At 71.0% G+C, this 56,339-nt stretch carries 49 protein-coding genes (2 of these 49 cut by a window edge); 18 read left to right on the forward strand and 31 right to left on the reverse strand.

The genetic code is table 11. The annotated features are described in order from the left end of the window. Positions 1 to 37 carry the final stretch of an NAD-dependent epimerase/dehydratase family protein gene (locus tag ACFZDJ_RS35170; protein WP_391065052.1) on the forward strand. 872 nt of this gene lie to the left of the window's left edge, so the window shows 37 of its 909 coding nt (coding positions 873-909); its start codon lies beyond the left edge, outside the window; it ends in the stop codon at positions 35 to 37. Here ACFZDJ_RS35170 and ACFZDJ_RS35175 read toward each other — a convergent pair. The 6 genes from ACFZDJ_RS35175 to ACFZDJ_RS35200 all read right to left on the reverse strand — a co-directional run bounded on the left by ACFZDJ_RS35175 (position 19) and on the right by ACFZDJ_RS35200 (position 4,597). Then, positions 19 to 906, reverse strand: coding sequence for a GNAT family N-acetyltransferase (locus tag ACFZDJ_RS35175; protein WP_391065055.1), 888 nt, complete (start codon positions 904 to 906; stop codon positions 19 to 21). The two genes, ACFZDJ_RS35170 and ACFZDJ_RS35175, sit on opposite strands and share 19 nt — an antisense overlap. Before the next feature lie 58 nt (positions 907 to 964). Beyond that, positions 965 to 1,573 (reverse strand): GNAT family N-acetyltransferase, encoded by a 609-nt coding sequence (locus tag ACFZDJ_RS35180; RefSeq protein WP_168509276.1) that lies wholly within the window; start codon positions 1,571 to 1,573, stop codon positions 965 to 967. Positions 1,574 to 1,604: 31 nt separating this feature from the next. Continuing rightward, on the reverse strand, positions 1,605 to 2,063 hold the full coding sequence (locus tag ACFZDJ_RS35185; protein ID WP_391065412.1) for an OB-fold domain-containing protein: 459 nt from the start codon (positions 2,061 to 2,063) through the stop codon (positions 1,605 to 1,607). A 124-nt stretch (positions 2,064 to 2,187) separates the two neighbouring features. Beyond that, positions 2,188 to 2,640, reverse strand: coding sequence for a DoxX family protein (locus ACFZDJ_RS35190; protein WP_391065058.1), 453 nt, complete (start codon positions 2,638 to 2,640; stop codon positions 2,188 to 2,190). A gap of 156 nt (positions 2,641 to 2,796) precedes the next feature. After that, positions 2,797 to 4,338: an ATP-binding protein gene (locus ACFZDJ_RS35195; RefSeq protein WP_391065061.1), complete on the reverse strand. Its 1,542-nt coding sequence runs from the start codon at positions 4,336 to 4,338 to the stop codon at positions 2,797 to 2,799. A gap of 61 nt (positions 4,339 to 4,399) precedes the next feature. Then, entirely contained in the window at positions 4,400 to 4,597 is a 198-nt protein-coding gene (locus ACFZDJ_RS35200) for a hypothetical protein (protein WP_391065064.1), read from the reverse strand. Positions 4,598 to 4,809: 212 nt separating this feature from the next. On the opposite strand from ACFZDJ_RS35200, the gene pglX reads away from it, so the two are divergent. Further along, positions 4,810 to 8,418: a BREX-2 system adenine-specific DNA-methyltransferase PglX gene (gene pglX / locus ACFZDJ_RS35205; protein ID WP_391065067.1), complete on the forward strand. Its 3,609-nt coding sequence runs from the start codon at positions 4,810 to 4,812 to the stop codon at positions 8,416 to 8,418. A 177-nt stretch (positions 8,419 to 8,595) separates the two neighbouring features. Further along, positions 8,596 to 9,897, forward strand: coding sequence for an NAD(P)-binding domain-containing protein (locus tag ACFZDJ_RS35210; protein ID WP_391065070.1), 1,302 nt, complete (start codon positions 8,596 to 8,598; stop codon positions 9,895 to 9,897). A gap of 44 nt (positions 9,898 to 9,941) precedes the next feature. Here ACFZDJ_RS35210 and ACFZDJ_RS35215 read toward each other — a convergent pair whose 3' ends face one another. Further along, positions 9,942 to 11,285: a hypothetical protein gene (locus ACFZDJ_RS35215; protein ID WP_391065073.1), complete on the reverse strand. Its 1,344-nt coding sequence runs from the start codon at positions 11,283 to 11,285 to the stop codon at positions 9,942 to 9,944. 266 nt (positions 11,286 to 11,551) lie between these two features. On the opposite strand from ACFZDJ_RS35215, the gene ACFZDJ_RS35220 reads away from it, so the two are divergent. Next, on the forward strand, positions 11,552 to 13,777 hold the full coding sequence (locus tag ACFZDJ_RS35220) for an acetate--CoA ligase family protein (RefSeq protein ID WP_391065077.1): 2,226 nt from the start codon (positions 11,552 to 11,554) through the stop codon (positions 13,775 to 13,777). 73 nt (positions 13,778 to 13,850) lie between these two features. Then, complete coding sequence (locus ACFZDJ_RS35225) at positions 13,851 to 14,696, forward strand: enoyl-CoA hydratase-related protein (RefSeq protein WP_391065079.1); 846 nt, start codon at positions 13,851 to 13,853, stop codon at positions 14,694 to 14,696. Position 14,697: 1 nt separating this feature from the next. Here the strand turns inward: ACFZDJ_RS35225 and ACFZDJ_RS35230 are convergent, their stop codons facing one another. Further along, the gene (locus ACFZDJ_RS35230; protein ID WP_384917379.1) at positions 14,698 to 14,829 is read right to left on the reverse strand and encodes a hypothetical protein; all 132 of its coding nucleotides are present in this window, start codon (positions 14,827 to 14,829) and stop codon (positions 14,698 to 14,700) included. 103 nt (positions 14,830 to 14,932) lie between these two features. Here ACFZDJ_RS35230 and ACFZDJ_RS35235 point away from each other — a divergent pair, with 103 nt between their 5' ends. After that, positions 14,933 to 15,550 carry a flavin reductase gene (locus ACFZDJ_RS35235; protein ID WP_390930507.1) on the forward strand — a complete coding sequence of 206 codons (618 nt, stop codon included), beginning with the start codon at positions 14,933 to 14,935 and terminating at the stop codon, positions 15,548 to 15,550. 59 nt (positions 15,551 to 15,609) lie between these two features. Here ACFZDJ_RS35235 and ACFZDJ_RS35240 read toward each other — a convergent pair whose 3' ends face one another. Beyond that, positions 15,610 to 17,007 (reverse strand): MFS transporter, encoded by a 1,398-nt coding sequence (locus ACFZDJ_RS35240; protein WP_391065082.1) that lies wholly within the window; start codon positions 17,005 to 17,007, stop codon positions 15,610 to 15,612. Positions 17,008 to 17,078: 71 nt separating this feature from the next. Here ACFZDJ_RS35240 and ACFZDJ_RS35245 point away from each other — a divergent pair, with 71 nt between their 5' ends. Then, entirely contained in the window at positions 17,079 to 18,107 is a 1,029-nt protein-coding gene (locus ACFZDJ_RS35245) for a helix-turn-helix domain-containing protein (protein ID WP_391065085.1), read from the forward strand. Positions 18,108 to 18,165: 58 nt separating this feature from the next. Here the strand turns inward: ACFZDJ_RS35245 and ACFZDJ_RS35250 are convergent, their stop codons facing one another. The 3 genes from ACFZDJ_RS35250 to ACFZDJ_RS35260 are packed head-to-tail and all read right to left on the reverse strand — an operon-like array spanning position 18,166 to position 21,326. After that, positions 18,166 to 19,215 (reverse strand): Zn-dependent alcohol dehydrogenase, encoded by a 1,050-nt coding sequence (locus tag ACFZDJ_RS35250; RefSeq protein ID WP_168492786.1) that lies wholly within the window; start codon positions 19,213 to 19,215, stop codon positions 18,166 to 18,168. Between the two features lie 10 nt (positions 19,216 to 19,225). After that, on the reverse strand, positions 19,226 to 20,371 hold the full coding sequence (locus ACFZDJ_RS35255) for an acyl-CoA dehydrogenase family protein (protein ID WP_391065088.1): 1,146 nt from the start codon (positions 20,369 to 20,371) through the stop codon (positions 19,226 to 19,228). Positions 20,372 to 20,411: 40 nt separating this feature from the next. Further along, positions 20,412 to 21,326: an SDR family oxidoreductase gene (locus tag ACFZDJ_RS35260; protein ID WP_391065090.1), complete on the reverse strand. Its 915-nt coding sequence runs from the start codon at positions 21,324 to 21,326 to the stop codon at positions 20,412 to 20,414. Between the two features lie 99 nt (positions 21,327 to 21,425). On the opposite strand from ACFZDJ_RS35260, the gene ACFZDJ_RS35265 reads away from it, so the two are divergent. Then, a complete protein-coding gene (locus ACFZDJ_RS35265; RefSeq protein ID WP_168509289.1) occupies positions 21,426 to 22,352 on the forward strand; it encodes a cyclase family protein in 927 nt (308 codons plus the stop codon). Between the two features lie 465 nt (positions 22,353 to 22,817). Here the strand turns inward: ACFZDJ_RS35265 and ACFZDJ_RS35270 are convergent, their stop codons facing one another. The 4 genes from ACFZDJ_RS35270 to ACFZDJ_RS35285 all read right to left on the reverse strand — a co-directional run bounded on the left by ACFZDJ_RS35270 (position 22,818) and on the right by ACFZDJ_RS35285 (position 27,072). After that, entirely contained in the window at positions 22,818 to 23,300 is a 483-nt protein-coding gene (locus tag ACFZDJ_RS35270; RefSeq protein WP_168509290.1) for an ATP-binding protein, read from the reverse strand. Positions 23,301 to 23,776: 476 nt separating this feature from the next. Beyond that, entirely contained in the window at positions 23,777 to 24,706 is a 930-nt protein-coding gene (locus ACFZDJ_RS35275) for an acyl-CoA dehydrogenase family protein (RefSeq protein WP_391065093.1), read from the reverse strand. Positions 24,707 to 24,716: 10 nt separating this feature from the next. After that, positions 24,717 to 25,871, reverse strand: coding sequence for an acyl-CoA dehydrogenase family protein (locus ACFZDJ_RS35280; RefSeq protein WP_391065095.1), 1,155 nt, complete (start codon positions 25,869 to 25,871; stop codon positions 24,717 to 24,719). 7 nt (positions 25,872 to 25,878) lie between these two features. Continuing rightward, a complete protein-coding gene (locus ACFZDJ_RS35285) occupies positions 25,879 to 27,072 on the reverse strand; it encodes an amidohydrolase family protein (RefSeq protein ID WP_384917349.1) in 1,194 nt (397 codons plus the stop codon). A gap of 160 nt (positions 27,073 to 27,232) precedes the next feature. On the opposite strand from ACFZDJ_RS35285, the gene ACFZDJ_RS35290 reads away from it, so the two are divergent. Next, positions 27,233 to 28,738: an AMP-binding protein gene (locus tag ACFZDJ_RS35290; RefSeq protein WP_391065097.1), complete on the forward strand. Its 1,506-nt coding sequence runs from the start codon at positions 27,233 to 27,235 to the stop codon at positions 28,736 to 28,738. A 45-nt stretch (positions 28,739 to 28,783) separates the two neighbouring features. Here ACFZDJ_RS35290 and ACFZDJ_RS35295 read toward each other — a convergent pair whose 3' ends face one another. Beyond that, positions 28,784 to 29,296, reverse strand: a complete 513-nt coding sequence (locus ACFZDJ_RS35295; protein ID WP_168492801.1) for an EF-hand domain-containing protein — start codon at positions 29,294 to 29,296, stop codon at positions 28,784 to 28,786. A gap of 155 nt (positions 29,297 to 29,451) precedes the next feature. Continuing rightward, positions 29,452 to 29,835, reverse strand: a complete 384-nt coding sequence (locus ACFZDJ_RS35300) for an STAS domain-containing protein (protein WP_168492803.1) — start codon at positions 29,833 to 29,835, stop codon at positions 29,452 to 29,454. Positions 29,836 to 30,230: 395 nt separating this feature from the next. On the opposite strand from ACFZDJ_RS35300, the gene ACFZDJ_RS35305 reads away from it, so the two are divergent. Together ACFZDJ_RS35305 and ACFZDJ_RS35310 are read left to right on the forward strand one after the other, a co-directional pair. Then, positions 30,231 to 30,812, forward strand: coding sequence for a sigma-70 family RNA polymerase sigma factor (locus ACFZDJ_RS35305; protein WP_390930529.1), 582 nt, complete (start codon positions 30,231 to 30,233; stop codon positions 30,810 to 30,812). After that, on the forward strand, positions 30,809 to 32,239 hold the full coding sequence (locus tag ACFZDJ_RS35310; RefSeq protein ID WP_391065100.1) for a maleylpyruvate isomerase N-terminal domain-containing protein: 1,431 nt from the start codon (positions 30,809 to 30,811) through the stop codon (positions 32,237 to 32,239). The genes ACFZDJ_RS35305 and ACFZDJ_RS35310 overlap by 4 nt, the downstream gene beginning before the upstream one ends. Before the next feature lie 63 nt (positions 32,240 to 32,302). On the opposite strand, the gene purU is transcribed toward ACFZDJ_RS35310, so the two are convergent. Both purU and ACFZDJ_RS35320 read right to left on the reverse strand, forming a co-directional pair. After that, a complete protein-coding gene (purU, locus tag ACFZDJ_RS35315; RefSeq protein WP_054235638.1) occupies positions 32,303 to 33,184 on the reverse strand; it encodes a formyltetrahydrofolate deformylase in 882 nt (293 codons plus the stop codon). 89 nt (positions 33,185 to 33,273) lie between these two features. Continuing rightward, entirely contained in the window at positions 33,274 to 33,720 is a 447-nt protein-coding gene (locus tag ACFZDJ_RS35320) for a hypothetical protein (protein ID WP_101404420.1), read from the reverse strand. Between the two features lie 171 nt (positions 33,721 to 33,891). On the opposite strand from ACFZDJ_RS35320, the gene ACFZDJ_RS35325 reads away from it, so the two are divergent. Further along, entirely contained in the window at positions 33,892 to 35,220 is a 1,329-nt protein-coding gene (locus tag ACFZDJ_RS35325) for an ABC transporter substrate-binding protein (RefSeq protein WP_391065103.1), read from the forward strand. A 56-nt stretch (positions 35,221 to 35,276) separates the two neighbouring features. Here the strand turns inward: ACFZDJ_RS35325 and ACFZDJ_RS35330 are convergent, their stop codons facing one another. Next, on the reverse strand, positions 35,277 to 37,040 hold the full coding sequence (locus ACFZDJ_RS35330) for a hypothetical protein (RefSeq protein WP_391065106.1): 1,764 nt from the start codon (positions 37,038 to 37,040) through the stop codon (positions 35,277 to 35,279). Between the two features lie 225 nt (positions 37,041 to 37,265). Further along, positions 37,266 to 38,651 (reverse strand): transcriptional regulator, encoded by a 1,386-nt coding sequence (locus ACFZDJ_RS35335; protein ID WP_390930537.1) that lies wholly within the window; start codon positions 38,649 to 38,651, stop codon positions 37,266 to 37,268. A 298-nt stretch (positions 38,652 to 38,949) separates the two neighbouring features. Between ACFZDJ_RS35335 and ACFZDJ_RS35340 the strand changes: the two genes are divergently transcribed. From ACFZDJ_RS35340 to ACFZDJ_RS35350, 3 genes are all read left to right on the forward strand, one after another. After that, positions 38,950 to 39,612 (forward strand): bifunctional DNA primase/polymerase, encoded by a 663-nt coding sequence (locus ACFZDJ_RS35340; protein ID WP_390930539.1) that lies wholly within the window; start codon positions 38,950 to 38,952, stop codon positions 39,610 to 39,612. 107 nt (positions 39,613 to 39,719) lie between these two features. Next, positions 39,720 to 40,514: an ATP-binding cassette domain-containing protein gene (locus tag ACFZDJ_RS35345; protein ID WP_390930541.1), complete on the forward strand. Its 795-nt coding sequence runs from the start codon at positions 39,720 to 39,722 to the stop codon at positions 40,512 to 40,514. Beyond that, positions 40,511 to 42,121: a transporter gene (locus tag ACFZDJ_RS35350; RefSeq protein ID WP_168509300.1), complete on the forward strand. Its 1,611-nt coding sequence runs from the start codon at positions 40,511 to 40,513 to the stop codon at positions 42,119 to 42,121. The genes ACFZDJ_RS35345 and ACFZDJ_RS35350 overlap by 4 nt, the downstream gene beginning before the upstream one ends. 80 nt (positions 42,122 to 42,201) lie before the next feature. On the opposite strand, the gene ACFZDJ_RS35355 is transcribed toward ACFZDJ_RS35350, so the two are convergent. Both ACFZDJ_RS35355 and ACFZDJ_RS35360 read right to left on the reverse strand, forming a co-directional pair. Then, on the reverse strand, positions 42,202 to 43,077 hold the full coding sequence (locus tag ACFZDJ_RS35355) for an alpha/beta fold hydrolase (protein WP_101404414.1): 876 nt from the start codon (positions 43,075 to 43,077) through the stop codon (positions 42,202 to 42,204). Positions 43,078 to 44,099: 1,022 nt separating this feature from the next. After that, positions 44,100 to 44,792 (reverse strand): iron dependent repressor, metal binding and dimerization domain protein, encoded by a 693-nt coding sequence (locus ACFZDJ_RS35360; protein ID WP_390930545.1) that lies wholly within the window; start codon positions 44,790 to 44,792, stop codon positions 44,100 to 44,102. A gap of 275 nt (positions 44,793 to 45,067) precedes the next feature. Between ACFZDJ_RS35360 and ACFZDJ_RS35365 the strand changes: the two genes are divergently transcribed. Further along, a complete protein-coding gene (locus ACFZDJ_RS35365) occupies positions 45,068 to 45,823 on the forward strand; it encodes a sugar isomerase domain-containing protein (protein ID WP_391065110.1) in 756 nt (251 codons plus the stop codon). Between the two features lie 58 nt (positions 45,824 to 45,881). Here the strand turns inward: ACFZDJ_RS35365 and ACFZDJ_RS35370 are convergent, their stop codons facing one another. Next, entirely contained in the window at positions 45,882 to 47,267 is a 1,386-nt protein-coding gene (locus ACFZDJ_RS35370; protein ID WP_390930549.1) for a PAS domain-containing protein, read from the reverse strand. 686 nt (positions 47,268 to 47,953) lie between these two features. On the opposite strand from ACFZDJ_RS35370, the gene ACFZDJ_RS35375 reads away from it, so the two are divergent. Beyond that, positions 47,954 to 49,009, forward strand: coding sequence for a 2-oxoglutarate and iron-dependent oxygenase domain-containing protein (locus ACFZDJ_RS35375; RefSeq protein WP_391065113.1), 1,056 nt, complete (start codon positions 47,954 to 47,956; stop codon positions 49,007 to 49,009). Positions 49,010 to 49,039: 30 nt separating this feature from the next. Here the strand turns inward: ACFZDJ_RS35375 and ACFZDJ_RS35380 are convergent, their stop codons facing one another. Then, positions 49,040 to 50,140 (reverse strand): citrate synthase, encoded by a 1,101-nt coding sequence (locus ACFZDJ_RS35380; protein ID WP_390930553.1) that lies wholly within the window; start codon positions 50,138 to 50,140, stop codon positions 49,040 to 49,042. A 434-nt stretch (positions 50,141 to 50,574) separates the two neighbouring features. Here ACFZDJ_RS35380 and pdxH point away from each other — a divergent pair, with 434 nt between their 5' ends. Further along, positions 50,575 to 51,213 (forward strand): pyridoxamine 5'-phosphate oxidase, encoded by a 639-nt coding sequence (gene pdxH, locus ACFZDJ_RS35385; protein WP_384917446.1) that lies wholly within the window; start codon positions 50,575 to 50,577, stop codon positions 51,211 to 51,213. A 12-nt stretch (positions 51,214 to 51,225) separates the two neighbouring features. Here pdxH and ACFZDJ_RS35390 read toward each other — a convergent pair whose 3' ends face one another. The 5 genes from ACFZDJ_RS35390 to ACFZDJ_RS35410 all read right to left on the reverse strand — a co-directional run. Then, the gene (locus ACFZDJ_RS35390; protein ID WP_391065116.1) at positions 51,226 to 51,954 is read right to left on the reverse strand and encodes a TetR family transcriptional regulator; all 729 of its coding nucleotides are present in this window, start codon (positions 51,952 to 51,954) and stop codon (positions 51,226 to 51,228) included. Further along, complete coding sequence (locus ACFZDJ_RS35395; protein WP_384917309.1) at positions 51,942 to 52,685, reverse strand: enoyl-CoA hydratase family protein; 744 nt, start codon at positions 52,683 to 52,685, stop codon at positions 51,942 to 51,944. Before ACFZDJ_RS35395 ends, ACFZDJ_RS35390 begins: the two co-directional genes overlap by 13 nt. Beyond that, on the reverse strand, positions 52,682 to 54,289 hold the full coding sequence (locus tag ACFZDJ_RS35400) for an AMP-binding protein (RefSeq protein ID WP_391065119.1): 1,608 nt from the start codon (positions 54,287 to 54,289) through the stop codon (positions 52,682 to 52,684). Before ACFZDJ_RS35400 ends, ACFZDJ_RS35395 begins: the two co-directional genes overlap by 4 nt. Before the next feature lie 33 nt (positions 54,290 to 54,322). Beyond that, the gene (locus ACFZDJ_RS35405; RefSeq protein ID WP_390930561.1) at positions 54,323 to 55,456 is read right to left on the reverse strand and encodes an acyl-CoA dehydrogenase family protein; all 1,134 of its coding nucleotides are present in this window, start codon (positions 55,454 to 55,456) and stop codon (positions 54,323 to 54,325) included. Between the two features lie 108 nt (positions 55,457 to 55,564). Beyond that, a protein-coding gene (locus tag ACFZDJ_RS35410; RefSeq protein WP_391065122.1) for a biotin carboxylase N-terminal domain-containing protein crosses the window boundary here: on the reverse strand, positions 55,565 to 56,339 show its end. Its footprint extends 1,073 nt past the window's final position; only the last 775 of its 1,848 coding nucleotides appear in the window; its start codon lies beyond the right edge, outside the window; it ends in the stop codon at positions 55,565 to 55,567.

The following is a 56,339-nucleotide window of genomic DNA, read 5'->3' on the forward strand; positions in this document are numbered from 1 at the left end:
GGACCTCGAAGAGGGCCACTACTTCAGGAAGTCGTAGATGGCGAAGTCGGCGACGGGGCGGTAACCGATGCGCTGGTAGAGGCCGTTGCTGGTCGGATTGGCGAGGTCGGTGAAGAGGAGCACCTCGTCCGCTCCGGCGGCCAGCGCGGCCCTGCTGACCTCGGCGGTGGCGGCCCCCGCGTAGCCGCGTCCGCGCAGGGGCGCCGGGGTGTAGACGGGGGCGACCCGGATCTGCCCGGCGATCAGGGGGGTCACTCCGGCCATGGCCACCGGCGTACCGTCCGGCGTCTCCCAGAGCGTGACACCGCGGTACGCGATTCGGCTCTCGGCCCAGCGGTCCGGGTCCTGCCTCTCGTTCTGCCCGAAGATCCCGGCGAACTCGGAGTACCAGCGCGCGACGAGCGCGTGGTCGCCCTCACCGGCCACCCGGGCGCGGCCGGGCGGGACGGGTGTCGGCGGCGTGAGCGTGCCGAGCCGGTACAGCCGTTCGCTTCTCCTGAGTTGGGCCCGCGCGCCGACGTGACGCTCCCAGGCGGCGGCGAACTCGGCGGCCGTGTCCACCGGACCACCGACGCCCGGGAACGAGTACCCCTCGTCCGCGAGCCGCGCGGCCAGCACGTCGACGTCTTCCGCCGGGAGGTCGGTGACGTTGAGCTGGTACGGCGGTGTGTGGAACAGCACGGCCGACACCCCACCGACCCCGTCAACATGACCATCCGCGTCCGCGAGCCGCCCGAAGAACGGCACCTCCTGCCCGTACACGTCCGGCCCTCGTCTGCGCAGCGCGTCGGTCACGGACAGCGCCACGGTGTGCGCCGCGGGCCGCGAGCGCAGGAAGTCCCCCGCGCTCGTGAGGAATTCGTCCAGATCGTGGGTGAACACCCAGCCATGCGCGTCACGAGTCATGGCAGCCATGATCCCGCTCATCCCCTGTTCGGCACTCCGATTTTCCGGGCGCCCGGCGCTAAGCCCCCGGCAGCGTCGGCTCCGGGTCCGTCGCGATCCGTGCGTGCAGGTGGACGTCCCGGAACGCGTCGTGCCGCCCCGACTCGAACATCGCCTCCCGCAGCGTCCCCTCGTACGGGAACCCGCACCGCTCGGCGATCCGGCAGGACGCGTCGTGGCCGAGGGCGTGGCCCAGTTCGATGCGGTGCAGACGGACGGCGCCGAAGGCGTAGCGGGCGGCCAGGGCGAGGGCGCGAGTGGCGACCTGGTGGCCGCGGGCCTCCGGAAGGACCCAGTAGCCGACGATGCCGACGCGTATGACGTGGTTGATGTCGTTGACGCCTATGTGACCGAGGGTCGTACCGGTGGCCGCGTCCGTGACGCAGAAGGCGACAGCGGTGCCGTCGGCGACGGCCTCGGCGCGCGAGCGGAGCGAGTCGCGGGCGCTGTCCAGGTCCCGGACGAGCTTGACCGGGGTGTTCCAGCGCTGGAACTCCGGGTCGGTCAGCCCGCGCAGCCAGGTCGCGACATCGGCCTCGGATTCCGGGTCCCAGGGGCGCAGCCGCAGGCCGTGGCCGTCGAGCACGGGGAAGGGGTGGGCGGGGGACTTCTCGTGAACGTCGGGCATCCGGCCATTATTCACAGGGGCCGGAGGGGGGTCAGGAACTGGATTTCGACGCGGAGGAAGGAGGAGGGACGGCGGAGGAAGGGGGCGGGACGGCGGAGGAAGGGGACGGGACTGCGCCGGGCCGTGGCCGGAACACGGGCACCCCCGCCCTGAACGTGACCTCCAGCCCCATCCCGATCCGCAGCGCGTCGCCCTCGCTCTCCACCACCTCGGTCATCATCCGCGGCCCCTCCGCGAGGTCGACGACCGCGGCGACGTACGGCACCCGCTCGCCGAAGGGCGGGAGGTCGTTGCGGTGTACGACGGACCAGGTGTAGAGGGTGGCGTGGCCGCTCGCGGGCTGCCAGCGCACGTCCTCGCTCCAGCAGTGCGGGCAGAACTCCCGGGGGTAGTGGTGGGCCCGGTCGCAGCCGGCGCAGTGGCGGATCAGCAGCCGCCCCTCCGCCGCCGCGTCCCAGTACGGCCGGGTGAAGGCATCGACCTCGGGCAGATCGAATCGCGCCCCACCTGGCGCCCGCGTCCTGTCCGCCGCACGCGCTTCGCCCGACGGACGCTCCCCGCTCGACGCGCGCTCCCCGCTCACGAGCACACCCCGACCCCGATCGACCCGCGCCTCACGAGAAGAGCCCGATCGCACTGTCCAGCGACCACGTCTGCCACCCCATCCCGAAGAAGGCGACGACCGAGATCAGCGCCATCATCGCGTTCTGCCCCTGCTCGGCCCAGTCGTGGATCATGAGGGTGAAGTACAGGACGTTGAGGAGCAGCCCGCCGATCAGCGCGATCGGCGTCAGGAACCCGGCCACCAGTCCCAGTCCGAGGGCCAACTCCGCGTACACGACGACGTACGCCATCGTCCGCGGCCTGGGCGCGACCACGACGTCGAAGCCGGAACGCACCGCGTTCCACCGGTGCTTGCCCGCGACGTCCGCCGCCCACGCGATCCCGGTCCCCCGCTCGAACCAGCCCTTCTTGTCCTTGTGCCGCCAACTCTCCAGCCACCACAGCCCGAGCCCGAGCCGCAGCACGGCCAGCCACTCCGCCCCGCCGAGCCAGATCGTGTCCATGGCAGTCCACGCCCCCTTCGGTTTCTGACGGTACGTCAGTTCAGCGCACGGAGTGGCCCTTGGCAAGGCACGTGCGGCCAAGAACTCCCCCTCGGACGGTCCGGGCCTCTCGCGATACGGGCGGCCGACGAACCTCCGCGCGGCCACCGGTACGCCCTACAGCAGGCCACCGGCCGGCATCGTCCGGCCGTACAACTCGTCGAGGCCGATCAGCAGTACACCGCCTCGTTCGGCTTCGGCGCGCAGCCCATCGGTGAAGCCCGCAGCGCTGAAGCACGCCAGTCGGCACTCCTCGGTGGCCATTCCCCGGCCGGCGAGCAGTTCCCTGGCCCGCCCGAGCCGCTCCAGATGACCGACCCCCATGACGGTTCCCCATTTGGCCTCTCCGAGCAGAGCGACCGATGGCCGCCTCCCCCCAGAACCCGACTCGACGACGGCCACGTCGACCTGGATCTGTCGACGCTCCTTCGAGTCGGTCACTACACCGCTGCCCACCTCACCCAGGGAGGTGTTGAGCAACGACCGCCCAGGTCCGAGCACATACTCGCGGCACACCGCCTCGAAGTGCGGCCCGGCCACTTGCGCCGCAAACCGTTCCGCCGCCTGCCCCCACACCTCGGCGGCCTGCCCGCTCTCCAGCCGCGCCCAGGCGGGACGCATGACAGCCTCATAGAAGTTGATCAGCGGTTCAGTGATGCGGTACTGCGACTTCCCGGCACGAAAGACATCCACTTCCCGCATCAGCAGATGGCTGTCCTCCAGGACGTTGAGCGGATGCGAGATGTCGACGGATTTCCGTCCGATGTAACTCGCGATGCCACCCCGCGTCGCGTTCCCCTGCGCCACGGCTGCCAGGACCGAGTGGTAGAGCGCGGTGTCACGGATGTCCGCTTCCTCCGCAAGCAGATACCTGGCCTCGCGAAACAGCGGGCTGAACGGCGAGAGGACCGTACGGCAGATCCAGTCGTCGAAGTCATGGAGACTCGCGGGGACGTCGTCCGCCAGGAACTGGCGGCGGTACGCGGGCGTGCCTCCGACAACGGCATGGAGCCGGGCGGCCAGCGCGGGATCACCGGCGACACTCCAGAAATCGGCAGCCGCCCGGTACCCGAAGGGCCGTACGACGAGTTCGAGCTGCGCCCGGCCCCGCAGAGGCGCGGTACTGGCCAGTAGTCCACCCATGACGGACATCGCCGAACCGCACAGGAGCATTCTCATGCGGCTCTCTTCCACCTGGAAGCGATCGATCTCGCGCTGGATGAGCGAGGGGAGTTCCGGAGCGACCTTCACCAGGTACGGGAACTCGTCGATGACCACGAGAAAGGGGGAATCCGCCGCTTCCCCCGTCGAGCCGCTTCGGACATCTCTCCTCCCGAGTGCGGCAAGCCCGAACAGGTAGGAGATCGCGTCGTCCCAGGAGCCGAAGGAGAAGGCCACGGGGGACCCCACGTACTCGGCCAGCGCGGCGCTGAACTGACGAAGCGACTCCGCTTCGGTGCCCGCCGTCGCACCGAAGTAGAAGCCGCCACACTGCTCCACGAGCGCCCTCAGGAGATAGGTCTTCCCCATACGCCGCCTGCCACTGACGATGCCGAGCATGGCGTGCGGCAGAGTCCGGCCCGCAAAGGCGGCGAGCCCGTCCCATTCGGCTCCGCGATCGAAGACACGCGGCGGCTTGCTCGGCCTTGCACGTGACATCACACTGACTCCTTAGGGATGTACTCCTTAGAAGTGTACCCCTAAGGAGTCAGCCTCTGCGCTAGTCGACGAGGAACTTCCTCGCCGCCATACCGAGGGTCGCCACTCCCACGAAGGCGGCCCCTCCCGCCGCCAGAACGGCCGACACCCCCTGCCCCGCCATCCAGAACACCGCGGCGGCGACACCCGCACCGAACAGAGCGCTCAGCGCGATGATCGCCAGCCAGATCCCCTTGAGGGACCCGTCGTCGACACTCATACGGCATGCCTTCCATTCGAGGACCCGGCATGCGATGTCGCCGCAGAGCAGGCCCAGTTGGCGTGGCACCGACCGGTCGCCACAGAGAGAAGAGCGTAGAGGACTGCCCTAACACTCTCAATCTTTTACGACACTCTCGCAGTGATAACCTCGCGGCAGAGGGCGGGTAACGTCGCGCCCTCGCGAGACACGCCGACCTGAGGAAGGGGCACATGCTCTCCAGAGGCGTCCTGCTCACAGAGCTGCGCCGGCTCACGTCCGACATCGAGCTCGACCTGCGGTCCCGCATCCCCTCCGATGCGGCCGTCGAGCCCTCTGATCCGGTCGTCGAGCGTTTTCGCGATGAGTACAGGGCCGCCGTGGGATACGGACTGACGGCGGCCACCTGGCAGTCCTGGCTGGACGAGCAGGTGTCCCAGGTGGCCAGGGCCTGGGTCCTCGCCACTGTCGTGATCCGGTTCTGCGAGGACAACGGGCTGCTCGACATGCCCTTTGCCGCAGGTCCGGCGGATGCGTCGGACGCCTCGGACGGAGCCTTCTACCAGCGGCAATCGTCCGCGGCGGCCGCCGAACTGATCACCTCGTCCATGGACCGGCTCCGCTCCCACCCCGCCATGGCCTCGGTGTTCAGCCGGAGCAGCAATCCCCTGTGGCGCATGCGTCCGAGCCATGAGGCGTGCCGGAGGCTCCTCGCCTTCTGGCGCCGTCGGACTCCGGACGGCGCGCTCGTGCACGACTTCACGGACGAGTCACGCTCCACGAGGTTCCTGACGGATCTCTACGCGGACATCAGCGAGCACGCCCTGAAGTCGTACGCCTCGGTTCCCACCCCGCCCTTCGTGGTCGAGCTGATCCACGATCTCGCTCTCGACCCAGCACTGGACGCCTGCGCGTCCGGCGCGACCGGCCTGTCCGGGTTCCGGGTCGTCGACCCGGCCTGCGGATCGGGCGCCTTTCTGCTCGACGCGTACGAGCGCCTGTTCCGGCGTTGGTCCGAGGTCGCGCCGGGGATGAGCCCATGGCAGCGAGCGGCCCGGGCGCTGAACTCGGTCCACGGTTGCGACCTCGACCCGTGCGCCGTGAGCATCACGCGGTTCCGCCTGCTGCTGGCCGCCATGAACAGCACGGGAGAACGGAGACTCGAAGACGTTCCGGACGTCCCACTGGTGGTCGCCACGGGCGATTCTCTCCTGCACAACCGCCGAGGAACCTCGGCCGGGCCGGGGCTGACGGGCTTCGGCGCCCCGACCGACGTCGACGAGTACGCCAGGCGCCACGGCCTGCTCCGCGCCGGTTCCTACCAGGTCGTGACGACCAATCCCCCGTACATCACCGTCAAGGACAAGCGCCTGTTCACGGCCTACCGCGACGCCTACGAGAGCTGCAACGGGCTCTACGCGCTCTCGGTCCCTTTCACCGAGCTCGCCTTCGACCTCGCGCTGCCGGGCGAAGCCGCGGGCCGCGTGGGTCTGCTGACGTCCAACTCCTTCATGAAGCGGGAATTCGGCAGAAGCCTCGTCGAGCGAGTTCTTCCGCGGGTGCGGATCTCCCACGTCATCGACACGTCGGGCGCCTACATCCCCGGACACGGCACCCCGACGGTCATCCTCGTGGGACAGAACCGCGTGCCCGATCGCGAAGCGCCGGTTCACATGGTCGTAGGCCGGCGGGGCGAGCCCGGAGTGCCGGAGGTGCCCGGCGAGGGGCTTGTCTGGCAGTCGCTGCGTCGGCTGGCGTTCGAAGCCGAGGCCGTAAGCCATTGGGCCGAGTCCTACCTCCAGGAACGCGCACAGCTGGACATCTTCCCCTGGAGCCTCGCTCCTTCGGCGGCCCGAAGCGTGCTGCGGCTCATGGAGAGCGGTGAGCCGCTGCGCGAACGCGTCACCCGTATCGGGTACGCCGCCAACACGGGATCCGACGAGCTCTTCTGCTCCACCGCCGGCTCCTTCAGACGTCACCGTGCCGAGGAGTCCGCCACCGTCCGGGTACTGACCGGCTCCGAGGTGCGTGACTGGTCGACGCACGCACCGCTGAGGGCCTTCTTCCCCCGTACCCGAGGCGGCAGGGAACTCGTCGATCTGGAGCGGCTTCCCGGGCATCACCGCCGCCTGTGGCCGTATCGGGGTGTGCTGAGCGGGCGACGCGGATCCAGGAAGACGTCACCGTGGTACGACTGGCATCAGTTCGCGCCCGACTGGGACGCCCACCCGTGGTCCATCGTCTTCCCCTGGGTGGCCACGCACCCGCACTTCAGTCTGCTGAGGGGCTCCGCCGTCGCGCTCAACTCGGCACCGGTGATCAAACTGCCGCCGAGTGCCACGGAACACTCCCACCTCGAACTCCTGGGAGTACTCAACAGTTCGGCCGTCTGTTTCTGGCTCAAGCAGATGAGCCAGAGCAAGGGACAGCCGCACATCGGAGCGCTCCGGGGCGGTGAAGCCTGGGAGCGGATCTACGAGTTCACCTCCACCCGGCTCCTCGACCTCCCGCTTCCCCCCGCCTTCTCCGTGGCACCGGCCGAAGAACTGGACCTGCTCGCAGCGGAGCTGGGGCGCTGCCAGTCCGACCTCGGGAACCCGGCCACCCGCCTCACCGCACAGTCGCTCGCCGCTGCCCGAGGGCACTGGTCCTCGGTCAGATCGCGCATGGTGGCGATTCAGGAGGAACTCGACTGGCAGACGTACGCCTCCTACGGCCTGCTCCCCGACGACGGGAATCTGACCGCCGCCCTGGCCGACCTCCCGGGGGTCGAGGTCGGCGAACGCGCCTTCGAGATCGCCCTCGCCAGAAGAATCGCAGCCGGGGAGACGGAGGCGCGGTGGTTCGCCGACGATCCGGAAGGGAGCTGGTTCCGGCGGCACGACGTGATCCCGGTGACCGAAATCCCCGAGCACTGGCCGCCCGCGTACCAGAACCTCGTACGACGTCGTGTGGCCGCCATCGAACAGAACGGCATGCTGGCGCTGCTGGAGCAGCCCGAGTACAAGCGCCGTTGGCTCACCCCTGGTTGGGACACCATGGTCCGCGACATCCTCCGAGAACGCATGCTCGACCTCTGTGAAGCACCGCGGCTGTGGCTGGACGCCGCCACGGAGGACGGACGTCCCGTCGCACGCTCCGTACGGAAGCTGAGTGAACTCCTTGGAGCCGAGGAGGAATTCACCACACTGGCAGCGCTCTACGCTCCCCGGGAATCCATCCTCGATGTCCTCCTGGAGCTGCTCGCCGGCGAGCACGTACCGCAGGCGGCACCCCTCCGGTACAAGCCCTCGGGCCTCAACAAACGACGCCTCTGGGAAGAGCTGTGGGAGGTACAGCGCCTGAAGGACAGCTCCAGCGCCGCGGACGACCGACCAGAACGCGGCGGCCTCAGCGAAGCTGCCCCGGTTCTGCCACGGTTCACGTCAGCCGACTTCCTCAAATCGTCGTATTGGAGACAACGCGGCAAATTCGACATGCCGAACGAACGCTTCACCTCGTTCGCGTCGTCCGTCGCCCCACTGTCCCCCTCGACCCTCATCGGCTGGGCGGGCTGGGACGCCGGTCAACGAGCGCACGTCCTGCTCCACCTGCTCGAAGCCGACGCCCATGCTCACACGCAGCGCCCGGAGTCGGCCCTTCCGCTACTCAGAGCCCTCGCGGATGTACTCCCTTGGGCAAGGACCGAGCACGGGCTCGGCCCCACCTCGCCCCCTGGCGACGGCGAAGCCTTGTCGCACGCCTACGAACACCACGTCACCCGCCTCGGCCTGTCGGCCGAAGAGGTGAACTCCTGGCGTCCGCCCACTCCGAAGCGAGGCAGGCCGCGCAAAGCCGGTTAGAGCGGGCGACTGAAGGCCGAGCCTCCTCACCCCCGCCCCATACGCCACCGACTCCACGCATTCCAAGTGACCTACGCCACCAGCCCCACCCACTCCTCCTACAGCCGTGATCAGTTCGCAACCGATTCCGGGCTTGACCGAGACCTATCAAGTGACGACGTGATTACGCTCGCGCTCATGGCCGACTCGACTGCTTCCTCCACATCCCGCCCGGTGCCGTCGCACGAAGACCGCCCCGTGTACGTGATAGGCGGCGGCCCCGGGGGGCTCGCGACGGCGTACGCGCTGCGCGCCCAGGGCGTACGGGCCGTCGTACTGGAGAAGTCCGACCAGGTCGGAGCGTCCTGGCGGCGCCACTACGACCGGCTGCACCTGCACACGACCCGGCGACTGTCCGGCCTGCCCGGCCTCGCGATGCCGCGCTCCTTCGGGCGGTGGGTCTCCCGCGACAACGTGGTGCGCTACCTGGAGAAGTACGCCGAGCACCACCAGCTGGAGATCGTCACGGGCGTCGAGGTCTCGCGCGTCGAGCCCGCCCCGGGCGGTGACGGCTGGCTGCTGTACGCCACCGGCGGCCGTGAGCTGACCGGCAGCGCCGTGGTCGTCGCCACCGGCCACAACCACACCCCGCGCCTGCCCGACTGGCCCGGCCGCGACACATACACCGGCGAACTCCTGCACGCCGGCGACTACCGCAACCCCGCCCCCTACGCCGGCCGTGACGTCCTCGTCGTCGGCGTCGGCAACACGGGCGCCGAGATCGCCGTGGACCTGGTCGAGGGCGGCGCCTCCCGGGTACGGCTCGCCGTGCGCACCGCGCCGCACCTCGTGCGCCGCTCCACGGCCGGCTGGGCCGCCCAGTTCACCGGGATCGTCGTACGACGGCTGCCGGTGCGCCTCGTCGACGCGCTCGCCGGACCGATGGCCAAGGTCAGCGTGCCGGACCTGTCGGCGCAGGGACTGCCCCGCCCCGACACCGGCCTCTACTCCCGCGTCAACGAAGGCTCCATCCCCGTCCAGGACGTCGGCCTCATCAACGCCGTCCGCAAGGGACGGGTCGAGGTCGTGGCCGCGGTGGAGGGTTTCGAGGAGGACAAGGTCGTCCTCGCCGACGGAAAGCGGATCGGCCCGGACGCCGTGATCGCCGCGACGGGGTACGTACGCGCCCTGGAGGGCATCGTCGGCCACCTCGACGTCCTCGACGGGCGGGGCCGCCCCGTCGTGCACGGCGCCCGCACCCCGAAGAAGGCACCCGGCCTCTACTTCACCGGCTTCACCAACCCCATCAGCGGCATGTTCCGCGAACTCGCCCTCGACGCGGAGAAGATCGCGAAGGCGGTCGCGAGGACCGCGGAGAAGGCGGAGAAGGCGGCGGCCAAGGCGAGGGAGAAGGCGGCCGAGGCGCAGGAGAAGGCGGCGACGAAAACCGGGGCGAAAACGGGGGCGCGCGACACGGGAGACACCCGCGCCGCGCACTGAGTCACCGCATTACCGAGCGGTTGTTCACTGCCGCTGAGCCACCGTCAGTTGACAGCGAGCGCCGCCGTGTTGTTCGTGGTGTCCGGGTCAAAGGCGAAGTCGCCGAACTCGGGATGGATGCTGACCTCACCGGTCGTGCCGGGCACCGCCGCGTCGATCCGCAGCTGGAAGGCGTAGGTGCGCTCGGTGCTCTCGGACACCCAGTACGGGAGAGCGCAGTCGTAACGCGGGGCGCCCGTCCGCTGCCCGTAGTACCCGCCCGTGAGGGTGTGCGGAACGCAGTCCGCGGGGACGCCGGTGACCGTCGTACCGGTCGGGACGATCAGCCTGACCTTGGCGGCCGGGTCGCCGGAGCCGAGGTTCGCGAACCAGGCCGGGCCGTTGTTCTTGAAGGTGAGCGGGGCGGTCACCGTCTGGCCCGCCGTACCGGTGACCGCGGCGCCGGTCACCGAGAAGTCGGCGGTGTTGTCCGTGCCGATCTGCAGCGCCGCGTAGTTGTCGCGGCTCGCCAGGTCGGTCGCGCCGTCGGCCGGGTCGACACTGAGGTCCAGCCGGTCGTTCAGCGCGTGCCGCGCGATCGCCAGCTCCAGCGGCGCGGGCAGCTCGAAGGAGTCACCGGGTGCCAGCACCTGGTCGAACGTGCAGGTCACGTCCGTCATCGGCGCGTACTCGCCACCGCCCGACCGCGTGTAGGTGCAGGCGTCGTACTTGTTCAGGAAGTCCAGCCCGTACGAGGCCGTCATCTTCACCTTGACGCCGTGCGCGCTCTCGTTGCCCTTGTTGGTCAGCGCGAAGGGGATCGTCTCGGTGCCACCCGGCAGCGCGTGCTCGACGTCGGCCACGGGGGCGAGGGAGAGGTCGGGGCCCGAGGCGACCGTGAAGTCGGTCTCGAAACTGTCCTCGGGCGCGGTGAGCGTGCCGTCGGGGCCGCCGGTGGCCGTCGCCGCGTAGGTGATCCTGCCCTGCGCCCCGGCCTGCGCGCTGTCGGCCGCGCGGATCCCGAGGTGGATCTGCCGGCTGTAGTCGGACCCGATCACGGGCACGTCCGGCACGCTGCACACCGCGGTCGTGCCGCTCGGCGCACAGTTGTCCGGCCAGGTCACCTCGCCGACTCCGGCCAGCCCGGAGGCGTCGACGCTCACCTTGCCGTCGGTCACCGTGAAGTGGCCGTTGTCGTGGTAGATCCCCACGTCGATCGTCCGGCTCTGCGGCGCGCCGCCGTCCGTGCCGAGCGGCAGGGCCTGCTCGGAGGGTGCGTCGATCCACAGCTGGTCGGACTCGGTCTCGGCCAGCGCGGGGGCGGCGGTGAGCCCCACGGTGACGAGTCCGGCCGTGAGCGTCGTACAGGCTCCGAGCCGCAGCGCGCGGCCGAAGGAGACAGGTCTCATGACATCCCCCAGGGTGAGAAGAAGGGCGAGGAGAAGGAGAGAAGCGATGACTTGGCCGACGCATGCCGACAGGGCCATGTCATAGACGATCAAAGGGAGTTGAAGGTTGTGCGGCACTCCCACGGGTTCCGGCCCCGCGCGGCGGGTACGAACCAGATCCCCGGCCGCCCAGCCTTTTGCTTGCACGAAGGTTCCTGACGCGGCGTCAGTTAAGTAATCTGACAGTGCGTCAGTTAATTGGCTGTCACACAGGAGCGGGCGGACCGATGCTTGGATCAACCCACGGCACCCTCACCACCGACTCCCGCCGGGCCCGCGTCATCGCCTGCGGCGAGCAGCCCTCACCCGTCGTGCACGGCCGCCCGGCCGACGTCGACGACCTGGACGTCAGCGGCCGTCCGCTGTACGCCGACGTACCCGATCTGGACCGCTTCTTCCGTCCCGAGTCCGTGGCCGTCGTCGGCGCCTCGGACGCCGAGGGCCGGCCGAACACCGGCATCACCCGGCAGCTGATCGCCTGGGCCGAGCGGGTCGGCGCCCGGCTGCACCCCGTGCACCCCACCCGTCGGTCCGTCTTCGGCATCCCCTGCTCCCCCTCCCTCGCCGACCTGCCCGAGCAGGTCGATCTGGCCGTGCTGCTCGTCGGCGATCCACTTCCCGTGATCGGGGAACTGGCCGAGGCCAAGGTGAAGTTCGCCGTCGCCTTCGCCTCCGGGTTCGCCGAGACCGGGGCCGAGGGCGCCGCCGCACAGGCCCACCTCGCCGCCGCCGTCCGCCGCAGCGGCCTCCGGCTCCTGGGGCCCAACACCAACCTCAACGCCTTCGAGAAGTTCCGCGACGATCTCGACGGTCCCGCGATCGCCCTCATCACCCAGTCCGGACACCAGGGCCGGCCGGTGTTCGCGATGCAGGAGCTGGGCGTACGGCTCTCCCACTGGGCGCCCACCGGCAACGAGGCCGACCTCGAGACCGCCGACTTCATCTCCTACTTCTCCGAGCAGCCGGAGATCGGCGCGATCGCCTGCTACGTCGAGGGGCTCAAGGACGGCCGCTCCTTTCTGCTCGCCGCCGACCGCGCCGCCCGCCGCGGAGTGCCCGTCGTCGCCGTCAAGGTCGGCCGCACCGAGACCGGCGCCCGCACCGCCGCCTCACACACCGGCAAGCTGACCGGCGCCGACACGGTGGTGGACGCGGCGATGCGGCAGTACGGCGTGATCCGCGTCGACGGGCTCGACGAACTCCAGGACACCGCCGCCCTGTTGGCCCGCGCCCGCGCCCCACGGGCCGAGGGTGTCGTGGTCTATTCGATCTCGGGCGGCACGGGGGCGCACTTCGCCGACCTGGCGACGGCGGCGGGGCTGCCGCTGCCGGGTCTCTCCGCCGCCAGGCAGGCCGAGCTGCACCAGTGGATACCCGAGTACCTGAGCGTGACCAATCCCGTCGACAACGGCGGGCATCCGGTCGGCGACTGGCGCGGACGGAAGATCATCGACGCGATCCTCGCCGACCCCGAGGTCGGCATACTGATCTGTCCGATCACCGGTCCCTTCCCTCCCATGAGCGACAAGCTCGCGCAGGACCTGGTGGACGCGGCGGAACAGACGGACAAGCTGGTGTGCGTGGTGTGGGGCTCGCCGGTCGGCACCGAGGCCGCGTACCGCGAGACGCTGCTCGGCTCGTCGAAGGTCGCCACCTTCCGGACCTTCGCCAACTGCATCACGGCCGTGCGCGCCTACCTGGACCACCACCGGTTCGTCGCCGCCTACCGCTCCCCCTTCGACGAGGCTCCCCGCACCCCCTCGCCGTCCTTCCGCAAGACGCAGGCGCTGATGCGGCCGGGGCAGCAGCTGAGCGAGCACGCGGCGAAGCAGCTGCTGCGCGCCTACGGGATCCGGGTGCCGCGCGAGCAGTTGGTGACCAGCGCGGCGGCGGCCGTGCGCGCGGCGAGTCTCGTCGGCTACCCCGTGGTCATGAAGGCGTCCGGCGCCCAGATCGCCCACAAGACCGAACTGGGTCTGGTGAAGATCGGACTGACCTCCGCCAGCCAGGTCAGGGACGCCTACCGCGAGCTCACCGACATCGCGCGCTACGAGGGGATCTCGCTCGACGGGGTGCTGGTGTGCCAGATGGTCGAGCGGGGCGTGGAAATGGTCGTGGGCGTCACGCACGACCAGCTCTTCGGGCCGACCGTGACCGTCGGGCTGGGCGGTGTGCTCGTCGAGGTGCTGCGGGACGCGGCCGTCCGCGTGCCGCCGTTCGGCGAGGACCAGGCGCGGGGCATGCTCGGCGAGCTGCGCGGGCGGACCCTTCTGGAGGGCGTGCGCGGGGGACCGCCGGTGGATGTGGACGCGCTGGTCGAGGTCGTCATGCGCGTACAGCGGATGGCTCTGGAACTCGGGGACGACATCGCCGAGCTCGACATCAACCCGCTGATGGTGCTGCCCAGGGGCCAGGGAGCGGTGGCCCTGGACGCGCTGGTCGTCTGCCGCTGACCCCCAGCGCCCCAGCCCCCGCGCCATCGCCCGCCCCCGCCGCACCGCCCCCCGTAAAAACCGGAGCACCCCCATGTCATCCTCCCCCGAGAAATCCGCCGAGAAATCTGCCGAGAAATCTGCCGATCCCGTCGACTCATTGGTACTGCACGCCACTGACAATCACGTCTCGTGGATCACCCTCAACCGCCCCGAAACCCTCAACGCCATCACCCCTGACCAGCGCGAACGCCTCATCCAGCACCTCACCCACGCCTCCTGCGACCCGGACGTACGGGCCGTCGTGATCACGGCGACCGGACGTGGTTTCTGCGCGGGCGCGGACCTGCGCGGGGGGCCGCCGGCCGGGGAGCGGGTGGCCGGGGACGTGGCCCGCACGATCCGGCTCGGTGCTCAGCGCCTGATCGGCGCGGTCCTCGACTGCGAGAAACCCGTGATCGCGGCGGTCAACGGCACCGCGGCCGGCCTCGGCGCCCACCTCGCCCTCGCCTGCGACCTCGTACTCGCCGCCGATTCCGCCAAGTTCATCGAGGTGTTCGTGCGCCGCGGCCTGGTCCCCGACGGCGGCGGCGCGTATCTGCTGCCCCGTCTCGTCGGACCCCAGCGCGCCAAGGAACTGATGTTCTTCGGCGACGCGCTGACGGCGGCGGACGCGGCGCGGCTCGGGCTCGTCAACAGGGTCGTACCGCCGGACGATCTGGAGAAGACCGCCCGCGACTGGGCCGAGCGCCTGGCCACCGGCCCGACCCGCGCCCTCGCCCTCACCAAACAGCTGGTCAACGCCTCCCTCGACACCGACCGCAGCACCGCCTTCGCCGCCGAAGCCGCCGCCCAGGAGATCAACATGACCACGACGGACGCGACCGAGGGCGTGACAAGCTTCGTGGAACGCCGAACCCCGCACTACCGAGGCCGCTGAGTCAGCCCCGCCTCAGCCTGCGCGGATCCCCCGAGCCGGGATCACCGAACAGGACGTAGAGCTCGGGCTCGTCGGCGTCCGACCACTTCAGCCCCGTGCGTCCCGGCTTGCGTGCCGTGTCTGCCCACCCCATGGTCGCGAAGATACGCGCGGGCCGGACCGGGAGTTCCCGCCGGGCTCGTACCGGCTCCCGCCCCTTCCTATCTGACACATCGTCAGCTTCAATGGGTGGTGTGATGGGACACGCAGGGATGGCGGCAGCCGCCGTCCGTTACCTCAGGTCGGCCGGGGCCTCCACCGTCGCGGGGCGCGTCGAGGCGCTGCCGCGGCCGGAGCTGCGGGCGGTGGGGGACGATGAGCGCGCGCCGGTCGATCAGGCCGCGTTTCGGCGGGTGTTGGGGAACTTCGCGACGGGTGTCACCGTCATCACCGCGCCGGGCGTCGAGGGCGAGACCGGTGGCGCAGGCCCGGCCGGGTTCGCCTGTCAGTCGTTCGCGTCGCTCTCGCTCGACCCTCCCCTGGTCTGCTTCATGGTGGGGCGTACGTCGGCGACCTGGCCGCGGATCGCCCGCGCGGGCGTGTTCTGTGTGAACGTACTGGGGGCGCACCAGGGTGAGTTGTGCCGTGGGTTCGCGGTGAGCGGGGCGGACAAGTTCGCCGGGGTCGTGTACGACGCGGCGCCCGTTTCCGGTTCGCCGCGTCTCGCGGGCGCCGCGGCCTGGGTCGACTGCACGATCCACGCGGTGCACACCGGCGGGGACCATCTGATCGTGGTGGGACGGGTGGACGCGCTCGGCGCGAGCGCCGGTGACGACGCCGCGCCGCTGCTGTTCCACAAGGGACGGTTCCTCTAGCTCGAAAGGGCGGTTCCTCCGGCTCGGTGGCAGGCCGCCCGGTCGGAGTGCCGGAGTCGTCAGGCGATCGCCGGTATCGCGGGTGTGCCCGTCGCGGGGCGCCGTCGGATCACCAGTGCCATCAGGGCCGCCGCCGCGCACAGCGCGCCCGAGGCGTACCAGACCATGTCGTACGAGCCGAACGCGTCCCGCGCCACACCGCCGAGGAAGGCGACGAGGGCGGCGCCGACCTGGTGGGAGGCGAGGACCCAGCCGAAGACGATGGCGCTGTCCTCGCCGTACTGCTCGCGGCACAGGGCCAGCGTGGGCGGGACGGTGGCGACCCAGTCGAGGCCGTAGAAGACGATGAAGAAGATCATCGGAGGGTGCACGGACGAGGCGAGAAGCATGGGGAGGAACAGCAGTGAGATGCCGCGCAGCGCGTAGTAGACGGCGAGCAGCCTGCGCGGTTCGAAGCGGTCGGTGAACCAGCCGGAGGCGACCGTTCCGACCACGTCGAAGACCCCGATGACCGCGAGCAGCGAGGCCGCCGCCGTGATGGGCATCCCGTGGTCGTGGGCCGCGGGCACGAAGTGCGTCTGGACCAGGCCGTTCGTCGAGGCGCCACAGATCGCGAAGGTGCCGGCCAGCAGCCAGAACGGGCCGGTGCGGACCGCGGAGAGCAGGACCGTCACCGCGCGCCGGGCGGCGCCCTGCACGGGCGCGGGCTTCGGTACGAACTCCGCCGACCCGTACGGCTTCACGCCCACGTCCGCCGGGTGGTCCCGCAGCAGCAGCCATACGAAGGGGACGACCGCGAGCGCCGCGAGGGCCACCGTCACCGCCGCCGGGCGCCAGTCGTGCTCGGTGACGATCCAGGAGAGGAGCGGCAGGAAGATCAGCTGGCCGGACGCCGAGGCCGCCGTCAGGATGCCCGTGACCAGGCCCTTGCGCGCTGTGAACCAGCGGTTGGTGACCGTCGCCGCGAAGGCCAGCGCCATGGAGCCGGACCCCAGACCGACCAACAGGCCCCAGCAGAGCAGCAGCTGCCAGGCGGCCGTCATCCACACGGTCAGACCGGAACCGAGCGCGATCACCATCAGGGCGACCGCCACCACCCGCCGGATGCCGAAGCGGTCCATCAGCGCCGCCGCGAACGGCGCCGTCAGCCCGTACAGCGCGAGGTTGATGGACACCGCCGCGCCGATCGTGCCGCGCGACCAGTGGAACTCCTGGTGCAGCGGGTCGATCAGCAGACCCGGCAGCGAACGGAAGGCCGCCGCACCGATGATCGTCACGAAGGTGACGGCGGCGACGAACCAGGCGCGATGGATGCGGACGCGGGGGGTGGAGGGGCCGGTCGGCTCGGTGGAGTCGGTCGGCTCGACGGAGTCGGTGGAGTCGGACGGCTCGGTGGGGCGGGGGTCCTCCGCGGCTGCGGCGCCCCCCGGGGAGGCGGCTTCGGTTGTCTGGGTCACGACATACAGCTTCGGACCTGCCGCTCTCGCGAACGAGTGGCCCGAAGGACAGCATTCGCTAGGATCGGGCCATGGCCTCTCACGGTACGCGGCCTCGCCACCGCGTCGTCGTCCTCGCCCTCGACGGGCTGCTGCCCTTCGAGCTCGGCATCCCGCAGCGCATCTTCGGCAAGGCTCGCGACGCGGACGAGCGCCCGCTGTACGAGATCGTCACCTGCTCGGTCCGGCCGCCCGGCCCCGTCGAGACGGACGCCGACTTCGCCGTCCTCGTCGCGAACGGCCCCGAAGTCCTCGCCACCGCCGACACCGTCGTCATCCCCGCCTCCTACGAACTCGGCCCCGTCCACGAGGAAGGCATCCTCACACCCGAACTGGCCGCCGCCCTCGCCCACATCCGCCCCGGCACCCGCCTCGTCTCCATCTGCACCGGCAGCTACGTCCTCGCCGCCGCGGGCTACCTCGACGGCCGGCCGGCCACCACCCACTGGATGCACGCCGAGCACTTCCAGCGGCTCTTCCCGGAGATCAAGGTCGACGCCGAAGTGCTCTTCGTCGACGACGGCGACGTCCTCACCTCCGCCGGCGTCGCCGCGGGAATCGACCTGTGCCTCCATCTCGTACGCCGTGACCACGGCACCGCCGTAGCCAACGACGTGGCCCGCCGCACCGTCGTACCCCCGCACCGCGACGGCGGGCAGGCGCAGTACATCCAGCGACCGGTGCCGGAGCCGCAGGCGGCCACCACGACCGCCGCCCGCGCCTGGGCGCTGGCCCGCCTCGACGAGCCGATCCAGCTGCGCGACATGGCCGAGCAGGAAGCCATGTCCGTACGCACCTTCACGCGCCGCTTCCGCGAGGAGGTCGGCGTCAGCCCCGGGCATTGGCTGACCCAGCAGCGCATCGAACGGGCCCGGCACCTGCTGGAGACCAGCGACCTGTCCATCGACCAGGTCGCGCGGGACGCCGGATTCGGCACGGCCCAGTCGATGCGGCAGCACCTACAGGCGGTGCTCGGGGTCACCCCCACCGCGTATCGGCGCACCTTCCGGACCTCCGGGGCCTCCGGAGTCGAGGACCTCGGTGCGCGCCAGCGCTCTTAGGGGGCGCGGGGAACTGCGCGACCAGCCCCCACCCGCCCGCAGCCGAATGAACCGCCCCCTAGAACGTCAGCACCGCCCGCGCCACCCTCCCCCCCTCCGCATCCTGCGCTGCCTTGTCGAAGTCCTCCACCGGGTAGGTCTGGGTGACCAGTTCGTCCAGGAGGAGGCGGCCTTCTCGGTACAGGTCGGCGTACAGGGCGATGTCACGCTGGGGGCGGGAGGACCCGTATCGGCAGCCCAGGATGGACTTGTCGAGGTACATGGACGAGACGAGGAAGGACGCCTCGGCCGTGGCCGGAGGTACGCCGAGGAGGACCGCCTGGCCGTGGCGGTCCAGCAGGTCGATGGCCTGGCGGATGAGTTCGACGCGGCCGACGCACTCGAAGGCGTGGTCCGCGCCCGTGGGAAGGATGTCCTTCACGGCCTCCGTCGACGTCAGGAAGTGCGTGGCGCCGAAGCGCCGGGCCACGGCCTCCTTCGCCGGGTTGGCGTCGACCGCGACGATCTTCAGTGCGCCCGCGATCCGCGCGCCCTGGAGAACGTTGAGTCCGATGCCGCCGGTGCCGATGACGAGGACGGTGTCCCCCCGGTCCACCCTCGCGCGGTTGAGGACCGCGCCCACTCCCGTCAGGACTCCGCATCCGATCAGCGCGGCGGACGCGAGGGGGATGTCCTTGGGGATGCGGACGACTTGGACGGCCTTCACCACCGTCCGTTCCGCGAACGCGGAGTTGGACGCGAACTGGTACAGCGGCCGCCCGCCCCGTGCGAACGGCTGCCGCGGCATGCCGATCGCCTTGCGGCACATCGTCGGCCGCCCCCGGTCGCACTCCGCGCACGCCCCGCAGTTGGCGAGCGTGGAGAGCGCGACATGGTCGCCGGGGCGGACATGGCCGACGCCCGCGCCCACCGCCTCGACGACCCCCGCGCCCTCATGCCCCAGGACCACGGGGACGGGGAAGGGGATCGTCCCGTCCACCACCGACAGGTCACTGTGGCAGAGGCCGGCCGCGGAGATCGCGACCTGCACCTCGCCGGGCCCCGGGTCCCGTATCTCCAGGTCGTCCACGACCTGCGTCCGCTTGCCGTCGAAGATCACGCCTCGCATCGCGACTCCCTCAGCCCTTGGGTTCCCTCGGCAGGCCGAGCACGCGCTCGGCGATGATCGTGCGCTGGATCTCGTCCGAGCCGCCGTAGATGGTGTCGGCCCGGCTGAACAGGAACAGGTGCTGGGAGGAGTCGAGTTCGTACGGCGCCGAGGCCGACCAGTCCGCGGGGCCGGTCGCGGCCTGCCCGCCCCGCACCCGTACCGCCAGTTCACCGAGCCGCTGGTGCCAGCGGCCCCACAGCAGCTTGGCGACGCTGGGCGCGCCCGCGTCGCCCGAACCGCCCAGCGTCCGCAGCGCGTTCCAGCGCATCGTGCGCAGTTCCGCCCACTGGCGTACGAGTCGGTCGCGGACGACCGGGTCGGCCGCCGCGCCCGTGGCGACGGCCGTCTCGATCACCCGCCCCAACTCCTGTGCGAAGCCGATCTGCTGGGCCAGCGTCGAGACCCCTCGTTCGAAACCGAGGAGACTCATGGCCACCTGCCAGCCGTTGCCCACGCCGCCGACCACATGCTCGGCGCGGGCCACCGCCCCGTCGAAGAAGACCTCGTTGAACTCGCTCGTGCCGGTGAGCTGGCGGATCGGGCGGACCTCGACGCGGCCCGGCTGGTCCATCGGGACGAGAAGGAAGGACAGGCCGTGGTGGCGGGCCGACCCCGGTTCCGTACGGGCGAGGACGAAGCACCAGTCCGCCTCGTGGGCGAGCGAGGTCCAGATCTTCTGGCCGGTGATGCGGTACGTGTCGCCGTCCCGTGCCGCGGCCGTACGGATCCCCGCCAGGTCCGAGCCCGCGCCCGGCTCGCTGTATCCCTGGCACCAGAGTTCCTCGCCGCGGGCGACCAGGGGCAGGAAACGGGCCTTCTGTTCCGGGGTCCCGTGGGCGATGAGGGTGGGGGCGAGGAGCTTCTCGCCGATATGGCCGGAGCGGGCCGGAGCCCTGGAACGGGCGTACTCCTCGGCCCAGACGACCTGTTGGGTCAGGCTCGCCCGCCGGTTGCCGTATCCGTCCTCCGCCCAGCCGAGGCCGATCCAGCCGCCCCGGCCCAGTTCCCGTTCCCAGTCCTGCCGGACGACCGGCTCACCGACCGGGTGGGCGGTCAGCCAGTCCCGTGCCGTACGCCGGAAGGCCTCGTCCTCGGCGTCGAATCCGAACTCCATGTGTCCCCCTCGCCCACGGGCCCAACAGAACAACGGCACCTCACGCGTTCGGCCGCGCCTTTTGCGCGGCCGCCCGCGCCATCGCCTCCACCTGTTCCAGCAGGGGCATGGGGTCCACGCCCACGGTCCCCGGCAGGAAGTCCGCGATCCGCTCGGGAGTCCAGGGGCCGCCGTCCGCGTATCCGGCGCGCAGCTCCCGCGGCTGTGCCCACACCGCGATCTTCGGGCCGGCGATCGTGTAGACCTGCCCGGTGATGCGTTCCTCGCGGGCACGGTCGGAGAGGAGGTAGACCACCAGCGCGGCCACGTCCTCCGGTTCGCCGATCTCCTTCAGCTCCATGGGGACATTGGCCGACATGCGGGTACGGGCGACCGGTGCCACCGCGTTCGCCGTCACCCCGTACTTGTGCAGGCCCAGTGCCGCGCTGCGGACCAGCGAGATGATCCCGCCCTTCGCCGCGCTGTAGTTGGCCTGCGCGACCGAGCCCTGGTGGTTGCCGCTGGTGAAGCCGATCAGCGTGCCCGCGCCCTGTTTGCGCATGACCGCAGAGGCCGCCCGGAAGACCGTGAACGTGCCCTTGAGGTGGGTGGCGACGACGGGGTCCCACTCCTGCTCGGACATGTTGAAGAGCATCCGTTCACGCAGGATGCCGGCCACGCACACCACTCCGTCGATGCGCCCGTACGAGGTCAGCGCCGCGTCGACGACCCGCTGACCGCCGGCCATCGTGGAGATGTCGTCGGCCACCGCGACCGCTTCCCCGCCCGCCGCCTCGATCTCCTTGACCACGGCGTCGGCGATCGAACTGGTCGGCTCGGCGCCCTCGATGGACACCCCGTAGTCGTTGACGACGACCCGTGCGCCCTCGGCCGCCGCGGCGAGCGCGACGGCGCGGCCGATCCCGCGGCCCGCCCCTGTCACGGCGATGACCTTTCCTGCCAAGAAGTTCCCCACGTCCGGCCCCTTCCCGCAGTTTCTGACGGTCCGTTAGATTCGGTCTCCTCGGATTCTACGACCCGTCAGATACCCGGAGACAAGCCCCGCGGAGGACTCATGTCACTTCCGGTCGAGTTCCACGACATCGCCAAGCGCGTGAACAACTGGGGGCGTTGGGGCGCCGACGACGAGATCGGGACCCTGAACCTGATCACCGACGAGGTGGTACGAGAGGCCGTCGCCTGCGTCCGCACGGGGCGGCGTGTTCCGCTCGCGCTCCCTCTCCAGCAGGACGGCGTGCAGACCGGGATGATCCCCGGGCGGATCAATCCGCTGCACGTCATGGTGCAGATCAACCAGGAGATCTTCGGTCCGGGAACGGTCGCGTGCAGCGACGACGCCGTGACCCTGGGGCTCCAGGCGGCGACCCACTGGGACGCGCTCACCCATGTCTCGCACTCCGGGAAGCTCTACAACGGCCGCCCGGCCGGCACGATCACCCCGCACGGCGGCGCCGAGTTCAGCGGCATCGACAAGCCCCGGCACCTCGTCTCGCGAGGCGTCCTGCTCGACATCCCGCGCGCGCGGGGCGTCGACCGCCTCGACGGCGGGCATGCCGTGACCCCCGAAGACCTCGACGCGGCGGAAGAGTTGGCGGGCACGCGGGTGCGGTCCGGGGACATCGTGCTCGTACGGACCGGACAGATCCAGGTCTACCTGGCCGGTGACAAGCACGCGTACGGGTATCCGTCACCCGGGCTGTCGATCCGTACGCCGGAGTGGTTCCACGCGCGCGATGTCGCGGCCGTCGCGAACGACACTCTCACTTTTGAGATCTTCCCTCCCGAAATCGAGGACCTGTGGCTGCCCGTACACGCGCTCGACCTGGTCGAGATGGGGATGCTGCAGGGCCAGAACTGGAATCTCGAAAAGTTGTCCACAGCCTGTGGACAAGAGAATCGCTACGCCTTCCTGCTGTCCGCGATGCCGGAACCCTTCGTCGGCGGCACGGGTACCCCCGTGGCACCGGTGGCCATCCTCTGAGATGAGCCCCTGGAGCCCCCGGGGAAAGGTCGACCGGTGACAGGGGAAAGGGTCGGCCGGGGAAAGGGTCGGCCGGCGGCCGGGGAATGGGTCGGCTGGCGGCGCGCCACTGCGCGCCCCGAGCACGGCATCGCGCGCCGCCAGTCGGTTCCGGCGTACCCGCCCTGCTCCCTCTGACCCGGTAGGAGCCGACGCCGAATCACGACCCGCACTCGCCGAGGGCTCCCGTCACCGAAACCCTCGCCGTCCCCTCGCGGCGAATCGCTGAACACAAGCGTGATCAAACGGACACGCCACGTCAACACCCGATCGGGGAATTATCACTTACGCGCCTTTTGCGACGGCGCGCACGGAAGCACATCCCGGCGCACTCGGCCCCGACCCGGGCCGTGGAAACGGAACACGTGCACACATGCACGAACCGTGCTCCCGCACCAGAGGTACGGGAGCGGGTGCGGACGCGGACTAGACCGCCTCGTACGCCTCGTACGCGAAGCCCTCACAGGAGGAAGCCGCGTACGCGGCCCCCGCCCGGGCGCCCTGCGCACAGCGGTCGACCTCGCACCAGATGCTCTTGCCGGCACCCTCGGGATTCCAGCCCCAGCGGTCCGCCAGACCGTCGACCAACTCCAGGCCGCGGCCGTTGGTCTCGTCGCCCTCGGCATGCCGGGGCACCGGGGGGCGGGCGCTGGAGTCGGCCACCTCCAGGCGGACGGTCCCGATGGACTCACCGAGGACGCCCGGCAGGGACAGCCGCAGCACGGCCGGACAGCCGGTGTGCACCACGGCGTTGGTGACGAGTTCGGAGACGAGCAGGATCAGCGTCTCGGCGAGCGGCTCATCGACCCCTATCCCGGACCCGGCGAGCCGCGAACGGGCCCACCTCCGAGCTCGCCCCACCTCCGCGGGGTCGGGCCGGATCTCCAGCTGCACTTGAAGCACCTGCACCGCTCACACCATCCGAACCGGCGGACACATCGCCTCGCGCCTCACGAGGGCCACGATCGTGGCCATGACCTGCATGACCAGAACCAGGATCACGGAACGTGATTCCCTTGAGAGACAGCATGGTTGACGTACAGTCACCCCAACAAGCGCTTCGGGCATATTCCAGCGCGAAGGAGTACGCGTGCGGCATACTGTGCGACGCTCGCCACGGGGAGTCGAACAGGCAGTCGCGGGGGTCCGCACTGCCTTGCGAGCGGCGAGCATCGCCGGATCCGGCGCGGCCTCAGGGGCAACACCGGGATGGCTCGATCTCGGAACCACTCGCATCTCACACAAGGTACCCGAGCCCGCCGCCGACTCCAGGCCGTGACAAGTCACGCGTAGGACACAACCCGATATCAACGCTCCGTAATTCCGGTATGCCACGATCCGCGACATTCATCGCACCCCTTTCCGGACCGTGCCTGCACAGAGCCCTATCGGCCCACTCCGGACACCAGGTCGGCCGCCAACAATTCCTCACTCTCCGTAGCCGCGCCCGTGCGTTGGGTTCGCGTCCAAGCCCGCTTCAGAAACAGATGGACGTCGGACTCCCAGGTGAAGCCCATGCCGCCGTGCACCTGGAGGCAGTCGCGGGCGCCGCGCACGGCGGCCTCGTCGGCGAGCAGCCGGGCCGCCGCGATGTCCACGGGGTCGGCCGTGACGGCGGCGGCGTAGACCGCGGCGCGCGCCAGTTCCACCCGCACCAGCATCTGGGCGCACAGATGCTTGACCGCCTGGAAGGCCCCGATCGGCTGCCCGAACTGCTCGCGGGTCCGGGCGTGTTGCACGGCCGTGTCGCAGGCGCGGGCGGCGGTGCCGAGTTGTTCGGCCGCCGTGAAGAGCGAAGTGAGGTGAGCCCGGGGGAGTGCGCCGGTGGAACCCACGGGGCGCACGTCCGGGGGCTCGGCAACGCCGGATACGGGTACCCGGTGCAGCGGCGTCAGTGGGTCCACCGGCCGCAGCGGCTCGGCGCCGCTCGCGTCCCCGCGTACGACGTCCGCCTCGGCCAGCCACTCCACCAGGCCGCCGCCGTCGACGGCCGTCACCACGGTCTCCCCGGTGGCGGCCCCGTCCACCACGCCCGCCGCGAGATGCGTGGCGATCAGCGGGCCGGGCAGCAGGACCCGCCCCGCCTCCTCGAAGGCGAGCACCGCCTCCGGGAGGCCGAGCCCGACGCCGCCGTCCGCCTCGGGCAGGCGCAGCGCGAAGAACCCCGCCTCGCCGAGCTCACGCCACAGGGCCCGGTCGAGCCTCGGCCCCTCGTCCACGGCGGCGCGCAGCCGTTCCCGGCCGAACCGCGCCGCGAACAGCCCGCGCACGCCTGTCTTCAAGGCTCGCTGGTCGTCCGTGAGTTGGAAGTCCACGGGGGAGTGCTCACCGTCCCTTCGGCAGGCCCAGGATCCGCTCGGCCACGATGTTGTGCTGGATCTGCGAGGTGCCGGCCGCGATGGTGTACGACAGGGAGCTGAGCCGGTCGAGGGTCCACTGTCTGCCCAGGTCCAGCGCCTCGGGCCCGAGAACCTCGGCGGCGGCGTCGTACAGCTCCTGCCGCGCGTGTGAGTACCTCAGTTTGAAAACCGAACCGCCGACTCCCGGCACTCCCCCGTTCCTCTGTGCCTCGCTCACGTTCCACTGCGTGAGCCGCCACAGCGCGCGGAACTCGGCGTTGAGCCCGCCCAGCCGCCGCCGGAGTGCCGGATCGTCCCAGCGGCCGTTCTTGCGGGCCTCGCGCGCGACCTCTCCCAGCACCCGTCGGCAGGCCACGACCTCGCCCACGAAGGCGGTACCGCGCTCGTACGACAGGGTCACCATGGTCACGCGCCAGCCGTCGTTCTCGGCGCCGACCCGGTGTGAGACGGGCACCCGCACCTCGTCGAGGAAGACCTCCGCGAACTCGGTCGAGCCCGCGAGGGTGCGCAGTGGCCGGACGGTGATCCCGGGCGCGTCCATGGGCATCGCCAGCCACGAGATCCCGCGGTGCTTCGGGGCCGCCGGGTCGGTCCTGACCAGCAGCTCGCACCAGTCGGCGACCTCGGCGTGGGAGGTCCAGATCTTGGACCCGCTCACTACGTAGTCGTCGCCGTCCCGCCACGCGCGTGTGCGCAGTGCCGCGAGGTCCGAACCGGCGTCCGGTTCGCTGAACCCCTGGCACCAGACCTCCTCGCCGCGCAGCACCGGCGGCAGCCAGCGCGCCCGCTGTGCGGGGGTCCCTTCGGAGGCGATGGTCGGCCCGGCGTGCAGCAGTCCGACGAAATTGGCCCCTACGTAGGGGGCGCCCGCCTTTTCCGTCTCCTCCAGGTAGATGAGGTGCTGGGTCGGCGTGGCACCCCGGCCCCCGGCGTCGACGGGCCAGTGCAGCCCCGCGTACCCGGCGTCGTACAGCATCCGCTGCCACCCGAGGTCGTACGCCCGCCGGCCGGGCCAGTCGTCCGGGGACGGTTTCGGGGGCAGCGACGGGAGCACCCCGGCGAGCCACTCCCGCAGCCGGGCGCGGAACTCCTCCTCCTCGGGGGTGTACGTGAGATCCATGGGCCCGCTACTTGTCGAGGTCCAGGTCGAGCATGCGGATGGCGTTCCCGCGCATCAGCTTGTGGATCGTCTCGTCGTCGAGGCCCTTCACATGGTCGAGGGCGACCTCCTTGGTGTGCGGGAAGGTCGAGTCGACGTGTGGGTAGTCGGTCTCGAAGGTCGCGTTGTCCCGTCCCACGACGTCCAGCGAGGCGACGCCGTGCTTGTCGCGGAAGAAGCAGCAGAAGATCTGCCGGTAGTAGTACGTCGAGGGCGGCTCCGGGATGAGGTCCCGGACTCCGCCCCAGGCGCGGTGCTCCTGCCAGACGTCGTCGGCGCGCTCCAGGGCGTACGGGATCCAGCCCATCTGCCCCTCGGAGTAGGCGAGTTTGAGGCGCGGGAACTTCACCAGCACCCCGCTGAACAGGAAGTCCATCATCGAGGCCATCGCGTTGTTGAAGGACAGCGAGGCCTGTACGGCGGGCGGCGCGTCCGGGGACGCGGCGGGCATCTGTGACGAGGAACCGATGTGCATGTTCACGACCGTCCCCGTCTCCTGGCAGACCGCGAAGAACGGGTCCCAGTAGCCGGAGTGGATGGAGGGCAGGCCGAGGTGGGTGGGGATCTCGGAGAACGTCACCGCCTTCACTCCGCGCGCGGCGTTGCGCCGGATCTCCGCGACCGCCAGTTCGATGTCCCACAGCGGGATGAGGCACAGCGGGATCAGCCGGCCGCCGCTGTCGCCGCACCACTCCTCGACCATCCAGTCGTTGTACGCGCGCACGCAGGCCAGTGCCACTTCCTTGTCGTGCGCCTCGGCGAAGGTCTGCCCGCAGAAGCGGGGGAAGGTCGGGAAGCAGAGGCTTCCCTCGACGTGGTTGAGGTCCATGTCCTTGAGCCGCTCGACGGGGTCCCAGCAGCCGCGCCGCATCTGCGCGCGCGTGATGCCCTCCAGGGTCATCTCGTCGCGGTCGAAGCCGACGGCGGCGATGTTGCGCTTGTACGGGAACTTGAGGTCCTCGTAGATCCACCAGTCGGTGGGCGGGCCGTCCGGGTCCATGGTGATCTGGTACTTGCCGCCGACGTAGGCGAGTTCACCGATCCCGGCCGTGAGGGGCTTGGGTCCCCGGTCCTGGTACTTCTTCGGCAGCCAGGTCTCGAAGAGGTGTGCGGGCTCGATCACATGGTCGTCGACGCTGATGATGCGGGGCAGTTCGGTCATGGTTCCCCTCCGCCTGGCGTACATATCTGATGGGTCGTCAGATTCCCACTTCCCCAGCAGGCTAGTCCCGCACCCCTGGACCGACAAGGCGCCGAGCCCTACGCTCTGCCCACGATCTGACTGTCCGTCAGCTGCATCACGGTCACAGGGGGCCGCCGCCGTGAACGACACCGCCCACGCACTGAGCGCATCCCGCACCCTCTGGGATCTGGTCGCCCGCCGGGCCGACCTCACCCCCGACCGCCCGGTCCTTCTCCAGGGCGACCGCACCCTGAGCTTCGGCGCGTTGCGCGACCGCGCCGAGCGGGTGGCGGCGGGCCTGTACGACATGGGCGTACGCCCCGGCACGGTGGTCGCCTGGCAGCTGCCCACCCGTGTCGAGACCGCCCTGCTGTCCTTCGCCCTGGCCCGCCTGGGTGCCGTGCAGTCCCCGGTCATCCCCTTCTACCGCGACCGCGAGGTCGGCTTCGCGCTCAGGGAGTCCAAGGCCGAGTACTTCGCCGTACCGGGCGAGTGGCGCGGCTTCGACCACACGGCGATGGCGCGGCGGCTCGGTGCGAAGGGTGTCTTCGAGGCGTACGACGTGCTGCCGGACGGCGATCCCGCCGTGCTGCCCGCGCCGCCCGCCGAGGGCACCTCGGTCCGCTGGATCTACTGGACCTCGGGGACGACGTCCGACCCCAAGGGCGTACTCCACACGGACCGTTCGCTGATCGCGGGCGGGTCGTGTCTCGCTCACGCGCTGCACCTGTCGGCCGACGACGTGGGCTCGATGGCCTTCCCGTACGCGCACATCGCCGGGCCCGACTACACGGTGATGCTGCTGCTGTACGGCTTCCCCGCGGTGATGTTCGAGCACTTCGCGCTGCCGGCGGCGCTGGCGGAGTACCGGCGGCACGGGGTGACGGTGGCGGGCGGTTCGACGGCGTTCTACTCGATGTTCCTCGCCGAGCAGCGCAAGCGGCCGTCCGAGCCGGTCATACCCACGCTACGGCTGCTGGCGGGCGGGGGCGCGCCGAAGCCGCCCGAGGTGTACCACTCCGTCGTACGGGAGATGGGCGTGCAGCTCACCCACGGGTACGGGATGACCGAGGTCCCGATGATCACGATGGGGGCGCCGGACGACACCGCCGAGAACCTCGCGACGACGGAGGGCAGGCCGCCGGCGGGCATGGAGATACGGATCGTGGACGGCGGGGTACGGCTGCGCGGGGAAGCCGTCTGCCAGGGGTATCTGGACCCGGCGCAGACCGCCGAGGCCTTCGACGAGGACGGGTTCCTGATCACCGGTGACGTAGGTCATCTGACGGAGAGCGGGCATCTCGTGCTCACCGGACGTCTGAAGGACGTCATCATCCGCAAGGGCGAGAACATCTCCGCGAAGGAGATCGAGGACCTGCTGCACCGGCACCCGGCCGTCGGCGACGTCGCGGTGATCGGCCTCGCGGACGCCGACCGCGGTGAGCGGGTCTGCGCCGTGGTCGAACAGCCCCCGGGCGCCGCCGAACTGACGCTCGCCGTCGTGGTCTCGTACCTGCGCGGGGAAGGACTCTCCGTCCACAAGCTCCCCGAGCAGTTGGAGGTGGTGGACGCCCTCCCCCGCAACGAAACACTCCGGAAGGTACTCAAGTACAAGCTCAGGGAGCGGTTTTCGGGGGAGGGGTGAGGGTGGGGACCGGACGGCCAGTGGGAGTGCGGGTGCCGTAGGGGTCTACTCCGGGACCGTGAAGTAGCGGGCGAACGAGGTGACGACCTCCGTTTCGCCGATCCGGCCGTCGGCGTCCGTGTCGAGCGTGGCGGCGGCCACGGCGGCGACGCCGTCGGGCACGCCCAGGGCCCTGAGTACGCGGACGGCCTCCTCGACCGTGGCCGCGCCGTCCCCGTCCGTGTCCGCGACGGCGAGGGCCGCGTGCAGGAAGGGACGGGCGATCTCCCCGAAGCGGTCGGGGTTGTCCCGCAGCCGCTTCACGGCGCCGTTCACGAACTCTTCCCGCGTGATGCGCTGATCGCCGTCACGATCCGCTATCCCCGCCATGCCCTGCCAGAACGCCTCCGCGCCGACGTACAGGGCCTGACCCTTGTCCGACCGTGCCGGCGTACCGAACTCGGCGAGAACCGCCTTCGTCGCGGCGTTGAAGTCCTCCCGGTCGATGTAGCCGTTGCCGTCCTGGTCGAAGCCGGCGAAGCGGGCGGCAATCCTGCGCTCGTACTCGGTACTGACCATGGTCTTCTCGGACCGCCTTACAACTCAGCCGGAATCTCAGCCGGACTGCGGTTTCATCTGGCACGGAGCGTACGACGCCCGGGCAACCCGGGGTGCGGGAAAACGACGGTTGTGCCAAGACCGAGGGAATTCCCGGACAACTGTGTGGCGCGGGCTCACGCCGACAGCGGGCTCGACTCCTCGTCGACGGCCGAGACGACGTCCGGATAGACGTCGAAGAGGCGGCGCACTCCGAGGGCCCCGAGAACGCGGTTGACGTGGGAGACGTCCGACGCGCCCTGCGCCGGCAGGATCAGCCGCAGGCGCCCCTGGCAGGAGCGGACCAGGCGGCGGGTCGCGATGAGGACGCCGACGCCGCTGGAGTCGCAGAAGAGGACCTCGGAGAGGTCGAGGACCAGACTGCGGCGACCCTCCGCCACCGCCTCGTGCACCCGCCGGCGCAGCACCGGAGACGTCACGAGGTCCATCTCGCCCGACACTCGGAGCACGGCCCACTCGCCCCACTCGCCCCACTCGTCGTCGGTCACCTTGAGCGTCACCACAACGCCTCCCGCTCGCCTCGCCCGCCGAAAAACGGAAGCACGTCTTACGCTTCCTGTCAGCGCGGCTGCCCCACCGTCGTTCCATGAAACACCGGTACGCGGTCGATGAAACGCCGGTCTACGGTCGAAAATGCTGGAGGACCGAGCTGTTTCGGTCGTCTAGTGGTCACGTACGGTCTAGTTCGATCGAATCCAAGGGGGGAAGCGGTGGGCTTCTACCATCCGCACCCCGTCCAGGGGCGCACATTGACGTAAAGGGGCGTGCGCTGTCGGACGTGCCGACTACATTCGAAACAGCGATGCACACAGGCTGGACGGGGACGCCGGCCGCCGACAGGTACGGACAGGGACGCAGGGACAGGCGCCGGGCAGGAGCAGAGTGAGGGGGCCGCATGGCGACGAAGGACGCACCGCCCCGCTGGGACCGCAAGATGCAGCAGCGGCTCGCACGCGGGGAGGCGGCCGCGCTCGGTGAGCTCTACGACCGGTTCGCCTCGCTCGTGCACGGCCTCGCACACCGCGTACTCGGCGACGAGCGGGCCGCCGACAACATCACCCGCGAGGTGTTCGCCCACGTCTGGCAGAACCCCGAGTCGTACGACCCCAAACAGGGTCCCCTGCGTTCCTGGATCGCCACGCTGACCCACCTGCTCGCCGTGCAGCGGCTGCGCGCCACCGAGACCGCCGCGCTCGCCCTGGACGGCGGCGGCACCACCGAGGAGTTGGAACGCAAGGTGCGCAGCGCCTCCGTCGCCGCCCGCGCGGACTACATCGTCACGTCCATGCCGACCCCACTGCGGGCCGCCCTGGAGCTGGCGTACTTCCAGCGCCGCGACTACCGCCAGGCCGCCGCCGACCTCGACGTCACCGAGGACGAGGCCCGCCGCCGGCTCCGTCTCGGCCTGCAACTGCTGTCCACCGCCCACGACGCCGGGCTCTCCGGCACGCCGCCCGAATACGGAGGTGCGCGGTGAGCGGAGGAACAGACCGGTTCGATCCCTTCGACGAGCCTTTCGACAAACCTGTCGCCGAACACGACGAGCACGAGGCGAAGAAGGCGAAGGAGGCGAAGGAGGCGAAGGAGGCGAACGAGCAGGGCGGTGGAGGGGACGGTGGGGACGGAGGCGGGGGTGACGCCGGGGACGGTGGCGGCGGTGGGTTCACCGGTCCCGCCGGGCCCGCAGGGTCGGGGCAGCCGCCGCGCATCCCCATGCCGCGTTCCTCCGTCGAGGACACCGGACTGCCGCTGCCGGAACCCGCGCCGCTCGTCCTGGAGCACCGGGTGCTGAAGTCGCTGCTGGGCGCGTGGGCGCTGGCCGCCTGCTCGGCGCAGGAGACGGCGGCGGTCGAGGAGCACCTCGGGGAGTGCGGTGCGTGCGCGGACGAGGCGCTGCGGCTGCGCGAGGCGGTCGGGCTGCTGCACCCGCCGGAGAGCCTCGATCTCGACCCGACGCTGCGCACCCGGGTCCTGGAGGGCTGCCTGGACCGGCGTCCGCCGCGTATCCCGGTGCCCGAGTGGGCGGCGCCCTACGACGCGGAGGCCGCGCGGCTCGACGCGCTGTTGCAGGACATAGGAGACGCGGAGTGGCACGCGCCGGTGCGGTTGCGCTGGTTCAAGGGCGACGGGCCCGTGAGCCGGCGCACGACCGTGGCCGGGGTCATCGCGCATCTGCTCTCCGTGGACGGGCTGGTGGGGGTCGCGCTGGGCCTGGAGGACCCGCTCGGCGGAGCGACGAGCGGGAAGACCGGGGTGAAGGGGACTGCGGGCACCCCGACTCCTTCGCAGCGCACCGAGGCGTACTGGCGTGCCTCGCACTTCCCGCCCACCCGGTCCGTGCGCGCGCCCTGGCGGGAGCAGAGTCACCAACTCGTCCGTACGGTGTCGTTCGCGGGCGGAGGCTCCGGGCGGCTCGCCGTGTCGTACGGCGCTTTCGAACTGCCGCTCAGCGACTCGATGCTGGATCGCGCCTTCGAGTGCTGGGTGCACGCGGGGGACATCGCGGATGCCGTGGACTATCCGTACGAGCCGCCCGCGCCGCGTCATCTGCACCGGATGATCGACCTGGCGGCTCGGATGCTGCCCGTGTCGCTCGCCGAGCGGCGGCGGGCGGGGCTGTCGGCTCCGGCGCCCCGCCGGCTCGTCGCCGCCGGGGCGCCCGGGCGCAGTCTGCGTCTGGAGATCGAGGGCTCCGGTGGTGGCGAGTGGCTGATCCCGCTCGACTCCCCGGCGAGCGTCGCCTCCGCCGAGCACGAGGTCGCGCATGTCGCGCTGGACGGGGTGGAGTTCTGTCGGTTGGCGGCGGGGCACGTGTCGCCGCAGGAGGCGGCGGCGGGTCAGGTGGGCGACCGCGAGGCCATCAGGGACGTACTCTTCGCCGCCGCGTCCCTGAGCCGCATGTAGGCCGCCCCCGTCCGCCCGCGGCCGAAACGATCTCCGGGGCCGGGGGCGAAGCCGCCGGGTGTCTTACGCGAACACCACCGTGCGGCGGCCGTTCAGGAGGATCCGGCGCTCGGCGTGCCACTTCACCGCGCGCGCCAGCGCCTGGCACTCCACGTCCCGCCCGATGGCGACCAGCCCGTCGGGCGTCACGTCGTGGCCGACGCGCTCGACCTCCTGCTCGATGATCGGCCCCTCGTCGAGGTCGGCGGTGACGTAGTGCGCCGTCGCGCCGATCAGCTTCACACCGCGCGCATGCGCCTGGTGGTACGGCTTCGCGCCCTTGAAGCTCGGCAGGAAGGAGTGGTGGATGTTGATGATCCGGCCGCTGAGCTGCTTGCACAGGTCGTCCGAGAGCACCTGCATGTAGCGGGCCAGCACGACCAGTTCGACCCCTTCGGAGCGGACCAGTTCGAGCAGCTGCGCCTCGGCCTGCGCCTTCGTGTCCTTCGTCACCGGAATGTGGTGGAAGGGGACGTCGTACGAGGCCACGAGTTCGGCGAAGTCCGTGTGGTTGGAGACCACGGCCGCGATGTCGACGCGCAGCGCGCCGGTCCGCGCGCGAAAGAGCAGGTCGTTCAGACAGTGGCCGAACTTGCTGACCATCAGCACGACCCGCATCTTGTCCTCGGCCCGGTTGAGCTGCCAGTCCATGTGGAAGGAGTCACCGATCGCCGCGAAGCTCGCGCGCAGCTTGTCCACGGTCACCGGCGCCTCCGCCGAGAAGTGGACGCGCATGAAGAACAGTCCCGTGTCGTGGTCGCCGAACTGCTGGCTGTCCTCGATGTTGCAGCCGGTCATGAAGAGGTAGCTCGACACGGCGTGCACGATTCCCTGCTTGTCCGGGCAGGAGAGGGTCAGGACATATTGTTCGGCGGGCGCGGCGGCGCGGGTGGACTGATCATTCATGCAGGACAGGGTCCCATACGAGGCACCGCACCGGACGAACCGTCCCGCCACGCGGACGCGCTGCGCCGAGCGTCCCGCCCCCGGCCGCGCTACGCCGACCGCGTCAGGATCCGCAGGATCTCCAGCGTCCGCGGCGGGGTGTCCGGATCCTCGCCGTCGCTCACCGCGAGGCGTACGTGCGCGTCGCGCGCCGCCCGCAGTGCCTCCGGCCACGCCTGGTGGTCGAGGTAGGCGGAGACGGGTGCGTCGGGCCCCACCTGGTGCATGATCCGCAGGACGCGGAGCACGGCGGTGTCGACGAGGGCCGCCTCCTGGGAGTCCCGGAAGATCGTGCCGACGTACTTCTCGGCGGACCAGTTGTCCAGCCAGGTGTCCTCGACCAGGCGGTACACGGCGTCGGTGACGTCTCCGTACCCGTCGATCCCGGCGAGCCAGACATCACGTTGGAAGGTGGGGTCGGAGAGCATGTGCAGCGCGGAACGCACATTGCTGCGCCAGCGCCACCAGGGCATGTCGTTCAGTGGCATGCCGCCCATGGTGGAGGAGCGACGGCCGCGACGGGAAGAGTTCTCCGAACCTTGCACAGTCGACGATCGTACGTTCTCCGCGAAAATGCGATCATCGCCCCCCGTAATTCACCTCTACGTCACCTCACGTTGACCGCCGGTCACACACGGGTTAGTGATGTGACGGAATCGTGCGTGTCCATGACCGGTAGGCGACGCACGAGCACCACCCCACCCGTCCGCCCCCAGCGGACCGGGACCAGAGTCTCGACGAAGGTCAGGACCAGAGTGCTGATGGCGGGCGCGGTGGTGGCGTGTGCGTCGATCGCTGTCGGGTGCGGGGCCGTCCCCGGTATCACGGGGGGTTCCGGGGACGACACGATCACCGTCATGACCTGGGCGCCGCAGGACACCCCCGCGACCAACAAGCCCGGCATGCCCGCCATGGCCGAGGCCTACGCGCGCTGGGTCAACGCGAACGGCGGCATCAACGGCCACAAGCTCAAGGTCCTGACCTGCAACGACCACAACGACACCGTGTACGCGGCGAAGTGCGCCCGGCGCGCGGCCGACGAGAACGTGGTCGCGGTCGTCGGGTCCTACAGCCAGCACGGCCGTTCCTTCCTGGCCCCGCTGGAGGCCGCCGGCATCCCGTACATCGGCGGCTACGGCGTCACCGACGACGAGTTCTCGAGCCCGCTCTCCTATCCGATCAACGGCGGCGAGCCCGCCCTGCTGGCCGGTCTCGGGGAGCAGCTCGGCAAGAAGTGCGGCCCGGTGGCGCTCGTGCGCCCCGACACCGTCGCGGGCGACCAGCTCCCGGTGCTGCTCAACGCCGGTCTGAAGGCGGAGGGCCACACGCCCACCACCGACCAGCGGGCCGCCGAGGACGCGACCGAGTACTCGGAGCAGACGAAGCTCGCGCTCGGCCGCGCGAGCTCGGACCCGCTGAAGCAGGGCTGCGTGGTGTCCGCGCTCGGGGACCGTACGGAGACCTTCATGGACTCGTTCCGGCGCGACCGCCAGGACTATCCGAAGGTGGGTACGGGCACGGTGCTGGGCAGCCTCGACCAGTCCCTGATCGACTCCACCGGCGGCCAGTCGAGCCCGTACGAGGGCGCGCACGTCACCGGCTGGTACCCGGTGGCGAGCGACGCGCGCTGGGACCCGATGCGCAAGGTGATCAAGGAGGAGGCCTTCGGCGACAACCGGATCGACCCCGCGGACGCCGGCGTGCAGACCACCTGGATCGCGTACAACGTGCTCAAGTCGGTCGTCGAGTCACTCGGCGACAGCAAGGTGACCTCGCTCGCGATCCGGCACGCCCTCGACAACGGCCTCAAGGTGACCACCGGCCGGCTCACCCCGACCCTCAGCTGGCGCTACGAGGACCTGATCGCGGCCGTCGACTTCCCGCGCCTGGTCAACGCCCACGTCACCTTCCAGGTCGTACGCGAGGGTCAGCTGGCCTCGGAGCGCAACGGGTTCATCGACGTGTCGAAGACGCTGGAGAACGCGGACTCGAACTGAGACCTGGGCTCGGACCGCGCGGCCACTCGGACCGGGCGGTCACTCGGACCGGTCGGTCACAGCTGGGTCGTCGTGCGCCGCGTCAGTCCGTACGTCGAGGCGATCGAGTTCCACAGCCTGGCGGCCTTCGCCTTCTGCGCGCTCGCGGTGCCGCTGGCCTGGGTGGCCGCCGCGGTCTGGCCGGTGGTGCGGGCGTGGCCCTTCTTGCAGCCCTTCTTGCCCTTGACCTGGTCGGCCCAGGCCGCGTAGTGGTTGTCGGCCGACGCGGAGGCCTGCCAGGCGCTGTTCAGCGCGGCGGTCAGCTCGGCGTTGTTCGGGAGCTTGTCGACCGAGAGGCCGGAGAGCCTGGTCACCAGTCCGGACCGCTGCTTCGCCGCGTCGCGCAGGTCACTGGCCGCCTGGTCCAGGTTGTTGCACGCCTTCACGTTCTCCACGGCGTTGATCACCGAGTCGCGGCTGTTGTTGCTGTCCGCTAGGAGCTTGTCCAGCGCGACGGCCTGCGCCTTGGCCGGGTCGGCCGCCGACGACGAGCCGTCCGTGGCCCCGGCCGTCGCCGACACGTTCTTGCTGCTGTCGTCCTTGCCGCTGCCACTGCCTCCGCCGCCGCTGAGCATGGCGCCGGCCCCGATACCGAGCACGACGATGCCGATACCGACGGCCGCGATCAACGGACCGCGCGAGCGGCTCCGTCCACCACCGCCGCCGTCGTCGGCCGCGCCACGCCGGGTGGCGGCCCGCCCGCCCGGCGCTCCGGGCATCCCCGGGGCCTGCGCGGCATACGGGGCGTGCAGAGTCTGCGGGGCGTGTGGGGCGTGTGGGGCGGGGGCCTCGAACCGCGGCAGCTGCTGCGTGGACGCGGGCCCCTCCGCCGCACTCGGCGCGCCGGGCGCACTGCGGAACAGGTTGTCGAACTCCGCGGGCGGCTGCCGGTCCTCCGGTCCGCCCGGACGTATCCCGTACGGCGCCGCGCCCGGCTCCGCGGGCACGGGGGCGATGTACTGCGTGGCCTCGGCGTCGGGGTGCGCGGCCGGGGGCAGCGGTCCCGAAGGCACCTCGGGCGGCAGCGCACCCGGGCCCACCGGCGGGATGTACTGCGTGGCCCCCTCGTCGGGCGTGGCGGGGACGGGCGGCAGGAACTGGGTCGCGCCCTCGGGGGCGGCCGGAACCGGCGGGATGTACTGCGTGGCGCCCTCGTCGACGGCGGGCGGCAGCGCCCCGGGAACGGCGGGCGGCAGCGCGGCAGCGTGCGCGCCCCGGGGCTGCTGCTGGGGTACGGCACCACCCTGGTGGCCGCCGTACGCCGGATTCTGTTGGCCGCCGTAGGAGGAAGTCTCCTGACCGCCGTACGACGGCGGCTGCTGGTCCCCGTACGGCCGCTGGTCCCCGTACGACGACTGCTGGGTGCCCTCGGCAGGCAGCGGGCCGGCGCCGGATGCCTGCTGGGCCGGGAAGCCCTGCTGCTGGGCCGGGGCGGCACCCCAGCCCTGCGCCGGTTCCGCGGGCGCGGCCCAGGTCTGGGTGGACGGGTCGTGACCGCCCCAGTCCGGGGCGGGGGCGTCGGACGGGGACGGCTCGGAGCCGCTCCAGGTCTGGGTGCCGTTCACGGGCGCACCCCAGCCCTCGGCCGGCTGCGGGGCCGGTGCCGCCGACTGGTCCGGTCCCCACGGCTGGTCCCAGGTCTGACCACCCGCCGGGACCGCCGGAACGGCCCGGTCGCCCGTCATGCCCGGCAACAGCGGCTCGCCGCCGTCGGAGGGCAGCACGATGCCTTCGCGCGCCGTGCGCGCCGAGGGCTGCTCGCCCTGTCCACTCTGCGTCACCGGGACTCCTACTAATGGGGGACCTTCGGAATCGTCGGCTCACGCTACCGGGTCCCCACGCGCCCGTGCCACGCAGCACAGGGCGTTACCCCCGCCCACTGTGACCGGGGTAACGAATACGCCCCACCGTGCGCTGTATCTGACTCCTCCCACTCCAGGCGCCTTCGTTTGCCCGGCGTTCACGCCCATGCACAGCGTGTGTTCACCGGCGCACACACGATCCGCTCACGCCGCCGCCTGCAACTCCAGCCGCGCCCCGAACTCCCGTACCACCGCCTCGTCCCGGTACGGCTCCAGACGCTGCTGGAAGTCGTCCAGGTACTCGGCGCCGCGGTTCGAGCGGAGCGTGCCGAGGAGTTCGACCGCGCGCAGACCTGTGTGGCACGCCTGTTCCACCTCGCGCTGCTGGACCTGCGCGGTGGCCAGCAGGACGTAGCCGATGGCCCGGCGGCGGGCCCGCGACTGCGGGTGCCCGGCGAGGGAGTCCTCGGCGCAGCGCGCGGCTGCCTCCCCCTGACCCAGGTCACGGTGGCAGTGCGCCAACTCGTCGGCGAGGTAGGCCTCGTCGAAGTGCGCGATCCATGTCGGGTCGTCCCCGGAGGCCGCGTCGGCGCCCTCCAGCGCGGTGATCGCACGCCCGGACGCCACCTGAGCGGCGCGCGCGTCGCCCATCAGGGCGTGCCCGCGCGCCTCCGCGGCGTGGAACATCGACTCCGCGCGTGGTGTCACCCGCCCCCGCGCCCCCTCCTGCGCCGCGCGCGCCAACTGCGCGATCTCGCGCGGGTTGCCGAGCTGCGCCGCCAGGTGGCTCATGGACGCGGCCAGCACGTACCCGCCGTACCCCCGGTCCCCGGCCGCCTGGGCGAGCCGCAGCGCCTGGATGTAGTACCGCTGGGCGAGGCCCGGTTGACCGGTGTCGATGGCCATGTAGCCCGCGAGTTCCGTCAACCGCGAGACCGCCGAGAAGAGTTCGCGTCCGACGCCCTCCCGGTACGAACCCGCGAGCAGCCCGGAGACCACGCTGTTGAGGTAGTGCACGACGACCGGGCGTACATGCCCGCTGCCGTACTGGTGGTCCAGGTCCGTGAGCGCCTGGGTCATCGCGCGGACCGCCGCCACGTCCGAGAGCCCGACGCGCGGGCCCGCCGCACGCGCCACCTGCGAGTCCGGCGCGGAGATCAGCCAGTCGCGGCTCGGCTCGACGAGCGCGGAGGCGGCGACGGACGAGCCGGACAGGAAGTCCCTGCGTCCGACGTCACTGCGCCACAGCTCACACACCTGCTCGATGGCGCCGAGGACGGTCGGCGAGAACTGCAACCCCACGCCCGACGCGAGGTTCTTGCCGTTGGCCATGCCGATCTCGTCGATCGTGACCGCACGGCCCAGCTTGCGGCCGAGCGCCTCGGCGATGATCGCGGGAGCGCGTCCCCTCGGCTGCTGACCGCGCAGCCAGCGCGCCACCGACGTCTTGTCGTAGCGCAGATCGAGGCCGTGCTCGGCGCCGCACATGTTGACCCGGCGGGCCAGGCCGGCGTTGGAACAGCCCGCTTCCTGGATGAGCGCCTGCAGCCGTTCGTTCGGCTGCCTGGCGACGAGAGGCCTTGCGGCCATGGCGTACCCCCTGTGGCTGCGGTGCCTGCCCACGCACCGAGTTGACGTGTCCTCATCGGCCAACCGCAGCGAAGGAAGTCGGCCATGAAGATCAATGCCCCGCCGACATACCGAAGATGCGAGACATGTGAGGATTGCCGGAGTAAAGGCGGCTGCCCCGACCCCACCCCTGGTTACCCATCGCCCGCTGCCGTTCCCCCTGCGCGCCCCCACCCGTGCATCCATGCGCCCCACACGCGGGAACGATGCCCCTCCCCCGCGCACGGGACCCCCGTAACCCCCTGTGGCAGCTAGAGTTGTGTTCATCGTGGAAGAGACCATCGCGGGGCCCGAGGCCGTCCAAATCCCGAAGCAGCGTGGCGAATCATTGCTTGACACCGCCGTGCGATATGCCGAAGAGCGCCATTGGGACGTGTTCCCGGGCACGTGGCTGGAGGCTGTCGACGGGATGCAGCACTGCTCCTGCGGCGAGGCCACCTGCCCCACGCCGGGCGCACACGCGACGCGCGAGGACTGGGCGACGCAGGCGACGGGCAGTGCGACCGCCGCGCGCCGGATGTGGTCGAAGCAGCCGAACGCGTCGATCCTGCTGCCCACCGGGCGTACGTTCGACGCGATCGATGTGCCGGAGACGGCCGGATTCCTCGCGCTCGCCCGCATGGAGCGGATGGAACTGACGCTGGGGCCGGTGACGTGCACGCCGGACCGGCGCATGCACTTCTTCGTCCTTCCCGGTGCGGCGACGAAGGTCCCCGACCTGGTACGCCGACTGGGCTGGCCGCCCGCCTCCCTCGATCTCGTCACCCTGGGCGAAGGCTCGTACGTGGCGGCTCCGCCCACCCGGTTCGGTTCACGGGGTGCGGTGCAGTGGGCCTGCCGGCCGACGCCGGCGAACCGGTGGCTGCCGGATGCGGAGGAATTGATCTCGCCGCTCGCCTATGCGTGCGGGCGGGATCGATGACCGTGGCTCGGCGCCGTTCTTGAACCGCGGGTTCGTCGTGGCTGGTCGCGCAGTTCCTCTCGCCCCTGAAAGCCTAAAAGCAGGGCACTCGCCCTTAGGGTGCTCACATGGCCGAGCAAACAGGGGCAGACGTTCCCGCCGTACGCGTACGCGGGCTCTGGAAGCGGTTCGGGGAGCAGGTCGCTGTCGCCGGGATCGATCTGGAGTTGCCCGCGGGGCGGTTCATCGGGCTCGTAGGGCCCAACGGCGCGGGCAAGACGACCACCCTCTCGATGGTGACCGGGCTGCTCAGACCCGACCAGGGCGGCGTCGAGGTCGTCGGCCATGACGTGTGGCGCGACCCGGCGGCGGTGAAGGCCCGCATCGGCATACTCCCCGAGGGCCTGCGGCTCTTCGAACGGCTCTCCGGGCGTGAGCTCCTCGCCTACACCGGCCGGCTGCGCGGCCTGCCCGGCGCCGAGGTCGACAAACGCACCACTCAACTCCTCGACGTCCTCGACCTCGCGGGCGCCCAGCACAAACTCGTCGTCGACTACTCGACGGGCATGCGCAAGAAGATCGGCCTCGCCGCCGCTCTCCTCCACAACCCCGAGGTCCTCTTCCTCGACGAGCCGTTCGAGGGCGTCGACCCCGTCTCCGCGCAGACCATCCGCGGCGTCCTGGAGCGCTACACGGCATCGGGCGCCACGGTCGTCTTCTCCTCCCACGTCATGGAACTCGTCGAATCGCTGTGCGACTGGGTGGCCGTCATGGTCGCGGGGCGCATCCGCGCGCACGGCCCGCTCGCGGAGGTCCGCGGCGACGCGCCCTCCCTCCAGCAGGCGTTCCTCGAACTGGTCGGCGCACAGGGCCGCGACCGCGGGTTTGACCTGGACTGGCTGGGCGGCGGGGCGACGCGATGAGCACGGGTGTCTCCGAGGCCTCCATCACCCCCGTCGTCGTACGGCTGAAGCTGTCGCTGCTGCGCAACGGGCTGCGGCAGTCGGCCGGGCGGCGGGCCGCGTACATCACCTCGGTCGTCGTCGTCCTCCTCTTCGCCGCCCTCCAACTGCTCGGCCTCATCGCCCTGCGCGGCAACGCGCACGCCGCGTCCGTCACCGTCCTGCTGATCGCGGTCATGGCGCTCGGCTGGGCCGTGATGCCGCTGTTCTTCCCCAGCGGCGACGAGACCCTCGACCCGACCCGGCTCGTCATGCTGCCGTTGCGACCGCACCCGCTGGTCCGGGCGCTGCTCGTGGCCTCGCTGGTCGGTATCGGACCGCTGTTCACCCTGTGCCTGCTGGTCGGTTCCGTGATCTCCGTGGCGCACGGCACGGCGGCGTACGTCACCGGCGTCGTGGCCGTGCCGTTGGCGCTGCTCGTCTGTGTGGCCCTCGCGCGGGCCGTCGCCGCCGCCAACATCCGGCTGCTGTCCAGCCGCAAGGGCCGCGACCTGGCCGTACTGAGCGGCCTCGTCATCGCGATCGGCGCGCAGCTCGTCAACTTCGGCGCGCAGCGGCTCGGTTCGGCGGGCGGACTGTCCCGGCTCGACCCGGCGGCGGACGTGCTGCGCTGGGTGCCGCCCGGGTCGGCGATCGGCGCCGTGGACTCGATGAGCAGGGGCTCGTACGGGGCGGGGGTCGCCCAACTCGTCCTGAGCGTGGCGGCGCTGGTGGGGCTGCTGGCGCTCTGGTCGAGGCACCTGACCCGGTTGATGACCTCGCCGGACGGGTCGACGTTGCAGGCGGGCGAAAGCGCGGCGCGGGAGCGGGTCCCGACGGGCGGGCTGCGCCGGCTGCTTCCCTCGGGGCGCACCGGGACCGTGATGGAGCGCAGTCTGCGGTACGTGTGGCGCGACCCGAAGACGAAGGCCGCGTGGGTGACCTCGCTGGCGATCGGGCTGATCGTGCCCGTGTTCAACGCCCTGCAGGGCACCGGCTCGATCTACTTCGCGTGCTTCGCGGCCGGAATGCTCGGCATCCAGATGTACAACCAGTTCGGTCAGGACACCTCCGCGTTCTGGATGGTCGCGATGACCATCGCGTCCCCGCACGACGCGTACGTCGAACTGCGCGGGCGTGCGCTGGCGCTGCTGATGATCACCCTGCCGTACGCGACGCTCGTGACCGTGCTGACGACGGCGATGCTCGGCGCCTGGTCCAAGCTGCCCGAGGTGCTCGGCCTGTCCTTCGCGCTGCTCGGCGCGATGCTGGCCACCGGCGCCTGGTCCTCGGCCCGCTTCCCGTACTCGATCCCGCAGGAGGGCTACAAGAACGTGGCCCCCGGGCAGGCGGGCCTCGCCTGGATCGCCATCTTCGGCGGAATGGTCTCGGCGGCGCTGCTGACCGCTCCTGTCATCGCCCTCACCATCTGGCTGAACGTGACGGCGGACGGGCACCGGTGGAGCTGGCTGCTGCTGCCGCTGGGGGCCGGATACGGGGCGCTGATCACGGTGTTCGGGCTGCGGATGGCGGCTCCCCGGACGGCCCGGCGACTGCCGGAGATCCTGGCGGCGGTCAGCAAGGGCTGAGCCGACGGGAAGGCCGGCCGGAAGGGCGAACTGTCCGGTCGGCGCCCCCCGCGGCCCAGGCCTGATCCAAACGACGGGCCTTAGCGGTCCTGGCCGGTGAGTACGCCGTCGAGGAAGGGCTCGATCGCGGCGCGCCACGCCTCCGGCTGGTCGTAGTGCACGAGATGACCGGCGTCGGCGACCTCCGCGTACCGGCCGTGCGGCAGTACGCGGACCATCTCCTGGGCCTCGGCCCGGCCGAGCTCGCCGTCGAGGCCCCGTACGACCAGTGCGGGGCACTGGACCTGGGCGAGCTCCTCCCAGTGGGCGTCGTACACCCAGGTCTGGCGGGACTTGAGCATCTGCTCGGGTTCGAAGACCGGGCGCCAACCGTCGGCGGACTCGTGCATCACCTCTGCGTAGAACTCGCCGCGGGACGGGTTCGGGCGCTCCACCCAGGGGTCGTCCTCGCCGAACCACTTCCGTACGTCGGCGAGCGTGGCGAAGGGCATGGGCCAGGCCTTGAACCAGTCCTCCCACTCACGCTGCGACGCCGCCCCTAACGCCGAGGCCCGCATGTCGCAGATGATCAGCCCGCGGACGAGGTCGGGGCGCTTGGCGGCGAGCTGCCAGCCGGTCAGCGCGCCCATCGCGTGGCCGATGAGGACGGTCGGGGCGAGACCCAGCTGCTCGAGAGCGGCCTCGGCGTCCTCGACGTAGGCCTCCCGTGTGTACTGCCCCTCCGGCGCCTTGTCGCTCTGGCCGTGACCGCGCTGGTCGAGGGCGACGGCGCGGTGCCGCTCGGAGAGCCAGCGGGCGGTGGACGCCCAGTGGGAGGCGCGACCCATGAGGCCGTGCAGAAGGAGCACGCCGGGGGCGGGCGGGGTCCTGGGAGGGTCGGTCTTGGGAGGATCGGCGAACTCCCAGGCGGCGAGGCGTAGACCGCCCGCGCCCGTCACGTCGATGCGCCGCACCATAGGTCTGGCACCCCCCTAGCTCGCTCGGACCGCTCGCTCCCGCTCGAGCCGGCCGGTCCACTCGTAACCGCTTCCTGCCGCTTCCTGCTGCTGCCGTGCCGCTGAGTCTGCTGATGTGCTGCTCTACGTGTACCCGATTTGCCTGTGATACGCCGCCAGATTATCGAATGCGTATTCGAAAATACTCCTCTCGGCGGCAACACCCCTCGTTCGAGTGACCACGCTCGGGGATTGACCGCCGCCGCCGAGGGGAGATCTTCAGCGGGAGGCGGACCGCTCGGGGAAATCGGTCCGAAGGGGATGACCCTGGGAGCTCGGGGCTCCGGGTCAGCACAGGGGAGGACAGGCCCCGGCGCCGTAAGGTGCCGGGGCCCTCTCCACATCTACGGCACATCCTCCCCGCCCCCTCCCCAACCGTGCGACATCCCTCTTGGACACGGTCAAGAGCCCTCAGGTCATATGCCTCACGGGCCAGCCTCGCACGCAAACGGTCCCGGCGCTGCGATTCCGCACACTGAATCTTGGTTTCGGCCATGTAGCGAAAACATCACAACTACCCCTGTGGTCGCGGGAGTTGACACGACCGAGGCGAGTCGACGGAGGTGCGGGGAGGGGGTGGAGCGTTGGGTCATCGCAGGCGGACGACACGCTCCACGGCGAGCGACCTGCGCCAGGGCGCCCACGCCCGCGCCCGGCGCGTCGAACGGAGCGCCGGGTCGTCCCCGACGCGCGGTGCGCAGTCCGGAGCGCCACCGGCACACGACGGGCGAGCCTGGCGGCCACCGATCCACGACGGGCGAGCCGGGTCGCCATCGATCCACGACGGGCGAGCCGGGCCGCCACCGATCCACGACAAGCGAGCCTGGCCGCCACCGGCCCACGACGGTCGGCGGGCGCCCGGAGGCCGACCCGGGGTTCGGCGGATGCCGGACCCCGTGGCCCACCCCCGGGAGCTGCCCCTCGCGGGCTCAGGGCCGGGAAGCCCGCACCCGGGGTGCGAGGCCTCCCACGATCACCGGATGTCAGCGCTTGGCGACGAACACGTGGGACGCGACGTCCGACTCCAGCTCCGCCGCCTCACCACCGCTGCCGACGAGCACGCCGCCCGCCGACTCCGTCACGCTCACCACGGAGCCGGGCTGCACACCCGCGCGCCGCAGCGTGTACATCAGCTGCGCGTCCGTCTGGATGGGCTCGCCGATCCGGCGTACGACGACGGTCTTGCCGTCCAGGCCGGGGTCGAGCTCGGCCAGCGACACCATGCCCTCGTCCAGGAACGGGTCGGCGCCGTCCTTCTCGCCGAGCTCCTCCAGTCCGGGGATCGGGTTGCCGTACGGCGACTCGGTCGGGTGGCGCAGCAGCTCCAGCACGCGCCGCTCCACCGCCTCGCTCATCACGTGCTCCCAGCGACACGCCTCGGCGTGCACCTGCTCCCACTCCAGACCGATCACGTCGACGAGCAGGCACTCCGCGAGGCGGTGCTTGCGCATCACGCGGGTGGCGAGGCGACGGCCCTCCTCGGTGAGCTCCAGGTGCCGGTCGGTGGCGACCGCCACCAGACCGTCGCGCTCCATGCGCGCCACCGTCTGGCTGACCGTCGGCCCGCTCTGGTCGAGCCGCTCCGCGATCCGGGCGCGCATGGGGACCACGCCTTCCTCCTCCAGCTCGAGGATGGTGCGGAGATACATCTCCGTGGTGTCGATCAGTCCGGACATACGTGCCCCTTGATTAGCTCTGCCGAAGGCTCGGTGGCTCACCGGCGTGTGCGCTGGCCCTGAACTCAATTCTGACGCATACCACTGACAAGCGTGCCTCGCCGTTGAAACCACGGAGTTACGAGTGCCCCTGCGGACGCCCAGCCGGGTGCCTCCGCGGCCACCTCCGCAGGCCGTATTGACAGCGCGCTGGTCCAGACCGCAACGTGATCCGCGGCACAAAGCGTGACCCAGCGCCCACCCGACGCCGACGAGACTTCTAAGGGGCTTCGCCGATGAGCGACCGCAAGCTGGCCGGGCAGTTCTTCGACGCGGCGATCGGCCTGCTCCAGCAGGTGCGGGACGAGGACGCGGGAGACATCGAGGCGGCCGGCACTCTGATCGCCGACACCGTCGCGGGCGGCGGCCGGCTCTTCGCCTTCGGCGCCGGGCACTCCTCGCTCGCCGCCCAGGACGTCGTCTACCGCGCGGGCGGTCTGGCCCTGATGAACCTGCTCGCCGTGCCGGGCGTGGTCGGTGTCGACGTCATGCCGGCGACGCTGGGATCGGCCCTGGAGCGGGTCGACGGCCTCGCGAGCGCGGTCCTGGACTCCAGCCCGCTCCGCGCCGGCGACGTACTCGTGATCATCTCCCTGTCCGGCCGCAACGCGCTCCCGGTCGAGATGGCCATGAACGCGCGGGCCCTGGGCGTGAAGGTCATCGGCGTCACCTCGGTCGCCTACGCCTCGGAGACGAAGTCCCGGCACGTCTCGGGGACGTACCTGAAGGACCACTGCGACATCGTCCTCGACTCGAAGATCGCGGTCGGGGATGCGGAACTGACCCTGGACACGATCGAGGCGCCCTTCGCTCCCGCCTCCACGGTGGTCACGACGGCCCTCCTCCAGGCCGTCATGGCCACGGCCGCGGGCGCGCTGGCCGACCGGGGCATCGAGCCGCCCCTGCTCCGCTCGGGCAACGTCGACGGCGGCCACGAGTGGAACGGCCGGGTGATGACGGAGTACGGCGACCGGATCTTCTACCGCCGCTGAGCCGACCTGGAATCCTCCACCCACGCTGGGCTGATCGGGTGGGGTGCGCGTGGCGGTGCTACGTCCGTCCCGCCAGCCCCTCCAGATCCAGCGCCATGGCGATGCGTACCGCCACGTCCTCCGCGTACGTCGCGTCCGTGCGTTCGAACTGACTGCGCCCCACACCCCGCAGAAACGTCACGACGCCCAGCGTGCGCCCCCGGCTGCGCAGGACCGCGCACAGGGCGTGCACCGAGTCCGGCGGCCACTGGCGGGCCGTGGCCCACTCCCGCATCCGCTCGGGGGTGATCTCACCGGAGCTGGCCCGCACGGACCCGGCCCGCTCCACGCACTGGAGCGCGGGATGCCCCTCGGCGTACCGCACGGGCAGTCCGGCCCTCCCGGTGAGCAGGCTCGGCCCGGGCGCCCCGGCGGGCGTGGTGACGGCGCGTACGAGCCGTACGGGCCCGTCGTCGTCCCCCGTCGGCCACCCGCTCGCGACCCGGTCGATCAGCGCGTGGTCGGCGAACCCGGCGAGCGCGAAGTCGAGATGGACGGTGGCGGCCTCCCCGGGGTCCTCGCACTCGGCCGCCGCCCGTGCGGCCCGGTGCAGCTGGTTGGCCCTGAACCGCAGCAGGGCCGCCTCCTGCTCGGTGTGCTTGGCCTCGGTCACATCCTGGAAGAGCCACCCGACCCCGAGCGGAACCGGTTCTTCCGTGAGCGGCGAGGAGAGCCGCAGGAATCCGCTGCGCCAGCACCGCCGTTTCTCGCCCTCGGCCGACCGCACGCTCACCCACATCTCGGCGGGCGCGGGCGGCGCACCCTCGGCGAGCACGTGCGTGAGCGCGCTCTCCAGTTCCTCGACCCCTTGGGAGAGCAGCTCCCCCAGCGGCCGTCCGAGCACCGCCGTACGCCCGATCCCCAGGGCTCGGGCCGCGTGCGCGTTGACGACGGCGGGCCGCAGGTCCGCGTCGACCAGGACCACACCCCAGCTGGCGTCCTCGAACAACGCCTCGCTCAGAGCGATGGACCGCTCGAGATCGATCTGCGCGTGCACCTCGCTGAAGGCGCAGTACACCCCGGCGGGCTTCCCGTCGGCTCCGCGCACGGCGGCGGACTGGGTCCGTACGAGCACGCGCCCGCCGTCCTTGGTCAGCAGCGCGAACTCGTGCACCTGGCGCCCGGGGGCCTCCATGGCGGACAGCAGCCGTGCCTCGACCTCCTCGGCGTCCGCGGTCCGCACGGCCCACCCGGCGAACCCGCGCCGCCCCACGGCCTCGGCCGCGGTCCAGCCGAGAATCCGCTCGGCCTCGCGGTTCCAATGGGTGACGACCCCATCGGCGTCGAACGCGCACAGCGCCGCGTCCATCCCGTCCAGCAGCGCGGCAAGCAGATCGGAACCAGCCGGCTCGGGCTCGTCCGGCCCCAGCTCGTCGGTGGTCCCACTACGCCGGGAAGCACTCACCTGGACCCCCTGCAGGCTGCGTCCGCACGTACGGCGAGACAGTTCGCTCACTCGCCTTCATTCAACTCGAACGTGACTCAGCCCACATCGTGTTCCCCAAAGATTGGACGAAATCGTTGTACGCAGGGATTCCGCCCCCTCAGCCCCAGGAATCGCAGGGGTCGAAAAAAAGTGGTTGAGCTGTCGGCGATCGGTTCCTAAGGTGTGGTTTACACGAGAAGGGAGGTGGTTCGGCAGATGTATAAGAACCGGACGCGTGAGGTGGCTGCGGGCTAGCGGCCCGTCACCACATCCAGTGCGGTGCCGGACCAGCGCTTGAAGTGAGCGCGCAGCCGGCCCCAATCCCAAGCAGTCACCCGACCCGCGAGCTCGCCGGTACGTCCGGCCGGCTCCTCCGCCGCGAGGCGGAGGGACCCGAGCTCGCGGGTCGTCTGCGTTTCGCGCAGATCGTCTGCGTTTCGCAGGGCATGTGACGTGGAGCACATGCGTTTCGCGGGGTCCGCAGTACTCTTGGACCATGCTTCCGATGCTCGTTCGACGCCGGCACGTGGACTTCGTGCGCGTCACAAGCATGGGCTGTCGGGCTTCTTCCTGACCTCGGCCCCCTCTCTTCCCCTTGGCACCCGTGGCCCCCGCCCCACCCCTGGCGGCCGCCCGGGCACCCGTACACCCTGCGGACACACCTCATGACGACGAACACGTCTTCTGATCAGTACCAGCAGAGCCGGCAGCACCGGCCGTACCAGCAGCTTCCGATCATCGATCTCTCCGCGGCCGACCGCGGCCCCCAGGCCCGTGCCCTGCTGCACGCGCAGTTGCACAGCGCCGCCCACGACGTGGGCTTCTTCCAGCTCGTCGGGCACGGGGTGACCGAGGGCGAGACCGCCGCCCTGCTCGACGCCATGCACCGGTTCTTCGCGCTGCCCAAGGCCGAGCGGCTCGCCCTCGACAACGTCAACTCCCCGCACTTCCGCGGGTACACGCGCACCGGCGACGAGCGCACGGGCGGCAGCCGGGACTGGCGGGACCAGCTCGACATAGGGGCCGAGCGGCCCGCGCGCAGGCCCGGTCCGGGCGAGCCCGCCTACTGGTGGCTGGAGGGGCCCAACCAGTGGCCGGCCGCGCTGCCGGAGCTGCGGACCGCCGCGCTGGCGTGGATCGACCGGCTCAGCTCGGTCGCGGCCCGCCTGCTGCGCGAGCTGCTCACCGCGATCGGGGCGCCCGCCGACTTCTACGAGCCGATCTTCGGCGAGCGGGCCCATCCGCATCTGAAGCTCGTGCGGTATCCGGGCAGCGCGGGCGACGGCGCCGACCAGGGCGTGGGCGCGCACAAGGACTACGGATTCCTGACACTGCTGCTCCAGGACCAGGTCGGCGGCCTTCAGGTGCAGCGCGAGGACGGCCTCTTCCACGAGGTGCCGCCGCTGCCGGGAGCGTTCGTGGTCAACCTGGGCGAGCTGCTGGAAGTGGCCACCAACGGGTACCTCGTCGCCACCAACCACCGGGTCGTCAGTCCGCCCGGGGCCACCGAGCGGTTCTCCGTGCCCTTCTTCTACAACCCGCGCCTGGACGCGCGCGTGGAGCCGCTGCCCTTCCCGCACGCCTCCGCCGCCCCCGGCGTCACCGACGACCCGGCGAACCCTCTGTTCGCGGAGTACGGCTTCAACGAGCTGAAGGGCAAGCTGCGGGCCCACCCGCTGGTCGCCACCCGTCATCACGCGGAGCTGCTCACCCCCGCGTGATGACCGGCCACTCCTCGGCTCGACGGGGGCTCAGTGCGTGATGTCCTCGTAGCCCTTGATCTCCTGGGGGCTGCGCGGACCGGGGCCCACATAGCGCGCGGACGGCCGTACGAGCCGTCCCGTGCGCTTCTGCTCCAGGATGTGCGCCGACCAGCCCGCCGTACGGGCGCAGGTGAACATCGATGTGAACATGTGCGCCGGGACCTCGGCGAAGTCGAGCATGATCGCGGCCCAGAACTCGACGTTCGTCGCCAGGACGCGGTCCGGGCGGCGCGCGTGGAGTTCCTCCAGGGCCGCCTTCTCCAGCGCCTCGGCGATCTCGAAGCGGGGGGCGCCGAGCTCGCGGGCGGTACGGCGCAGGACACGGGCGCGCGGGTCCTCGGCGCGGTAGACGCGGTGGCCGAAGCCCATCAGGCGTTCGCCCTTGTCGAGGGCCTTCTTGACGTAGGCCTCCGCGTCGCCCGTGCGCTCGATCTCCTCGATCATGCCGAGGACGCGGGAGGGCGCGCCGCCGTGCAGCGGCCCGGACATGGCCCCGACGGCGCCGGAGAGGGCGGCGGCGACATCCGCGCCCGTCGACGCGATGACGCGGGCGGTGAAGGTGGACGCGTTCATGCCGTGCTCGGCAGCGGACGTCCAGTAGGCGTCCACGGCCGCGACGTGCTTGGGATCGGGCTCGCCGCGCCAGCGGATCATGAAGCGTTCGACGACGGAGTGCGCCTTGTCGATCTCGCTCTGCGGAACCATGGGCCGGCCCTGGCCGCGGGCGGACTGGGCGACGTACGAGAGGGCCATGACGGCCGCGCGGGCGAGATCCTCGCGGGCCTGGGCCTCGTCGATGTCGAGGAGGGGTTTGAGGCCCCAGACGGGGGCGAGCATGGCGAGCGCGGACTGGACGTCGACGCGGATGTCGCCGGAGTGGACGGGGATCGGGAACGGCTCGGCGGGCGGCAGTCCGGGGTTGAAGGCGCCGTCGACGAGGAGGCCCCACACGTTTCCGAAGGAGACGTGGCCGACCAGATCCTCGATGTCGACGCCCCGGTACCGGAGTGCGCCGCCCTCCTTGTCCGGTTCGGCGATCTCCGTCTCGAACGCGACGACTCCTTCGAGTCCGGGTACGAAGTCGGACATCAGGCGGCTCCTCGTGATGTGTACGACGGGGGGTTTATGGGGGGGATGGTGGGTGTGTTGGTGGGGGCGCGTCTTGCGGTCGGAAAGGGAAACCGTGCGTCGGTGATGGGTGGTCGACGTCCGGTTCCACGGTCGGCTCGTGGACTCGCGGTCCGGTACGTCTTCCCGGTGATGCCCCGTACGGCCGGCGGTCATCCCACCGCAACGGTGGCAGCACCATATCCCCGAGTGCCACCTTTGGGGAGGCCCTGCGGCACTCAGTGCCACCCGCTGTCACTCGATGCCGTACCGGGATACGGCAAGATGACCGCGTGACCGACCGCGACCGCCTCCCGGATGAATCCGCCGACGAGCCCCTCGTCCTGCGCGCTGCGGAAGCCGCCGCCGCAGAAGCCACGGGCGACGCCGAAGAACTCGCCGCCGACCCCGCCGCGATGCGCGCCCACTACCGCGCCGAGGGGCTCGTCGAGGCCGACCTCGCCGCGCATCCCATGGACCAGTTCGCCCGCTGGTTCAAGCAGGCGGCGCAGGCCTCCGTGCAGGGCATGGTGTACGAGCCGAACGCGATGATCGTCTCCACGGCGGACGCGGAGGGCCGGCCCAGCTCACGCACGGTGCTGCTCAAGCAGTACGACGAACAGGGCTTCGTCTTCTACACCAACTACGACTCCCGCAAGGCCCGCGAGCTGGCCGAGAACCCGTACGTCTCGCTGCTCTTCCCCTGGCACCCGATGGCCCGCCAGGTCATCGTCACCGGAACGGCGCGGCGCACCGGACGCGACGAGACCGCCGCGTACTTCCGCACCCGCCCGCACGGCTCCCAGCTCGGCGCCTGGGCCAGCCCCCAGTCCTCGGTCGTCTCCTCCCGGGACGAGCTCGACGCCGCCTATGAGGAGTTGAGCGCCCGCTACCCGGAGGGTGAGCAGGTCCCCGTGCCCCCGCACTGGGGCGGCTTCCGCATCGCCCCCCGGACGGTCGAGTTCTGGCAGGGCCGCGAGAACCGCCTCCACGACCGGCTGCGGTACGTGGCGGAGCCGGACGGCAGCTGGCGGGCGGAGCGCCTCGGTCCGTGACGTCGGCGGGGCTCAGCCCAGCGCCTCGTCCAGCAGTACGCCCCACTGCGCCACCACCCGTTCCCGTCGCCCCCCGTCGTTCGTGAGGAGATTGGCGAGGCCGAGGCCGCGGGACATGTCCAGCAGGCCCTGGACCGTTTCGCGTACGCCAGGGCGGGATTCGTCGGCGGCGAGGAGTTCCACGGCGATCCGGTGGGTCTCGCGGCCCACCCGGGCCTCCAGTTCGGTGACCCTCGGGCGGAGCTGCTCCTCGTTGGAGGCGGCGACCCAGAGGTGGAGGGCGGCGCGGAAGAGGGGGCCGGTGTAGAGGTCCACCAGGGCCGCGACCACCTCGCGGCGGTCGGCGGCACCCTCCGGGAACAGGGCGCGCAGTGCGGTGGAGCGCTCCTCGGCGACGTACTCCACCGCCGCGGTGAACAGGTCCTCGCGGGTGCGGAAGTGGTGCTGGGCGGCCCCCCGGGACACTCCCGCGCGCTCGGCGACGACGGAGACCGTGGAGCCCGCCCAGCCGTGCTCGGCGAGACAGGCCACGGCGGCCGCGAGCAGCCGCTGCCGGGTGGCTCGGCTGCGGTCCTGCTTGGGAACGTGCGGAAGCCGGGGACTGCGGGGGGCGATTTCGGCAGGCTCTGTCGCGTCCGTGGTGGCGTTCGTCGACGCGTTCGTCGACGCGTCCGTGGCGCCCGTGGTCGCGTCCGTGGGCTCCGCGCGCTCCGCGGCTTCCGTCGTGCTCACACCACCCATGCGGGATCCCGTCGTTCGAGGAAGGCCGTCATCCCCTCGCGGGCCTGCGCGGAGGAGAACAGTTCGGCCGAGAGCGCGGTCAGGGCGCCCGCGTCCCGGTCGAAGGCCTCCAGCACCCTAGCCGTGAGCAGCCGTTTCGTCTCGGCCAGGCCTTGGGGGGAGGCGCGGCGCAGGCCGTCCAGGACGGGTTCCAGGGTGACGTCGACGTCGTCGCCGGTCGCCGTCAGGAGTCCCGTCCGTACCGCCTCCGCCGCGTCGAAACGTTCGCCCGTGAGGTAGTAGCGGGCGAGGGCGCGGGGGTCCGTCCGGGGCAGCAGGGGAAGGGAGATCACGGCGGGCGCGACGCCGATGCGTACCTCCGTGAAGGCGAACGTGGCCTCCTTGGAGGCGATCGCCAGATCGCAGGCTCCGAGGAGTCCCAGTCCGCCCGCCCGCACATGGCCCGTCACCCGGGCCACCACGGGCTTGTGCAGCTCGACGATCTGCCGCAGCAGGGCGACGAGCGCGTCCGGGTGCGGGGGGTCGCGCAGGTCGGCGCCCGCGCAGAACGTGTTCCCCGTGTGGGCGAGGACTACGGCGCGGACGTCACGGTCCTTGCCGCACCGGGTGAGCCCGTCCGCGAGCTCGCCCACGAGAGCGGCGGAGAGGGCGTTGCGGTTGGCGGGCGCGTCGAGGGTGAGCGTGGTGATGGCGCGGTCGTGCGCCACGCGGACAACCGGTTCAACGGTCATGACAGGCCTCGCAGTTCCCGGCGCAGTATCTTTCCGGAGGCCGCACGTGGGACGGCGTCGATGAAGGTGACGCCGCGGACCCTCTTGTACGGGGCGACGCGCTCGGCGACGTACATCATCACCTCTCCTTCGGAGAGGCCGGTGACGTCGGAGAGATCCGCCGCCGGGCCGGCCGGGCCGGCCCCGGACGGCCGGCGCACCACAAAGGCGTGCGGGACTTCGTTGTTGTCCTCGTTGTAGACCCCGATGACCGCGGCGTCCGCGATGCCGGGGTGGGTGAGGAGCAGGGCCTCCAGTTCGGCGGGCGCGACCTGGAAGCCCTTGTACTTGATGAGCTCCTTGACGCGGTCGACCACGAACAGCCAGCCCTCGGTGTCCACGTGACCGACGTCTCCGGTGTGCAGCCAGCCGTCCGGGTCGATCATCGCGGCGGTGGCGTCGGGCTGCCCCAGATAGCCCTTCATGACCTGGGGACCGCGGATGACGATCTCGCCCGCCTCCCCGACGCCCAGGTCCTTGCCGGGGTCGTCGAGGGAGACGATGCGCATCTCGGTGCCCGGGACGAGCCGGCCGACCGTTCCCGGGGGCGCGTCCTGGGCGGCGTCCAGGGGGACCAGGTGCGTGCAGGGAGACAGTTCCGTCATCCCGTAGCCCTGGCCGATGGGCGGCAGCCCGAGCCGCTCGGCGCAGGCCAGCGCGAGCTTGGCGTCCAGGGGCGCGGCGGAGGAAACGATGTACTTCAGGGACGACAGGTCGTACCGCGCGACGGCCGGGTGCTTGGCCAGGGCCAGCACGATCGGCGGCGCCACGAAGAGGCCGCTGATGCGGTGCTTCTCGATGGCCGCGAGGAAGGTGTCGAGGTCGAAGCGGGGCAGTACGACGACGGTGGCGCCCTGCCTGAGGGGTGCGTTCATCAGGGCCGTCAGCCCGTAGATGTGGAAGAAGGGCAGCACCGCGAGGATGCGCTCGCCCTCGCCCATCGGCAAGAAGGGGACCAGCTGCGCCAGATTGGTGGCGATGGACCGGTGGGTGAGCATCACCCCCTTGGGTATGCCGGTCGTCCCGGAGGAGTACGGCAGGGCCGCGACGTCCGTCACCGGGTCGATGTCGATCTCCGGTTCGGGCGCGGCCGAACCGAGCAGATCGATCAGCGAGCGATGCCCCGGCGCGCTGTCGCAGACGAAGATCTCCCGCACCCCACCGGCGAGCTCGGCGGCCTGCCGCGCCGCCTCCAGGAGGGGCGACACGGTCACGATCCAGTTCGCGGCGCTGTCCCGCAGCTGCTTGGCGAACTCCTCGGGCGTGGCGAGCGGGTGCACGGTCGTGACCGACGCCCCCGCGCGCGTGGCGGCGTAGAACGCCGTCGGGAAGGCGATGGTGTTCGGGCTGTGCAGGGCGAGGACGTCGCCCTTGCGGACGCCCGCGTCGGCGAACGCGGCGGCCAGCCTGCGGTGGAACCGGTCCAGCTGCCCGTAGGTGAGCGTGGTGCCGTCGACTCCGTCGATCAGCGCGGGCGTGTCGCCGCGCTCGGCGGCGCGTCCCAGGACCGCCTCGTGAATGGGTTCCTCTACGGCCGGGACTTCGGCGTACTCGCTGCGGAACACGGTTCCTCCTAGAGCGGCTCGTGGAGCAACGGGCTAGTACGACTTGGGCAGGCCCAGGGTCTGATGGGAGACGTAGTTGAGAATCATCTCCCGGCTCACCGGAGCAATACGAGCCACGCGCGAGGCCGTTATCAACGAGGCGAGGCCGAATTCGCGGGTGAGGCCGTTGCCGCCGAGGGTGTGCACGGACTGGTCGACCGCCCTCACGCAGGCCTCGCCCGCCGCGTACTTGGCCATGTTGGCGGCTTCACCTGCGGCGACGTCGTCGCCGGAGTCGTACAGGTACGCCGCCTTCTGCATCATCAGGCGGGCGAGTTCGAGGTCGATGTGGGCTTGTGCGAGAGGGTGGGCGACGGCCTGGTGGGCGCCGATGGGTTCCTTCCAGACGGTGCGCTCGCGGGCGTACTCGACGGCCCTGGAGAGCGCGTAGCGGCCCATGCCGATCGCGAACGCGGCCGTCATCACCCGCTCGGGGTTGAGTCCCGCGAAGAGCTGCAGCAGGCCCGCGTCCTCGTCTCCGACGAGCGCGTCGGCGGGCAGCCGCACGTCGTCGAGGGTCAGCTCGAACTGCTTCTCCGCGCTGTGGAGTTCCATGTCGATCCGGCGCCGCCCGAAGCCGTCGGCGTCGCGCGGGACGATGAACAGGCAGGGCTTGAGGCGGCCCGTCCGCGCGTCCTCCGTGCGCCCCACGATGAGGGTGGCGTCCGCGATGTCGACGCCGGAGATGAACACCTTGCGGCCGCTGAGGAGCCAGTCGGCGCCGTCCCGGCGAGCGGTGGTGGTGATGCGGTGCGAATTGGAACCCGCGTCGGGTTCGGTGATGCCGAAGGCCATGGTGCGGGTGCCGTCGGCCAGGGCCGGAAGCCACTCCCGCTTCTGGGCGTCCGTGCCGAAGCGGGCGATCACCGTGCCGCAGATCGCCGGCGACACGACCATCATCAGGAGGGGGCAGCCCGCTGCGCCGAGTTCTTCCAGGACGATGGAGAGTTCGGCTATGCCGCCGCCCCCGCCACCGTATGCCTCCGGCAGGTTGACGCCGAGGTAGCCGAGCTTGGCCGCCTCGGACCAGAGGGCGTTGATGTCGTAGTCGCGGCCGTGGCGTTTGCCGAGGGCGGCCACGGCTGATCGGAGGGCCTTGTGTTCTTCGGTTTCTGTGGCGGGGCTCATGGGTGCTCCTGGGGCCGTCATTTCGCTGCGGGTTGTTTGTGGCTGGTCGCGCCCACGCGGCGGAGCCGCATGATGTGACAGCCCCGCGCCCCTGACGGGGCGCTTGTCTCACGGAGTTGGCTCTACTACTGCCAGGAGAGTCCCGACTTCCACCTGCTGGCCGGGGGTGGCGTGTAGGGCGCTGAGCGTGCCTGCCGTCGGCGCGGAGATCTTGTGTTCCATCTTCATCGCCTCCAGCCACAGGAGGGGCTCTCCGGCCCGTACGGCGGCTCCCGTGGCCAGTCTCTCGGCGACGCGGACGACGGTTCCGGGCATGGGGGCCAGGAGGGAGCCGGGGGCCTGCTGGGCGGTGGGGTCGGGGAAGCGGGGCAGGGCGGTGAGGGCGGTGGCGTTCACGAACACCTGGTCGCCGTACCGCGTCACCTCGAACTTCCGCCGTACGCCGTCCACTTCGAGTACGACGAGACGGGCGTCGGCGTGCACCACGCGCACCCCGTCGGCCGTGAGGCCCTCACGGGTGTGCCGGTAGCGCACCTCGTGCTCGGTGCCGGCCAGGTCGTAGCGCTTGACCTGGGGCTGCGAGGGGAGATTGCGCCAGCCGCCGAACCGGGAGCGGGAGTGGCCCCGCGCGTCCGCCAGGGCCGCCGCCAGGGGCGCGTACGGGTCCGGGGCCGGCGTCGTGAGGGCGGCGAGGTGGCGCTCGTAGAACCCGGTGTCCATGCGGGCCTCGGCGAACTCCGGGTGCCGCAAGGAGCGTACGAGCAGATCCCTGTTGGTCGCCGGGCCGTGGATGTCGGCCCGTTCCAGGGCGCCCGCCAGTTTGCGTACCGCCTCCGCGCGCGTGGGCGCGTACGCGATCACCTTCGCCAGCATCGGGTCGTAG

It is taken from the genome of Streptomyces sp. NPDC007896 (assembly GCF_042959425.1).
In the GTDB taxonomy this organism is placed as follows: Bacteria; Actinomycetota; Actinomycetes; order Streptomycetales; family Streptomycetaceae; genus Streptomyces.

What these genes read in the sequence shown, in the direction of transcription:
- purU (WP_054235638.1), bottom strand. Translation starts at nt 33,184, where the DNA reads ATGAATGATCAGTCCACCCGCGCCGCCGCGCCCGCCGAACAATATGTC.
- ACFZDJ_RS35380 (WP_390930553.1), bottom strand. Translation starts at nt 50,140, where the DNA reads ATGTCCGACTTCGTACCCGGACTCGAAGGAGTCGTCGCGTTCGAGACG.
- ACFZDJ_RS35265 (WP_168509289.1), top strand. Translation starts at nt 21,426, where the DNA reads ATGTCACTTCCGGTCGAGTTCCACGACATCGCCAAGCGCGTGAACAAC.
- ACFZDJ_RS35350 (WP_168509300.1), top strand. Translation starts at nt 40,511, where the DNA reads ATGAGCACGGGTGTCTCCGAGGCCTCCATCACCCCCGTCGTCGTACGG.
- ACFZDJ_RS35405 (WP_390930561.1), bottom strand. Translation starts at nt 55,456, where the DNA reads ATGAGCCCCGCCACAGAAACCGAAGAACACAAGGCCCTCCGATCAGCC.
- ACFZDJ_RS35230 (WP_384917379.1), bottom strand. Translation starts at nt 14,829, where the DNA reads ATGGGGTGGGCAGACACGGCACGCAAGCCGGGACGCACGGGGCTGAAG.
- pglX (WP_391065067.1), top strand. Translation starts at nt 4,810, where the DNA reads ATGCTCTCCAGAGGCGTCCTGCTCACAGAGCTGCGCCGGCTCACGTCC.
- ACFZDJ_RS35200 (WP_391065064.1), bottom strand. Translation starts at nt 4,597, where the DNA reads ATGAGTGTCGACGACGGGTCCCTCAAGGGGATCTGGCTGGCGATCATC.
- ACFZDJ_RS35175 (WP_391065055.1), bottom strand. Translation starts at nt 906, where the DNA reads ATGACTCGTGACGCGCATGGCTGGGTGTTCACCCACGATCTGGACGAA.
- ACFZDJ_RS35280 (WP_391065095.1), bottom strand. Translation starts at nt 25,871, where the DNA reads ATGGATCTCACGTACACCCCCGAGGAGGAGGAGTTCCGCGCCCGGCTG.
- ACFZDJ_RS35375 (WP_391065113.1), top strand. Translation starts at nt 47,954, where the DNA reads ATGACGACGAACACGTCTTCTGATCAGTACCAGCAGAGCCGGCAGCAC.
- ACFZDJ_RS35180 (WP_168509276.1), bottom strand. Translation starts at nt 1,573, where the DNA reads ATGCCCGACGTTCACGAGAAGTCCCCCGCCCACCCCTTCCCCGTGCTC.
- ACFZDJ_RS35335 (WP_390930537.1), bottom strand. Translation starts at nt 38,651, where the DNA reads ATGGCCGCAAGGCCTCTCGTCGCCAGGCAGCCGAACGAACGGCTGCAG.
- ACFZDJ_RS35390 (WP_391065116.1), bottom strand. Translation starts at nt 51,954, where the DNA reads ATGGGTGGTGTGAGCACGACGGAAGCCGCGGAGCGCGCGGAGCCCACG.
- ACFZDJ_RS35360 (WP_390930545.1), bottom strand. Translation starts at nt 44,792, where the DNA reads ATGTCCGGACTGATCGACACCACGGAGATGTATCTCCGCACCATCCTC.
- ACFZDJ_RS35325 (WP_391065103.1), top strand. Translation starts at nt 33,892, where the DNA reads ATGACCGGTAGGCGACGCACGAGCACCACCCCACCCGTCCGCCCCCAG.
- ACFZDJ_RS35355 (WP_101404414.1), bottom strand. Translation starts at nt 43,077, where the DNA reads ATGGTGCGGCGCATCGACGTGACGGGCGCGGGCGGTCTACGCCTCGCC.
- ACFZDJ_RS35250 (WP_168492786.1), bottom strand. Translation starts at nt 19,215, where the DNA reads ATGCGAGGCGTGATCTTCGACGGCAAGCGGACGCAGGTCGTGGACGAC.
- ACFZDJ_RS35395 (WP_384917309.1), bottom strand. Translation starts at nt 52,685, where the DNA reads ATGACCGTTGAACCGGTTGTCCGCGTGGCGCACGACCGCGCCATCACC.
- ACFZDJ_RS35235 (WP_390930507.1), top strand. Translation starts at nt 14,933, where the DNA reads ATGGGACACGCAGGGATGGCGGCAGCCGCCGTCCGTTACCTCAGGTCG.
- ACFZDJ_RS35365 (WP_391065110.1), top strand. Translation starts at nt 45,068, where the DNA reads ATGAGCGACCGCAAGCTGGCCGGGCAGTTCTTCGACGCGGCGATCGGC.
- ACFZDJ_RS35295 (WP_168492801.1), bottom strand. Translation starts at nt 29,296, where the DNA reads ATGGTCAGTACCGAGTACGAGCGCAGGATTGCCGCCCGCTTCGCCGGC.
- ACFZDJ_RS35305 (WP_390930529.1), top strand. Translation starts at nt 30,231, where the DNA reads ATGGCGACGAAGGACGCACCGCCCCGCTGGGACCGCAAGATGCAGCAG.
- ACFZDJ_RS35255 (WP_391065088.1), bottom strand. Translation starts at nt 20,371, where the DNA reads ATGGAGTTCGGATTCGACGCCGAGGACGAGGCCTTCCGGCGTACGGCA.
- ACFZDJ_RS35245 (WP_391065085.1), top strand. Translation starts at nt 17,079, where the DNA reads ATGGCCTCTCACGGTACGCGGCCTCGCCACCGCGTCGTCGTCCTCGCC.
- ACFZDJ_RS35190 (WP_391065058.1), bottom strand. Translation starts at nt 2,640, where the DNA reads ATGGACACGATCTGGCTCGGCGGGGCGGAGTGGCTGGCCGTGCTGCGG.
- ACFZDJ_RS35210 (WP_391065070.1), top strand. Translation starts at nt 8,596, where the DNA reads ATGGCCGACTCGACTGCTTCCTCCACATCCCGCCCGGTGCCGTCGCAC.
- ACFZDJ_RS35225 (WP_391065079.1), top strand. Translation starts at nt 13,851, where the DNA reads ATGTCATCCTCCCCCGAGAAATCCGCCGAGAAATCTGCCGAGAAATCT.
- ACFZDJ_RS35285 (WP_384917349.1), bottom strand. Translation starts at nt 27,072, where the DNA reads ATGACCGAACTGCCCCGCATCATCAGCGTCGACGACCATGTGATCGAG.
- ACFZDJ_RS35195 (WP_391065061.1), bottom strand. Translation starts at nt 4,338, where the DNA reads ATGTCACGTGCAAGGCCGAGCAAGCCGCCGCGTGTCTTCGATCGCGGA.
- ACFZDJ_RS35220 (WP_391065077.1), top strand. Translation starts at nt 11,552, where the DNA reads ATGCTTGGATCAACCCACGGCACCCTCACCACCGACTCCCGCCGGGCC.
- ACFZDJ_RS35345 (WP_390930541.1), top strand. Translation starts at nt 39,720, where the DNA reads ATGGCCGAGCAAACAGGGGCAGACGTTCCCGCCGTACGCGTACGCGGG.
- ACFZDJ_RS35215 (WP_391065073.1), bottom strand. Translation starts at nt 11,285, where the DNA reads ATGAGACCTGTCTCCTTCGGCCGCGCGCTGCGGCTCGGAGCCTGTACG.
- ACFZDJ_RS35320 (WP_101404420.1), bottom strand. Translation starts at nt 33,720, where the DNA reads ATGGGCGGCATGCCACTGAACGACATGCCCTGGTGGCGCTGGCGCAGC.
- pdxH (WP_384917446.1), top strand. Translation starts at nt 50,575, where the DNA reads ATGCGCGCCCACTACCGCGCCGAGGGGCTCGTCGAGGCCGACCTCGCC.